Source organism: Ureibacillus sp. 179-F W5.1 NHS, assembly GCF_045369345.1.
Taxonomy (GTDB): Bacteria; Bacillota; Bacilli; order Bacillales_A; family Planococcaceae; genus Ureibacillus; species Ureibacillus halotolerans.
The window spans coordinates 57,672-115,342 of sequence record NZ_JBIQFG010000002.1 but is presented as its reverse complement, the minus strand read 5'-3'; the positions used below and the strand labels follow the sequence as shown (position 1 = coordinate 115,342).

The 57,671-nt window shown below is 35.7% G+C and carries 57 protein-coding genes and 1 other RNA gene (2 of these 58 cut by a window edge); 5 read left to right on the top strand and 53 right to left on the bottom strand.

From position 1 onward, the window contains the following. The 4 genes from ACH0B5_RS01855 to ACH0B5_RS01840 all read right to left on the bottom strand — a co-directional run. Positions 1-223: the start of an NAD(P)-dependent malic enzyme gene (locus tag ACH0B5_RS01855; protein ID WP_122970949.1), read on the bottom strand. 986 nt of this gene lie to the left of the window's left edge; 223 of the gene's 1,209 nt are visible here — the first part of the coding sequence; it begins with the start codon at positions 221-223; its stop codon lies beyond the left edge, outside the window. Between the two features lie 528 nt (positions 224-751). After that, positions 752-1,048, bottom strand: a complete 297-nt coding sequence (locus ACH0B5_RS01850) for a hypothetical protein (protein ID WP_341362012.1) — start codon at positions 1,046-1,048, stop codon at positions 752-754. Positions 1,049-1,121: 73 nt separating this feature from the next. Further along, positions 1,122-1,928: a sulfurtransferase gene (locus ACH0B5_RS01845; RefSeq protein ID WP_122970947.1), complete on the bottom strand. Its 807-nt coding sequence runs from the start codon at positions 1,926-1,928 to the stop codon at positions 1,122-1,124. After that, the gene (locus ACH0B5_RS01840) at positions 1,929-5,552 is read right to left on the bottom strand and encodes a dynamin family protein (protein WP_341362011.1); all 3,624 of its coding nucleotides are present in this window, start codon (positions 5,550-5,552) and stop codon (positions 1,929-1,931) included. A 432-nt stretch (positions 5,553-5,984) separates the two neighbouring features. Here ACH0B5_RS01840 and ACH0B5_RS01835 point away from each other — a divergent pair, with 432 nt between their 5' ends. Both ACH0B5_RS01835 and ACH0B5_RS01830 read left to right on the top strand, forming a co-directional pair. Then, positions 5,985-6,440, top strand: a complete 456-nt coding sequence (locus ACH0B5_RS01835; protein ID WP_122970945.1) for a chemotaxis protein CheX — start codon at positions 5,985-5,987, stop codon at positions 6,438-6,440. Positions 6,441-6,706: 266 nt separating this feature from the next. Beyond that, positions 6,707-7,135, top strand: a complete 429-nt coding sequence (locus ACH0B5_RS01830; protein ID WP_406927322.1) for a PH domain-containing protein — start codon at positions 6,707-6,709, stop codon at positions 7,133-7,135. A 66-nt stretch (positions 7,136-7,201) separates the two neighbouring features. Here ACH0B5_RS01830 and ACH0B5_RS01825 read toward each other — a convergent pair whose 3' ends face one another. The 8 genes from ACH0B5_RS01825 to ACH0B5_RS01790 form a co-directional block, all read right to left on the bottom strand. After that, on the bottom strand, positions 7,202-9,103 hold the full coding sequence (locus tag ACH0B5_RS01825) for an ATP-dependent DNA helicase (protein WP_122970943.1): 1,902 nt from the start codon (positions 9,101-9,103) through the stop codon (positions 7,202-7,204). A 91-nt stretch (positions 9,104-9,194) separates the two neighbouring features. Continuing rightward, the gene (locus ACH0B5_RS01820) at positions 9,195-10,337 is read right to left on the bottom strand and encodes a THUMP domain-containing class I SAM-dependent RNA methyltransferase (RefSeq protein WP_341362009.1); all 1,143 of its coding nucleotides are present in this window, start codon (positions 10,335-10,337) and stop codon (positions 9,195-9,197) included. Positions 10,338-10,755: 418 nt separating this feature from the next. Next, positions 10,756-11,136: RNase P RNA component class B (gene rnpB, locus ACH0B5_RS01815), an RNA gene on the bottom strand. Positions 11,137-11,190: 54 nt separating this feature from the next. Beyond that, entirely contained in the window at positions 11,191-11,496 is a 306-nt protein-coding gene (gpsB, locus tag ACH0B5_RS01810; protein WP_122970941.1) for a cell division regulator GpsB, read from the bottom strand. 270 nt (positions 11,497-11,766) lie between these two features. Continuing rightward, complete coding sequence (locus ACH0B5_RS01805) at positions 11,767-13,020, bottom strand: ribonuclease H-like domain-containing protein (RefSeq protein ID WP_406927321.1); 1,254 nt, start codon at positions 13,018-13,020, stop codon at positions 11,767-11,769. A 5-nt stretch (positions 13,021-13,025) separates the two neighbouring features. Then, positions 13,026-15,302 (bottom strand): DEAD/DEAH box helicase, encoded by a 2,277-nt coding sequence (locus tag ACH0B5_RS01800; RefSeq protein WP_122970939.1) that lies wholly within the window; start codon positions 15,300-15,302, stop codon positions 13,026-13,028. Beyond that, a complete protein-coding gene (locus ACH0B5_RS01795) occupies positions 15,295-15,663 on the bottom strand; it encodes a YppE family protein (protein WP_122970938.1) in 369 nt (122 codons plus the stop codon). Before ACH0B5_RS01795 ends, ACH0B5_RS01800 begins: the two co-directional genes overlap by 8 nt. Before the next feature lie 50 nt (positions 15,664-15,713). Further along, entirely contained in the window at positions 15,714-15,911 is a 198-nt protein-coding gene (locus ACH0B5_RS01790; RefSeq protein ID WP_122970937.1) for an endonuclease, read from the bottom strand. Between the two features lie 279 nt (positions 15,912-16,190). On the opposite strand from ACH0B5_RS01790, the gene recU reads away from it, so the two are divergent. Together recU and ACH0B5_RS01780 are read left to right on the top strand one after the other, a co-directional pair. Then, a complete protein-coding gene (gene recU / locus ACH0B5_RS01785) occupies positions 16,191-16,835 on the top strand; it encodes a Holliday junction resolvase RecU (RefSeq protein ID WP_406927320.1) in 645 nt (214 codons plus the stop codon). A gap of 26 nt (positions 16,836-16,861) precedes the next feature. Continuing rightward, positions 16,862-19,522 carry a PBP1A family penicillin-binding protein gene (locus ACH0B5_RS01780; RefSeq protein ID WP_406927319.1) on the top strand — a complete coding sequence of 887 codons (2,661 nt, stop codon included), beginning with the start codon at positions 16,862-16,864 and terminating at the stop codon, positions 19,520-19,522. A gap of 47 nt (positions 19,523-19,569) precedes the next feature. Here ACH0B5_RS01780 and ACH0B5_RS01775 read toward each other — a convergent pair whose 3' ends face one another. The 16 genes from ACH0B5_RS01775 to ACH0B5_RS01700 form a co-directional block, all read right to left on the bottom strand. Beyond that, entirely contained in the window at positions 19,570-19,920 is a 351-nt protein-coding gene (locus ACH0B5_RS01775) for a YpoC family protein (RefSeq protein ID WP_122970935.1), read from the bottom strand. Continuing rightward, on the bottom strand, positions 19,913-20,578 hold the full coding sequence (gene nth, locus ACH0B5_RS01770) for an endonuclease III (protein WP_122970934.1): 666 nt from the start codon (positions 20,576-20,578) through the stop codon (positions 19,913-19,915). Before nth ends, ACH0B5_RS01775 begins: the two co-directional genes overlap by 8 nt. A 10-nt stretch (positions 20,579-20,588) precedes the next feature. Beyond that, positions 20,589-21,311, bottom strand: a complete 723-nt coding sequence (locus tag ACH0B5_RS01765; protein WP_122970933.1) for a DnaD domain-containing protein — start codon at positions 21,309-21,311, stop codon at positions 20,589-20,591. An 86-nt stretch (positions 21,312-21,397) separates the two neighbouring features. After that, a complete protein-coding gene (gene asnS / locus ACH0B5_RS01760; protein ID WP_122970932.1) occupies positions 21,398-22,693 on the bottom strand; it encodes an asparagine--tRNA ligase in 1,296 nt (431 codons plus the stop codon). A 66-nt stretch (positions 22,694-22,759) separates the two neighbouring features. After that, complete coding sequence (locus tag ACH0B5_RS01755; protein ID WP_122970931.1) at positions 22,760-23,953, bottom strand: pyridoxal phosphate-dependent aminotransferase; 1,194 nt, start codon at positions 23,951-23,953, stop codon at positions 22,760-22,762. A gap of 15 nt (positions 23,954-23,968) precedes the next feature. Then, the gene (locus ACH0B5_RS01750) at positions 23,969-24,451 is read right to left on the bottom strand and encodes a cell wall elongation regulator TseB-like domain-containing protein (RefSeq protein ID WP_122970930.1); all 483 of its coding nucleotides are present in this window, start codon (positions 24,449-24,451) and stop codon (positions 23,969-23,971) included. Positions 24,452-24,481: 30 nt separating this feature from the next. After that, entirely contained in the window at positions 24,482-27,295 is a 2,814-nt protein-coding gene (gene dinG, locus ACH0B5_RS01745; protein ID WP_341362007.1) for an ATP-dependent DNA helicase DinG, read from the bottom strand. A gap of 306 nt (positions 27,296-27,601) precedes the next feature. Further along, entirely contained in the window at positions 27,602-27,985 is a 384-nt protein-coding gene (gene panD / locus ACH0B5_RS01740; RefSeq protein ID WP_341362006.1) for an aspartate 1-decarboxylase, read from the bottom strand. Then, the gene (gene panC / locus ACH0B5_RS01735; RefSeq protein WP_341362005.1) at positions 27,978-28,841 is read right to left on the bottom strand and encodes a pantoate--beta-alanine ligase; all 864 of its coding nucleotides are present in this window, start codon (positions 28,839-28,841) and stop codon (positions 27,978-27,980) included. The genes panD and panC overlap by 8 nt, the downstream gene beginning before the upstream one ends. After that, the gene (panB, locus tag ACH0B5_RS01730; RefSeq protein ID WP_341362004.1) at positions 28,841-29,677 is read right to left on the bottom strand and encodes a 3-methyl-2-oxobutanoate hydroxymethyltransferase; all 837 of its coding nucleotides are present in this window, start codon (positions 29,675-29,677) and stop codon (positions 28,841-28,843) included. Before panB ends, panC begins: the two co-directional genes overlap by 1 nt. Before the next feature lie 495 nt (positions 29,678-30,172). After that, positions 30,173-31,156, bottom strand: coding sequence for a biotin--[acetyl-CoA-carboxylase] ligase (locus tag ACH0B5_RS01725; RefSeq protein ID WP_122970925.1), 984 nt, complete (start codon positions 31,154-31,156; stop codon positions 30,173-30,175). After that, positions 31,134-32,318: a CCA tRNA nucleotidyltransferase gene (locus ACH0B5_RS01720; protein ID WP_341362003.1), complete on the bottom strand. Its 1,185-nt coding sequence runs from the start codon at positions 32,316-32,318 to the stop codon at positions 31,134-31,136. The genes ACH0B5_RS01725 and ACH0B5_RS01720 overlap by 23 nt, the downstream gene beginning before the upstream one ends. Then, entirely contained in the window at positions 32,315-33,451 is a 1,137-nt protein-coding gene (gene bshA, locus ACH0B5_RS01715) for an N-acetyl-alpha-D-glucosaminyl L-malate synthase BshA (protein ID WP_122970923.1), read from the bottom strand. The genes ACH0B5_RS01720 and bshA overlap by 4 nt, the downstream gene beginning before the upstream one ends. Positions 33,452-33,653: 202 nt before the next feature. Then, a complete protein-coding gene (gene mgsA / locus ACH0B5_RS01710) occupies positions 33,654-34,058 on the bottom strand; it encodes a methylglyoxal synthase (RefSeq protein ID WP_122970922.1) in 405 nt (134 codons plus the stop codon). Positions 34,059-34,072: 14 nt separating this feature from the next. Beyond that, the gene (gene dapB, locus ACH0B5_RS01705) at positions 34,073-34,870 is read right to left on the bottom strand and encodes a 4-hydroxy-tetrahydrodipicolinate reductase (protein WP_122970921.1); all 798 of its coding nucleotides are present in this window, start codon (positions 34,868-34,870) and stop codon (positions 34,073-34,075) included. Positions 34,871-34,872: 2 nt separating this feature from the next. Next, positions 34,873-35,205: a nucleotide pyrophosphohydrolase gene (locus ACH0B5_RS01700; protein WP_122970920.1), complete on the bottom strand. Its 333-nt coding sequence runs from the start codon at positions 35,203-35,205 to the stop codon at positions 34,873-34,875. Positions 35,206-35,488: 283 nt separating this feature from the next. Here ACH0B5_RS01700 and ACH0B5_RS01695 point away from each other — a divergent pair, with 283 nt between their 5' ends. After that, a complete protein-coding gene (locus ACH0B5_RS01695) occupies positions 35,489-36,337 on the top strand; it encodes a YitT family protein (protein WP_122970919.1) in 849 nt (282 codons plus the stop codon). 63 nt (positions 36,338-36,400) lie between these two features. On the opposite strand, the gene ACH0B5_RS01690 is transcribed toward ACH0B5_RS01695, so the two are convergent. From ACH0B5_RS01690 to spoIVA, 25 genes are all read right to left on the bottom strand, one after another. Continuing rightward, positions 36,401-38,602 (bottom strand): outer membrane protein assembly factor BamB family protein, encoded by a 2,202-nt coding sequence (locus ACH0B5_RS01690; protein WP_241559267.1) that lies wholly within the window; start codon positions 38,600-38,602, stop codon positions 36,401-36,403. A 179-nt stretch (positions 38,603-38,781) separates the two neighbouring features. Beyond that, positions 38,782-39,456, bottom strand: a complete 675-nt coding sequence (locus ACH0B5_RS01685; protein ID WP_122970991.1) for a zinc metallopeptidase — start codon at positions 39,454-39,456, stop codon at positions 38,782-38,784. 62 nt (positions 39,457-39,518) lie between these two features. Next, a complete protein-coding gene (gene lhaT / locus ACH0B5_RS01680; protein WP_122970918.1) occupies positions 39,519-40,118 on the bottom strand; it encodes a lipoprotein heptaprenylglyceryl N-acetyltransferase LhaT in 600 nt (199 codons plus the stop codon). Between the two features lie 114 nt (positions 40,119-40,232). After that, positions 40,233-41,021, bottom strand: a complete 789-nt coding sequence (locus ACH0B5_RS01675) for a menaquinol-cytochrome c reductase cytochrome b/c subunit (RefSeq protein ID WP_122970917.1) — start codon at positions 41,019-41,021, stop codon at positions 40,233-40,235. A gap of 46 nt (positions 41,022-41,067) precedes the next feature. After that, on the bottom strand, positions 41,068-41,742 hold the full coding sequence (gene qcrB, locus ACH0B5_RS01670; protein ID WP_122970916.1) for a menaquinol-cytochrome c reductase cytochrome b subunit: 675 nt from the start codon (positions 41,740-41,742) through the stop codon (positions 41,068-41,070). A 21-nt stretch (positions 41,743-41,763) separates the two neighbouring features. Continuing rightward, entirely contained in the window at positions 41,764-42,267 is a 504-nt protein-coding gene (locus ACH0B5_RS01665) for a QcrA and Rieske domain-containing protein (protein ID WP_122970915.1), read from the bottom strand. 154 nt (positions 42,268-42,421) lie between these two features. Then, positions 42,422-42,871 carry a YpiF family protein gene (locus tag ACH0B5_RS01660; RefSeq protein WP_122970914.1) on the bottom strand — a complete coding sequence of 150 codons (450 nt, stop codon included), beginning with the start codon at positions 42,869-42,871 and terminating at the stop codon, positions 42,422-42,424. Between the two features lie 189 nt (positions 42,872-43,060). Continuing rightward, positions 43,061-43,618 (bottom strand): ReoY family proteolytic degradation factor, encoded by a 558-nt coding sequence (locus ACH0B5_RS01655; protein ID WP_122970913.1) that lies wholly within the window; start codon positions 43,616-43,618, stop codon positions 43,061-43,063. 16 nt (positions 43,619-43,634) lie between these two features. After that, positions 43,635-44,870: a tetratricopeptide repeat protein gene (locus tag ACH0B5_RS01650; protein WP_122970990.1), complete on the bottom strand. Its 1,236-nt coding sequence runs from the start codon at positions 44,868-44,870 to the stop codon at positions 43,635-43,637. A gap of 161 nt (positions 44,871-45,031) precedes the next feature. Beyond that, a complete protein-coding gene (gene aroA / locus ACH0B5_RS01645) occupies positions 45,032-46,333 on the bottom strand; it encodes a 3-phosphoshikimate 1-carboxyvinyltransferase (protein ID WP_122970912.1) in 1,302 nt (433 codons plus the stop codon). A gap of 32 nt (positions 46,334-46,365) precedes the next feature. After that, a complete protein-coding gene (locus tag ACH0B5_RS01640; RefSeq protein ID WP_122970911.1) occupies positions 46,366-47,463 on the bottom strand; it encodes a prephenate dehydrogenase in 1,098 nt (365 codons plus the stop codon). Then, the gene (hisC, locus tag ACH0B5_RS01635) at positions 47,460-48,560 is read right to left on the bottom strand and encodes a histidinol-phosphate transaminase (RefSeq protein ID WP_122970910.1); all 1,101 of its coding nucleotides are present in this window, start codon (positions 48,558-48,560) and stop codon (positions 47,460-47,462) included. Before hisC ends, ACH0B5_RS01640 begins: the two co-directional genes overlap by 4 nt. Positions 48,561-48,577: 17 nt before the next feature. Beyond that, positions 48,578-48,952, bottom strand: coding sequence for a chorismate mutase (gene aroH, locus ACH0B5_RS01630; protein ID WP_122970909.1), 375 nt, complete (start codon positions 48,950-48,952; stop codon positions 48,578-48,580). Beyond that, on the bottom strand, positions 48,949-50,040 hold the full coding sequence (gene aroB, locus ACH0B5_RS01625) for a 3-dehydroquinate synthase (protein ID WP_341362001.1): 1,092 nt from the start codon (positions 50,038-50,040) through the stop codon (positions 48,949-48,951). Before aroB ends, aroH begins: the two co-directional genes overlap by 4 nt. Positions 50,041-50,043: 3 nt before the next feature. Beyond that, a complete protein-coding gene (gene aroC / locus ACH0B5_RS01620; RefSeq protein WP_122970907.1) occupies positions 50,044-51,225 on the bottom strand; it encodes a chorismate synthase in 1,182 nt (393 codons plus the stop codon). A gap of 258 nt (positions 51,226-51,483) precedes the next feature. Continuing rightward, the gene (locus tag ACH0B5_RS01615) at positions 51,484-52,254 is read right to left on the bottom strand and encodes a CheR family methyltransferase (RefSeq protein WP_122970906.1); all 771 of its coding nucleotides are present in this window, start codon (positions 52,252-52,254) and stop codon (positions 51,484-51,486) included. A gap of 120 nt (positions 52,255-52,374) precedes the next feature. Continuing rightward, positions 52,375-52,626, bottom strand: coding sequence for a hypothetical protein (locus ACH0B5_RS01610; protein WP_122970905.1), 252 nt, complete (start codon positions 52,624-52,626; stop codon positions 52,375-52,377). Between the two features lie 108 nt (positions 52,627-52,734). Continuing rightward, positions 52,735-53,151, bottom strand: a complete 417-nt coding sequence (gene ndk, locus ACH0B5_RS01605) for a nucleoside-diphosphate kinase (protein ID WP_174232643.1) — start codon at positions 53,149-53,151, stop codon at positions 52,735-52,737. Between the two features lie 116 nt (positions 53,152-53,267). After that, positions 53,268-54,242 carry a heptaprenyl diphosphate synthase component II gene (gene hepT, locus ACH0B5_RS01600; protein WP_122970904.1) on the bottom strand — a complete coding sequence of 325 codons (975 nt, stop codon included), beginning with the start codon at positions 54,240-54,242 and terminating at the stop codon, positions 53,268-53,270. 18 nt (positions 54,243-54,260) lie between these two features. Continuing rightward, positions 54,261-54,965 (bottom strand): demethylmenaquinone methyltransferase, encoded by a 705-nt coding sequence (locus ACH0B5_RS01595; RefSeq protein WP_122970903.1) that lies wholly within the window; start codon positions 54,963-54,965, stop codon positions 54,261-54,263. Between the two features lie 26 nt (positions 54,966-54,991). Continuing rightward, a complete protein-coding gene (locus ACH0B5_RS01590) occupies positions 54,992-55,738 on the bottom strand; it encodes a heptaprenyl diphosphate synthase component 1 (protein WP_341361999.1) in 747 nt (248 codons plus the stop codon). A gap of 79 nt (positions 55,739-55,817) precedes the next feature. Further along, complete coding sequence (mtrB, locus tag ACH0B5_RS01585) at positions 55,818-56,039, bottom strand: trp RNA-binding attenuation protein MtrB (protein WP_122970901.1); 222 nt, start codon at positions 56,037-56,039, stop codon at positions 55,818-55,820. A 61-nt stretch (positions 56,040-56,100) separates the two neighbouring features. Further along, positions 56,101-56,670, bottom strand: a complete 570-nt coding sequence (folE, locus tag ACH0B5_RS01580) for a GTP cyclohydrolase I FolE (RefSeq protein WP_122970900.1) — start codon at positions 56,668-56,670, stop codon at positions 56,101-56,103. Between the two features lie 189 nt (positions 56,671-56,859). After that, complete coding sequence (locus tag ACH0B5_RS01575; protein WP_004232618.1) at positions 56,860-57,132, bottom strand: HU family DNA-binding protein; 273 nt, start codon at positions 57,130-57,132, stop codon at positions 56,860-56,862. Positions 57,133-57,338: 206 nt separating this feature from the next. After that, positions 57,339-57,671: the final stretch of a stage IV sporulation protein A gene (gene spoIVA / locus ACH0B5_RS01570; protein ID WP_122973066.1), read on the bottom strand. Its footprint extends 1,146 nt past the window's final position; the window shows 333 of its 1,479 coding nt (coding positions 1,147-1,479); its start codon lies off the right edge, out of view — the gene reads right to left on this strand; its stop codon occupies positions 57,339-57,341.

Here is a 57,671-nt window from a genome sequence, read left to right as displayed (position 1 = left end):
CTAATACTGCTGTACCATCTGTTACAACCGCTACAAGATTTCCTTTCATTGTGTAGTCATATACAGTGGACGGATCTTGTTGGATTGCTAAACATGGTGCTGCAACCCCTGGTGAATAAGCTAAACTTAAATCGTACGTATCCTTCAAAGGTACTTTCGAAACAATCTCCATTTTCCCCTTATGTTGACCGTGCATTTCAATTGATTTTTTCATTAAATCCAAAATACCCACCCTTTCCAAATTCCAATTTGGTTTATATAGTTTTGAATAATATCGCTTTAACAAAACAGAGTCAACAAAAAATAGCGAAAAATTACAAATCAAATTGACAAAACGTTATTATTGCAACATTTATGCCATTTACTCATTTTTTCACAACCACAATTTCAAACGTATTTTTCAATATTTTTATTTTATTAATATAATATTTGCAACCCCTTACTTTTTATAAAACTCTATTTCGTTGAATGCCATTGTGTGAAATAAAACACGTATTACTTTTTCAATCGTAATATGAAATCTTTCACAATGTCTTCTGTTCAAAATTTCACAAAAGCAACCCATCAGTTCACAATTTCGTCACATATTACAGTCAGACTTCATGCCTATTATTTATTTAGAATGATGCATTTTTTCCATTTAATCCAAAATGTTGTGGTCATTTTATTTAAATAACCATAAAAAACAGCACTCTTTAACAAAGAGTGCTGTTGAATAAAAATTGTGCTATTCATTTACACGTTCGATAACCTACTGAATAAAAGGCGCCATGATAAATAGGAAAACAGAAAGGGAGATAAGAGAACAACTTACCTTTTTGGAAAGTTTTATTTTCCCTTCCCCATCATAAAAACCTGAAAATTGAAGTTTATTTCTATACAATACGAAGAGCAATATGAAAATGGCTATTCCGACTAAAAAAACACCATTTGTATTCGTAATATCTACAGAAAATAATCGATAAATAATAGTCATCATGGCACTCATTATACTTCCGAGAATGAATGATATCACTAAAATTCGAATTAATTCTAAAATTACTTTCAAAATGTCATTTCTCCTTTTTAATAAGCGACATAATTGTACAACGCTTCATAAAGATGATTTGTCCAATAAGAACTTAGTTATTGTCACCCGTTTCAATATCGTATTGTGTAATCCAGTCACTGTAACTACCGACATATAACTTTAAGTCATCGTATCCTAAATCAGCTAACACGGCATATAAAGGTGATGCCGTTACCCCCGAACCACAATAAACTACAATTTGTTCATCCTTTTGTACTTGCTGTTGTAATAATTCGTTCCCACGAAGGAATGTTCCTTCTTTCAACTGTTCCCAGTCAAAATTTTTCGCAGTCGGAATATGGCCAGCTACTTTATCAATCGTCTCTGTTTCGCCTAAATAACGCACCCTCGCCCGCGCGTCTAAAAGAATCGCTTTGTCAACACCATCTACGATCCTTTTCACATCTTGTCTTGTTGCATAGATGGAATCGTTCCAAGTAATTGAAAGCTGCGTCGGTGGAAAAACAGAAACTTCCGCTGATGATTGCCAACCTGCTTCAATTAAGGCATCATAGCCCCCATTTACAATAAAAACATTTGGGAAATTTGCATATTTTAACATCCACCATGCCCGGGCAGCAAAGGGAGCACCGCCTTGGTCATAAACATAAATGGTATCTTCATAATTTAACCCAGATGTTTCAAATAAATTTTGTAGTTTTTCTTTTGACGGCATCGGATGACGCCCTTCTGTTTTTATCATATCGGATAAATCCCGTTCTAAATCCCAGAAAAGCGCCCCCTCTATATGAGCCTGTTCAAACACCTTTTGCCCCCAAAGTTTATCTTGCAAATTAAAACGCGTATCGATAAATCGTCCCTTTGTAACCTTTGAAGCATCAATAAACACATTCCCCATCTACTTTACCTCCGTCTTTTGTAATTCCGAATAAATCGTTTTCCAAGACGCTAATCGGCTTTCTTCTTGTAGTAATAGACGTTCTGTTTCAATTTGATTTAACGCTTGTTTCAATAAATGATCGTTTAATTCCTTCGTTTTTAAATCAATTAATTGGGCAGCCCATTGCAAAATTTGTTCTTTTTCATAATCTAAGTAACTTTGCGCATCTGGTTTCGTTAACTCCTCTAAAGCTGCTTTCAATTGTTCCTTCTCATTTTTCTCAAAGAAGGATTTTGCATTTTTAAAGTAAGATTTTACCGATGCATATTTTTTCTCGTCGTCAAACGGTCCTTTAAAATCTAACAAACTTGGTTCTTCGGACTCAAAGGAAATAAAGGAGAAGCTTGGGTTTAACTCTTTTAATGACCTTACTTCATCTTTGAATCGTTCTTGAATACGTTTTTGTATAAATTGGGCTAAACGGAAATTTGTCACCCGTAGTTCTTGGGCAAAATCAAATCTTAGAGCATGGATCGTCTCCTTTAACGCTTGTTCTAGCGCAGCTTGTGCTGGTTTAGATGAAAATGCTGAAGGATTGTACGCTTCTCTAAAGAAATCAGGATATCGATAATAAACGCGTTGCATAACGTAGTAAAGAAGTTCATCCAACTCTTGCTTCATATCGCTTTTTAACATGCTAGTAGAAGCACTACTATACGTTTTTTCTATATGCTGTTCCAGCTCTTCTAATTCTTTTAATCGCTCATCTTTTCGCTTTAAATTTTCTTCCGTCTGAGCAATTAAGTCAAATAGTCGTTGCTGTGTTTTTTCAACTTCCTCGTGCAATGCTTGTACCGCAATAGAGGCCAATTCTTCATTTAAGAAGTGATGGAACGATTCTTCAAACGGTTCCATACCTGAATGGAGATCGGTACCTTCCACTTTTTCCTTTAAGGCAAGTAAACTTGAAACACCAAATAATTTAGGGAATCGAATGCCAAATCGTTGAAGTTCTGTTTTAACATAATTTTTTACGTCCTCTTCTTCTTCTTTCGTAGAAGCAAGATCAATGGCGTTTACAATAAAGAACATTTTATCTAATTCAAAGGCATCCTTCACACGACCTAATTGAATTAAAAACTCCCGGTCAGCTTTTGCAAAGGCATGATTGTAATACGTAATGAACAAAATAGCATCTGCATTACGAATATAGTCAAAGGCTACTCCCGTATGGCGAGCATTTATCGAGTCTGCTCCTGGTGTATCAACAAGGGTAACACCCATACGAGTTAATGGACTATCATAATAAAAATCAATATTATCAACAAAGCATGAACGACTCTCTTCCGCAACAAAACGCTCGAACTCTTCCCGGTCTACACGTAAAGTTTGACCTAATTGGGATTCGTACGTTTTGAAACCGTGGGCAAAAGCACGGATAAAAGATTTGTGTACATTAAGACGTTCATCGGTTAATTGTACTGCAACGCCTTCTTCTGCCCGTTCAAATGCTTCTTGTAAAGAATGAATCGACATACCGATAGCTTCATAAGAACTACGGATATCTTCTAGTAACTGTTCTGCTGTTTTCAATTGAACATCTGCCGTTTCATGAAGATGTTCATTCGTTACAGGGCGAATTTTATTAATCGCCGCTGTCGTTGGATTTGGTGACACAGGTAATACTTTAGCCCCCATTAACGCATTGGAGAAACTCGATTTACCCGCACTAAATGCACCGAATAAGGCGATTGTAAAATCCTTTTTCTCTAAACGTTCAACCTTCTTCATTAAAAATTGAGCAACTTCTTCAAAGCCGTCAACTTTTTTCACTGCATTGGCTGTTCGAATCGCAGCTTGAATGACTTCACCGCTTTTTTCATTATAATGGGCTGTTTGTTGTACTGAATCCGTTTCTTCTTCCGTTTTGGACTCCTTAACAACGAGCATTGAAGGATCGAATGGTCGAATGTCTTTCAATGACTGCTCATAACTCTCCTGCCATGCTTTGTATTGGTTTGATGCTCCATTACGCGTATCTTTCGTTGCAGTTTTAATTTCTTTTTCAGCAAACTGTTTTTGTTCATCAACTTTTATTATCGATTGAATCGCTTCTACTTTTTCTTCTAACACTTTTAACTTTGCCTTTACTGGGGCAGAAAGTTGTTTAGAGGCATCTGCCAATACATCCTTTTGTTGATCTCTCCAAATTTCCGTTGCTTCAATGAAATATCTTTTCGTTGCTTCCGCTACTCGGTTAGCAAAGTTTAGAACGGCATCACCAGTTACTAACGAATCCTTTTTAACCTGTTGTTCAATTAAAGAAAATGGAACATCAAAGGACATCGAATCGATGTTGCTAGCCCGTTCATCTGTCAATACGCCAACATCTTTTAATGATTGTTTCATTAAATTTTTTAAATGGCCAATAATTTGGGATTGTAAAATGACTTTATATTGCTCGTATACGTCTTGAATTCGGCGATTTCGTTCTTCTTCCGTTTTCTTCTTGGCAGAAAATAGACCACCCACTTTAAATCCTTGTTGAGTACTTTCAAGATACAACCGTAATTTCTCGCGGAAGTCAGCTGGGATAATAGCCGCATTCGAAAGTAATTCTTTACTTTTCTCTTTAAAGGATTCGTTCCAATTTTCAATGGAAAATAATTCTGTTTGAAGCTTTAATTTTTCGTATTGTTCCAAAATATCCTGATGATTTTCCCATTCTTCATCACTTAAAACATTTTCAGATTCGGTCAATAACTGTTGTTTTTCTTCCTCTAAATAATAGATATGTTCATTTTGTAATTTTAATAAAGTATTTTCCGCGGTAACAATCAACTGTTCTTTCCAATCTTTCATCGAATCTATCACGATTTTTTTCACCGTTTCAAAATCGTTATGAGGATGTTCAAAATCCCGCAATGAAGTGAAAAAGATCCCTTTAGGTTCAACGCCCCACGCTGCAAAGGATTGATGAACGGACTGTTTAAAGTCTTCAAAGGAAAGTTCATAATCTTTATGTTTATCTATTTGGTTAACAATTAAATATACATTTGGATTGTATTTCATTAATTGCTTTGTAAATTGGAAATTCAACTCGGATTGAACATGGTTATAATCCATCGTATAGAAAACGACATCGGCAATATGGAGTGCTGACTCTGTCGACATGGCATGGGCATCATCGGTAGAGTCGACTCCTGGGGTGTCCATTACAGTGACCCCTAAAGGTAATGTGGAATCACGATGGCCAATTTCAATTTGGGATACGAGCTCACCGTTTTTACTTAACTCTTTAACCGTTTTAAAGTCATAACCTGCTTCAAATTTCACCGGTTTTTCATGATGCATATATACAATGGCATAATCTTCTTCCGATTTATGCACTTTGACGATATTTGCACTAGTAGGAATAGGACTTGCTGCTAATATGTCTTCACCTGATAACGCATTGATCATACTGGATTTCCCTGCTGAAAAATGACCAGCAAATCCAATAACATATTCCTTTTGTAACAGTTTACGGGCGAATAAATGAAGTTTTTCCATCCGTTCTGTATCTTCATTTTTTTTATAAATTATGTATTGTACAGCGGATTGCTGTAATAAATTTTCAATTTTTTCATCAAAAGAACTCATGCAAATAAATGCCCCTTTGTCTCATTTTTGTCACAATTATATACTATCATAATAAAAAAGACAAAATTCGCTAAAGAAATGAACAGAAAGGGAATTTTTTTGACATAAAAGGGAAGGAATTAAAAAATAATGATGATTGTTGGGGAATTAATAGGTAAAAAAGAATGTTTTATGATTTAATCGTTCTTTTTAGTACATAAGTACCAACTCCAACATAAATGACAATTGTTGCTGCAACAAATAAATAAACCACTCTTTCCTACCTCCTATAATGAGAATCATTTTCACTAATTATAATAAAAATTTTGTAAAAACGTCAAGTTCATACTACTTCCGACTTAAAAAGAATGTAAATTATAATAATTTTCATATACTATTATACTAGAACAATGGTAAGATAGGGAAAAATAGAAAAAAGGATGGATGATTTTATTGAATAATTCAAAACATATACAAACCGTTTTAAATGGATCCATTCATTCATTAAAAACGATTCTACCAATGGAAATGAATATTCAACCCCCTTCTGTATTAAATCAACCATACATACAAGAAGAAATGGGCGTTTTAATCGGTCTGATTGGAGATATTAAAGGAAGACTTGTTATTAATAGCAGTTCATCCACCATCAGCGCTATTGGTACTAAAATGTTTGGAATTCCAATCGAAGGAGAAATGTTAGAGTCTTTTACAGGAGAGTTTGGAAATATGTTTGCCGGAAACCTTTGTACCCATGTTGGTCAACAATCATTAAATGTTGATATTACACCACCAACGGTTATGGTCGGTACAACTAAACTATGTGGATTTGAAAAAGCATTTAAATTACCTGCCATGTTAGAAAATATCGGTCCCCTTACCATTCTATTTACGATCGACGAAGAGTAATAGATTGTTCCATTCTTTATTAAAACAACAAAAAGGATGACTTTTTAAGAGATTGATTTAAGGAGTCATTCTTGTTGTTGTTTTAATTGAAAATAAAAATCCTTCGCCTTTTTATCTTATTAAACGACAAATAAATGTATTCATAGGTCATAAAAATTTTAACAATTTTCCTTTCAACAGTAGTTCAATTATGTGAAATTTCGTCATAAACTCCTTTTTAGAGTGAAACTTTCCCTTTTTCCTTCCGTATAAATGTTAAGGATAGGATGGAGTTTCGTTCGAAAGTAGATAACTTTTTTGTTGTTGTTATATCCATTACGTTATTTATCATAATGGCTGTCTTGTTAATTCCTCTCATTTTAGATAATGACAAAACGTTAGTAGATGTAATCATTGTCCTCTCTTTATGTTTCTTATCTATTGCCTTTATTTTATGGACGTCCTTTTCTATTAAATACATTTTTAATCCAGATACGTTACTCGTAAAAGGCGGACTTTTTAAAACTCGTATCCCTTATGAAGACATAACAAAACTAACAGAGACAACAGAAATCTTTACAGGTTATCGGGTGTTGGCATCAAAAGATAGCCTTGAGATCTTTTATAAAAAAGGTATTTTAGGGAGCGTTAAAATTTCACCTACAGATAAAAAACGTTTCGTTTCTGAATTAAAAAAACGATGTCCTAATTTATAGCATAAAGAAGAACCTTTTCTATGAAAAAAGCAAAAGTCCCATAATGGAACTTTTGCTTTTAAACTTTCACATCGGATTTACTGGTAAAATGTTTATAAACTCTGAACGATATATACTCTCCTCTTCGTTCAATAATAGGTGAATATCACCATAGTCATTAGATGTACGAATCAATCTTCCAATTCCTTGTTGGAGTCGTAATTGCATAAATGGTAATTCCACTTCTTCGAAAGGATTTTCGGCAAAGGCACGTTTCGCATCAAATAATGGATCTTGAGGTGGGAATGGTAAATCAAATATAATCACACGGGTTAATGCTTCCTCTGGTAAATCTAACCCTTCCCATAAATGGTATGAACATAATGTTTTTACTGTTCCCTCTTGGAAATCACGAATAATAGCCGATAATTCCCGATCACCTTCAAAGGCAACTGTTAACTTTGTCATCATAGATAATTTCGACTTAAAGGACAACATTGACTGTTTTGATTTAAATAATATTAATGTCTTTTGTCCATCCTGTAATAACTTTTCAACTTTCGATACTTTCTCCTCTTGCTTCAAGTCATGTAAATATACTTTCATCACTTCTTCATAATCAAATGGAGAAGGCACGCTAAAGGATTGATATTTTTTAATGCCTAAGCTATACGCAATATAAGAGAAATCTTTATTTACCGATAAAGTAGCCGATGAGAAAACAATCGGTATTTTTTTAGAGAATAATTTCTCTTCCAGAACATCTGTTATTAAACGAGGCATGATGACTAATGTTTCTTCCCCATCGGTTTCCTCTAACCAATCGACCGCATCTCCTTGAGCAATAAAAATACGGATTGCTGCTTCATATTGTTCTAGAAATTCTTCAGCCATATTTAATTCGTATTCTGGAATCATATATAATTCAGATTCAAATACAAACTCTTCTAATAATTTTTCAACATCAACGATTAATTGTTTCCCTAGTTGAAGTAAACGTTCTGACTTTCGAATTGATTTTCTGTCCTCTTCTGATGGTACTACATCGTCTCGTAATTGATCGAAAAATAATTCGTGATCATCTTGTAATTTCTCCATTGCATATAAAGTTTTTTCACGAACACCATCTACCATCAAACGTTCCAATAAGTTGACAATCGTATAACTTTGTACTTTAACCGTCATTGCATTTTGAGCTGCATATTCTAATAAATGTCCCTCATCTAAAACGATCATCGATACTTCAGGTAGCAATGGTAATTGACCTTCCCGTTCCCGTGATTCTTTCGTTGCTAAATGTTCCATTAGAAAATCTTGAGAACAAATAATTAAATCACTAGATTCACGATAATGGGCTCGGTGTAAAGTTTGACCGCATCGGTTTCTCATGTCGCAAACTGAACATTGCATAATTGAGTTATAATTAACCTTTTGCCAATCTTCATCACTAACCGATGGATAGTCACTTCTCGCCCCAAAGGGACTCACCGTTAACATAGAACCTTGGGCATACACACCATCAGGAATAGACATGGCAATATCATCGATCCATTCTTCTGTTACTACTTTTTCAGTCTCTTCAAATCTTTTTAAACATAAATATTGATTGCGAGACTTTGCTAACCGAACATCAATCGTTAAACCGAGGTGTTCGGTTAATTTATAAATATCTCCACCCTCTTTAACAAGCTGGTCAATTAAAGTTTCATCTGCACACGCAATTAATGCTGGACGACCAGTATAACGGGCGTAGGAAATTGCCGGTAATAGATAGGCAATCGTTTTACCAGTACCAACACCGGCTTCTGCGAATAAAACATTTTTTTCTTTTAATGCCTGTTCAATTTGATATGCCATAAAAATTTGTTCATCACGACATTCAAATCCTTTTTCAGGCAATTCATCATATAAAACATCTCCCATCCAATCTCCAAGGGAGTCGAAAAAGGAACGATCTTTTGATAATTCAAACGGTAAAGACTGTCTCATTCTTTTATCTCCTTCATACTCACGTCTATTATAAAGACATGGAAACGGAAGGAGTATTTCTCCTTCCGTTCAATTTCCAATTTAATTTACTTTAAATATTATCACGTTTTGACTTTTGACCCCAGTATTGATATAAATCCGTACGAATAAATCCATTAAATAATTTACGTTTTTTTGTAGCCTTCTTGCCATAAAGCTCTTCAAAATTTTCCATTGAGGAAAGCATATATACGGACCAAGTTGGATAGTTTTTCATTATTTGTCCTAATGTACGAATAACGTTTTCAATTTCTTCCTTTTCTCCAATACGTTCCCCATACGGTGGATTGGAAATAATAACGCCATCTAACAGTTTTGTTGTAAAATCCGTTGCCTGCATTTGTTTAAACGTAATTAAATCACCAAAGCCTGCCTCAAGCGCATTACTTTGCGCAATCGTTACCATGCGATGATCAATATCCGAACCAATAATTTCGAGAGGTTGATCGTAGTTTGCTAAATCGTCCGCCTCATTTCGAGCATCTTCCCATATTTTTTCTTTCATCCAATTCCATTCTTCTGAAATGAATTCACGATTATAACCAGGTGCAATATTTTGCCCAATCATCGCAGCTTCCAACGGAATTGTACCGGAACCACAAAATAGATCAACAAAAGGTCTACTTGGACTCCATCTGGAAATTTTCACAAGGGCAGCAGCTAACGTTTCTTTTAACGGCGCTTCCCCTTGGGATTGTCTATAGCCACGTTTATGTAGGCCAGCTCCCGATGTATCAATCGTTAAAGTAGCTACATCTTTCAAAATAGAAACTTCAATTTTATATGTCGCTCCCGACTCATCTAAAAAGCCCAATCGTTTATAATGAAATTTCATTCGTTCGACAATTGCTTTTTTCACGATCGATTGGCAATCCGGAACGCTAAATAATTTCGATTTGACCGACTTACCTGATACTGGGAATGCCGCATCAACAGGTAAAAATTTCTCCCATTCAATTGCTTTTGTATTCTCAAATAATTGATCAAATGTGTGGGCTGGGAATTCTGCTACTACAATTTTCACACGGTCTGCTACACGTAACCAAAGATTACATCGAGCAATGGCGGTTTCATCGCCTTCAAAATATACTTTTCCATTTTCCACACGTGTTTCATAGCCTAAATCTTGAACTTCTTGGGCAACAATCGATTCTAACCCCATTGCCGCAGTCGCTACTAATTGAAATTTTGTCATTCTACAATTTCTCCTTGGTGTTGTTATTACGGTTGTGAAAAAAGTTCACGTAAATTGTAATTCTTTTAGTTAAAACATCTTATTATATGCCAACCTCACCTTCAGAATAAAAGGATATTCTTAAATGAGAAAATTACGTTATTTATTAACTTTTGGGACCGATAATGTAATACGTATTGGAAAAATCAAATTCCATTTTATGTATTTAAACGATACCATTAGCATATTACCCTAAATTTTACTCTCCCATACACTAAAAGAAAAGCTCTCCAATAGGATGGAGAGCCTCTTATGTGAGTAAAAACTCTTAAATACATAATGAATACTTGTTCAAATAATCAATTTCAAGGTGATTTTTGAACAAGTATTTCTTAAATTTCTATCATTTCGCATTTAAATTGAATAGTTATCATAGAAATTCATAAGCCATGTTTTGTTCCCGGGTACTCAAACAGCCGAAGCCTCGTACGAATCGGGTAGTAATCATCTATCTACGAAAGAATACTCTTTCGTCCCTCCATCTGTTCATTTCCTTCAGGAGAGTGCCCCTACCATAATTTGGGTTTCTCACTCGTGGGGTTTACCTCGTTCCACCTTTATTGTTTCCAATAAAGCTACGTCACTGTGGCACTTTCAGGAAGTGTCAACCATATCATAAGACTTAGGTTTTCCTTCCGCCGTCAAGCTATAGCTTGCCTTACCTTATTTTTTCAGTAAGCACGAACACTACGGTCATCTCAGAGCCGTGTGAGCATGGACTTTCCTCTACAATTTAACATTGCAGCGATTACTCGAATTTGACTATGATAAAAGAATTATACTAAAAAATTATCACAAAAACAAGATAGTAAATTTATTCGTACAACTTACTGCCAAACACATGCTTTTCTAAATTTGAAAGACGTTTTAAAATATCAAAATTTGTATTTCCTGCTGGTGGTTGAACTTGTGATCGGCGAGATGCACTGTTTTCAAGTTCTTCTTTTAAACGTCTATTTTCAGCACGAAGCTCTTCTAGTTCTTCTACAACCTTTTCAAATACGTCATAATCTTCCATAATTTGATCTAAAAATTGATCGACTTGGTCAACACTATAACCTTTCATCGCCTTTTTAAATTCTTTTTCTAATATTATTTTTGAATTTAATTTAATTTCCATTCACATCGCCCTTCCATCCGATACGGTACATGATTCAATTATATCATATGAATATAATAAAAGGGATTCAAAGAAACTGTTTTAACAAAATTAACGGTAACTTTTTGAAAAAATTTGATAGAAGTATACCATAGAAGAAAAATGTCAGATTATGCGCTTACCCGGGAAATTATTTTTAAAATATTCAGGAAATAACTCCCCATTATTCCCATAATTGCTTGTACATTGTTTATAACCAACAATGTTAAAGGACATTCAAATAATGTTCTATTATAATTTATTTTTTAGTTTCTTTTCAACCCTTTGCAATCTTCTTGTCCAATTGATGACATACTTCATTTGTTGATCCTTTTTTATAAAAGATTGGCTCTCTAAAAGTTGCAATCCTTCATTTGTGTAATGTAATGCCCGTTCGTATTCTTTTAATTGATGTTCATATAAAATGGCAAGTTGCTCCAATACTTTTAGCTTTTCTCTATTGTTAACAAATGAAAGTGCATTTTGAAAAGACTTGATAGCCTCTTCAACCATTCCATTGCGCTTTTGTTGAAAGGCTAAATAATAATGGGCAAGACCAGCCTCTTCTGTTTGATAATTTTCCGTTACAGTCGTTAACACTTGTTCACTTTGTATAGGTTGTTTTAAATCACCATACCATTTTCCTATGTTTGTATACGTAGTAGCAGACTCTTCCCATTCTCCTTCAAGCAATAGGTTTGTGGAATGGATATAGAGTGTCACTAAAGATAAAAGGTCCCATTCATTGTGATATAGTACCTTCATTAAAGCAGATGCATTTCCGCTTTTGATAGCGTCTGTATAAATAATCGGTGCTAAAAATCCCGGAATGTCACCATTTCTTCTAAATCCGAGTTTTTCTTCCTCGACTTTTGTTAATTTCATTCTTTCCAAATTATTTTTCCATATTCGTTTCGAACTGTGTAATAAATCGATTTGTCGAGGATTTCGTAATTTCGGTAAAACATTTTGGTTTAATGTCCATCTTGTTTCTAATTGGGGCCAGTCAAAACTTTTCCCATTATAAGATACAATCGTTTTTGACTGTTGCCAAAATTTAGATTCGAATAAAAACGCTGCTTCATTTGCAGGATCTGCTAATACATACTGGGTAAGGACAAATTGATCCTCTTCTACACTTAATAAGCCTAATAAGAATATGTTTGTCCCTACCCCTTTTAAACCCGTCGTTTCTGTATCAAAAAATAGGACTGGTTCATCTATATGAATAGCATAAGGATGTTCAACAGTCGCCTTCTGCCATTTTTCAACAGCATCAAAAAATAAGCCTAACTTATAAAAACCGTGTTGAAACGTAAGGGGATACGTCACTTCCCTTTTAAATAAAACGCCAAAATCATTTTCAACTAATGCAAGTCCAGCTTTTTGCCATTCATTTATATAGAAAGGTTTTTCTGGTTTTTGAAAAGTAGGTTTATTTTTAGGCTGTTCTTTCTTTTTCCCAAGCATTTGTTTTAATTGCATCATTTTATTTTCGTATGACATGGAGCTCATCCTATTTCATTTAATAAAATTGATAGTATTTTGATGACTTTTTGTTTACTTTCACTAAAGCTATCTTGTGCGCCAATACAAGAAGGACATCCGTTTTGACAAGGACAATTTTGCACATGACCAATCGTTTGCTCAATTATCGGTACTAAAATGTCGTACACCCTTTCGCTTAACCCGATGCCTCCAGGATAACTATCATAGATAAATAGTGTAGGTTTATCATTATGAACGGATTTCACTTGAGGTACAACCGTTAAATCGTTCCGATCGCACTGAATATACAGAGGAATAAAAGACCCAATTGCATAACTAGCGCCAGTTAAAGCATCCGTTAACATTTCCTCTGACCAATTTTCTGGTAAGTTAAAGGACAGCCACGTAGCATTTGTATGCATCTCAAGGGGTGGAATATGAATTTTCCCTGAGCCAATATTTTCGTGGGTTTGGAAACGGATTTTTTTAAAGATTGTTGGAATCGCTAGTAAACTAATATCTCCATAACTAACTGACGCGGTTTTATGCTGACTTGTTTTATCTTCATTTAAAACTTTTAACTCAACAGCTAAATTCGCATCAGTAAAGTAATCCACATCTACTTCACGAACATAGGCTTTTTTCTCTTCCCAGTCGAGCATTTCTACCTGGAATTGTGTTCCTTGGTGAAGATAGATTGCTTCTTCATGTAGAAGGGTCATAGCGCTATACGTATCCATTTCACCGATAACCTTCGTTCCTGCTGGCACCGTTTGATCAATAATGACTACATTTTCTTGGGAAGCAGAGCGCAAACTAATTTCATGGGCTGGGAAACGTTCACTCATCCAATACCAGTTTGAACTAGTTTTCACTAATACACCTTCATCTTGTAAAAACTCAAGTAATTCTTGTACTTCAAATTCCCCGTAGCTATCTGTAATAGAAAATGGTAATTCAAAAGCGGCACATTTTAAATGATCCATTAAAATAAGAATATTATCTGGATTTATTAACGCCTCTTCTGGTGAACTACCTAATAGATAGGTAGGGTTGTTTACGACATATTGGTCTAATGCAGTGGAATTTGCCACATAAATAATTAAAGCCGAATCTTGTCTACGCCCTGCCCGTCCAGCTTGTTGCCACGCACTAGCGATGTTACCCGGATAGCCTGTCATAATACATGCTTGTAATTGTCCGATATCTACCCCCAATTCCAATGCATTTGTACTTACTACAATTTGGATTGTACCGTCCCTTAATCCTTTTTCAATCGCCCTGCGTTCCGTTGGTAAATAGCCTCCACGATAGCCGCGAATAGATTCATCTTGAATTTTATTTTTCGTTAAACTTTTTAAATAAGTTACGAGCATTTCGACTCGAACTCTGGATTTGGCAAAAACAATTGTTTGAATACCTGCTTCAAATAATCTGGTCGCCAAATCACGGACTTCTAATACACTGCTTCGTCTAACACCAAAGGTCGGATGCACAATTGGAGGATTATAAAATAAAAATGTTTTTTTACCGACTGGTGCACCAGATTTGGCGATTAGTTCATGATTTGTATTTGTTAATTTTTCAGCCAATTCTTTCGGATTTTTAATCGTAGCGGATGTACAAATAAAAATTGGGTCACTTCCATAAAAAGCACAAATACGTTTTAAACGTCGGATAACATGGGCTACATGACTTCCAAATACCCCTTTATATGTATGTAACTCATCAATGACAATATACTTTAAGTTTTCAAATAAGGAGACCCATTTCGTATGATGGGGTAAAATTCCCGAATGTAACATATCAGGGTTTGTCATAACAATATGGCCTGCTTTTCTAATTTTTTGTCGAATTGCAGGTGCTGTATCACCATCGTACGTATAACTTAAAATTTCCTCTTCCATATCCTCGATTAAATCATTTAAATCGGCCTTCTGATCTTGAGCTAATGCCTTTGTAGGAAATAAATAAATGGCCCTACTCGATTGATCTTCTAAAATTTTTTGTAAAACTGGTAAATGATAGCAAAGTGATTTTCCAGAGGCAGTTGGTGTAACAGCAGTAAAGGATTTACCATTGACTGCATAATCAAAGGCTTCCCGCTGGTGAGTATATAATTGCTCTATTCCTCTTTTATTTAATGCTTTTTTTATAGAGGGATGAAGTTCGTTCGGAAATTTGGAATAACGTGCCGGAGTTGCTTCAATTGTTTGCCAATGGACGATATTTTGTTTTAATTGTTCGTCATATTGCCATTCGATTAATAAATCATCGATCGTCCGTTTTTTACTAAACATCCTTTTCACTCTCCCCTTCTAAATAACGTAAAAAGAAAGATAACGTGTAATGGACGGATTGGACAGACTGGATAAATCGTTTTTTACTTGTCTCCTTATAAAAAGATTGTACGACAAATTGATTCATTGCATCGACAACGTTTTGTATTTGCGACTCATGCATATATTTCGGTCTGTTTTCTTTAATCCAATTTAACGCATTTTGTTGCCACTCTATTAATAAAGATTGTATGTTATCTGCAAAAGGTTTTACTTCTTCAAAAAATTGAGGTGTTGCGTCAAGTTCCCGCTGTTTATAAAAACGGTTTATTGACGCATCACACTCGTATATTAACTGTTTCGTTTGTTCGATTAATTCCATTTTTAGTACCCTCTTAAGATTTCTATTTTGTTTCTTAAGTGTACCAAAAACTAAGCTAATTCTCTAGCAATAGGGGAACAAGTATTCTTTACATGATAATGCTTTTCTGCTAAGCTTACTTTTTGATAAGTGCTTCCTAGTTGAGAGAAAAATTGGTTATGAATGTATGCCCGTTCGTTTTCAATTTTAGCTGTCATCATTTGGTCGATGTAGTCAATTTGCGAAATGAGTAGTTGAATTCTATTCATTGTCATTCCTCCTTTGACAAATAGAATTCATTGAAAGCATTCAAAACCCTTTCCACTTGTCAAAACTAGACATAGGTTGCTAAAACAACATATTTTTCGATATAAAGTTTCTCTTAAACTTTATCGTAAATTTATTTAGCATCTATTTCTCCATAAACTATTTCATATAATAGTAAAAGTCTAGTCATATATTGATTATAGTTACCTCCGATAGTCTATCCTAATAGAAGAGGTACTTAGCTTAACTTTGATAAAATTATGTTAAACTTGTTGGTAGAAATGAACTTTCAAAAAGGAGTGCTTTTCGTGATACATTATCCAAATGGCAAACTATATCAGCCGAGTGAACCCCTTTCGAAACCGGCAAAACCAGTTAAAAAAAAGGAGCTTTCATTTAGTAATCGCGGAAAAACTCTTGAAGATGAAATTAATGAAACGAATACCTACTATTTAAATCAACAAATTGCAATCATTCATAAGAAACCTGTTCCGGTTCAAATCGTCAAAGTAGAGTACCCGTCACGGAGTGCAGCAGTTATTCGTGAAGCCTACTTTCGAACGCCATCTACAACTGATTACAACGGTGTTTGGAACGGATATTATATAGATTTTGAAGCGAAGGAAACCGAGAGTAAAACGTCCTTTCCTTTAAAAAACGTCCATCAACATCAAGTTCTGCATATGAAAGATGTGACAAATCAAAAAGGAATTGCCTTTACTATCGTAAAATTTTCAACTTTAGATCGTTATTTCGTGGTTCCTTTTTCTGTACTTCATGATGCTTGGAGGCAAATGGAAAAAGGTGGGAGGAAATCTATACCATTATCAATATTCGAAACACAAACTATTGAAATTAGGCCTGGATATAATCCACGAATAGATTACTTATCCGCAATAAAAAAACTGATTACAAACGAAGAATAATAGATTGTTAAAGCGAGGAGATTATTTTGACTGAGAAAAGACGCACTCGTGAAGAGTTAAAACGAGAACGCGAACTACAAAAGAAAAAACAAAAAAAACCAGCAAGTTCTTGGATAAAACGAATTATCATTACAATTCTTATCATTGGTGTTGTCGGATTATTAGGTGGTGCTGGGTTATTTGCCTATTATGCTAGTTCAGCTCCCGAGTTGGATGAAGAACTTTTAAAAGATCCGATTTCTTCCGAGTTTTATGATAAGAATGGTGAGCTATTTGCAAAAATTGGTGCAGAAGACCGTAAATATGTAGAATACGATGATATTCCTCAAGAAATGATTGACGCTATTTTAGCAACCGAAGACTCACGATTCTTTGACCATTTCGGTCTTGATATATGGCGTTTAGGTAGTGCCGTCATTGCAAACGTTACGCAAGGTTTCGGTGCACAAGGGGCAAGTACGATTACCCAACAAGTTGTAAAAAATTCATTTTTAAGTAATGACAAAAAGTTAAAACGTAAAGCACAGGAAGCATGGCTTGCGATTCAACTAGAAAAACATTATTCAAAAGAAGAAATTTTTGAAATGTACTTTAACAAAGTACTTATGTCTGGAAGGGTTTATGGATTTGGAACTGCTGCTGAATATTTCTTTGGTAAAGAATTAGATGAATTAGAATTGGATGAAATGGCTTTACTTGCAGGTATCCCTCAAAGTCCAAACAATTATAATCCATTCAAAAATCCTGACCGAGCGAAAGCACGACGGGATTTAGTACTTGATTTAATGGTTCAACACGAAAAAATTTCAGAAGAACAAGCTGCTGAAGCGAAAAAAGTTGAAATTGCTTCCCGCGTTTTACCGGAAGAAGAACGTCAAACTGTAACAGGCACAAAATATGATGCCTTCTTAGATGTTGTATTAGAAGAACTTGAAGAAAACGGAGATGGAGAAGCATTAGCTGAAGGAATAAAAGTTTATACTACTCTTGACCCTAATGCTCAATCGGTTGTAGAAAATATTATGAACGATTCTGAAAACTTCCCTACTGAGGATATTCAATCTGGTGTATCTGTTATTGATACAAAAACGGGTGAGATTCGTGCAATTGGTGGCGGAAGAAATTACGGAGCAGAGAGAGGCTGGAACTATGCAGATGATTTAAAAGATCGTCAACCAGGTTCAACAATGAAACCTTTACTTGATTACGGTCCTGCCATTGAAAACTTAAAATGGTCAACTGGTCAAACGATTGTGGATGAAAAAATGACTTATTCTAATTCAGATAAAGTCATTACGAACTGGGATAATAAATATTTGGGCACAATGACCGTACGTGAAGCATTATACCAATCACGTAACGTACCAGCCGTTAAAACATTACAAGAGGTTGGAACAGATGCAGCAAAAGAATTTATTAGTAAATTAGGTATCGAAACTGAAGATGTATATGAGTCTGATGCAATTGGTGGCGGAGCGATTTATATGTCCCCTATCCAAATGGCTGCTGCCTATGCTGCATTTGGTAATAATGGTATTTATAACGAACCAACTACGATTAAAGAAGTTGAGTACCGTGACGGTTCAAAAAAATCTTATAAATCACAACCAGAAGTGGCGATGAGCGACTATACAGCCTATATGGTAACAGATATTTTACGCGATGTTTTAAGTGATAAACCGGGAGCTTCAGGTTCCGCTGCTGCAGTACCTGGATTAGATATTGCAGGTAAAACGGGTACAACCAATTACTCCCCTGAAGACTTTGATAAATTCAATTTACCAAGTAGCAGTGTACCTGATTCATGGTTTGCAGGCTATACAACAAATTATTCAATAGCCATTTGGAGTGGTTACTCTCAACGTTCCGAACCGATTACTACTTGGGATGAACGTCGTTTACCACAAAGATTGTTTAAATCAATCATGAGCCAAATATCTGATGATGTTGAAACATCAGACTTTAAAAAGCCAAATTCTGTTGTAGAAGCAACAATTGAAGTCGGAACAAATCCATTACAATTAGCAAGTGAATATACACCAAATGAATTACGAAGAACAGAATTGTTTGTTAAAGGGACTGAACCATCTCAAGTATCAGAGAAATACGAAGAGATTGAATTAGATGCCCCTACTAAATTACAAGCGAAGTACAATGAAGAAGGAAGTACTGTTGACTTAACTTGGGACTTTAAAGCGCCTAAAGGGAATGAAGATTTGGATGTTTCCTTTGAAGTATCGATGACTGTTGATCAAGAACAACCTGTAGTCGTGAATACAACGTCCGATAAACAATTACAAATTCCGAATATCGAACCTGGACGTAATTACACATTCTCTGTAGTCGCCGTTTCTGATGATATCCGAAGTGAACCAGCAACCGTTTCAATTTTCATTGAAAATAAAATAGAAGAACCGGAAGTTGAAAAACCAGAAAACCCGAATAATGGAAATAACGGGGATGGAAATGAAAACAACGATAATGGGAATGGAAATGGGAATGGAAATGGGAATGATAATAGTAACGGGAATGGTAACGGAGACGATGGTGATTTAGATGACTGGTTTGGACCAGGAAAAGATGGTGAAAATAACGGGGATAATGGCGGAGAAGACGTCAGTGAGGATGGTAATGGCGAAATAGAAGCTCCTACTGTACCGACTGACCCGACTGAAACACCAGAATAATAAAAAGGAACATCAATCAGATGAAAATGATTGATGTTCCTTTTTTCTTATGATTTAATTCTTAGACGAGCTAATCGCTTCTTTAATTCTTTAAATAATTCATCCAATTGACGGTAGCAAGCATATTGACCTGGTCTTGCTTTAATAAACAAAAGCCGTTCCATTCCGTTGATTGGAAGAACTTCATACTCTTCCTTTTCATCCAATGTTGGTTCACTACTTTGTGAGCTGTTCAATACACAAGCTTCAAATAGCACAATTCCTTTATCCATTAATGATTTCGCTTCGCCACTACGTTGATCGTGGGCTTGATGAATAAGCTGACTTAGTTCCTCCCATTGTGCAAAATAAGGTTCAACCTTCTCCTTTTGAATTGCTTCAGGTCTTACTTTAATCAACGTTTTTCACCAAACCTTTTTTCAAACGTTTCTGCCCTTCTCTACAAATGTCTAATAACGGGCACGTATGACATTGGGGATTTTGAGCTTTACAATGATAACGACCAAAGAAAATTAACTGATGATGGGTTTTAGACCAATTTTCCTTTGGTGTTTTTTTCATTATCGTTTCTTCAACTTCCAACACCGTATCTTTTAAACGACATAACCCTAAACGTTTCGAAACACGTTCTACATGTGTATCTACTGCAAGGGCTGGTATATTAAACGCAACTGACAAAACAACATTTGCAGTTTTACGTCCAACACCGGGTAATGTAACGAGTTGTTCACGACTTTGTGGAATTTCTCCATTAAAATCGGTAATTACTTTTTCACATAAAGCTTGAATATTTTTAGCTTTATTACGATAGAGACCAATCGAACGGATATCATTTTGTAATTCTTCCAATGGTACAGCTAAATAATCTTCAGCCGTTTTATACTTTTGAAATAAAGTCTTCGTTACTTTATTGACAAGTACATCTGTACATTGGGCAGACAATAATGTAGCAATTGTTAACTCAAACGGGTTATCGTGTACGAGCTCACAATGTGCATCTGGAAACATTTCGTCCATCACGTTTAAACAATGCTCCCACTGTTTTTTCGTAAGCATAATGTACCCCCTATTCTCTTTCTTCTAACCAGTTATAAAAGGAAACTTTATTTTGATTTTCTTGCGTCGTCGACTTTTGCTTTTGTTGCACGACGGTTGTTTTTTGATGAAATTGTTCTGTATGATTTTCAACTTGTTTGAGTGAAGTAATATTTTTCTTTTTCCATTCAAATAAAATCCGATCAATATATCGTAAGGAAAGTTTTCCAGCTAGAACTGCTTCTTTTAATGCTGCTTTAATAATTGCTGGGGAGTGACGATCTGCGTCTAACCACATCGAAATCGTTTCAATTTCCATTGGTGATAGAAGGCGCCCAAATTCTTGTTCAAATACTGAAAAAATTTCCCCTTCTTCATTTTTCACTTTTTGAGATTCTTTCTGCATCGCTTGTGATTCGATATAATCCAAAATTCTTTCCCATAATGGGAAAACCGAATATTTTTCAAATAATCTTCCACTGCCATCGATTCCTTGGCTAATTTCTAAAAAGCCCTTTTGTAAAAGACGCTGCAGTTTTAATGAAATATCATTTTCGTTAACATGAAAACGTTTCGCAATATCCGTTGGGGTTGGAAAATCATTGCCCTCAGAGTGAAAAGCTAATAAATGCAATAAAAGTAATGCTTCATCATCAGTTATCTTTAAATCTTTATAGTGTTGAAAAAAAAATTGAGGAACTGTTACATTCCCCTGCTCTGTCCACGTACGGAGTCGCTGTCCTTTATCGTTCATAAGAAGACTCCTTTCTATTCTTATAGTAAGGAAAGCGCCCGTATATACGGACGCTTTTTATGTTAGGAAAAAATCTTCCTTATTTATTATGGATATAAACGATTTAAAAGTCTTGGGAATGGAATACATTCACGTACGTGTTCTGCACCACTAATCCACGCTACAGTTCGTTCTAATCCTAAACCAAAACCGGAGTGTGGTACAGACCCTTGTTTACGTAAATCTAAATACCAAGCATAGGCAGATTCATCTAAGTTATGTTCTGCAATGCGTTGTTTTAACAATTCATAATCATGAATACGTTCAGATCCACCAATAATTTCACCGTAACCTTCTGGTGCAATTAAGTCTGCACATAATACAACATCATCTCTTTCAGGATGGGGCTGCATATAGAATGGTTTAATTCCTACTGGGTAGCAAGTGATAAATACTGGTTTATCGAAATGCTCGGCTATTGCCGTTTCATGAGGTGCTCCAAAGTCATCTCCCCATTGGATATCTGTAAATCCTTGTTCATGTAGGAACTTAATCGCATCATCATAAGTAATGCGTGGGAATGGTGCTTGAATGTTTTCCAATTTAGAAGTATCGCGTCCTAATCGTTCTAATTCCAATTTGCAATTTTCAAGTACGGATTGAACAATATAAGATACATATTGTTCTTGTACTTCTAGATTTTCTTCAAATTCAACAAATGCCATTTCCGGCTCAATCATCCAGAACTCAATTAAATGACGGCGAGTTTTGGACTTTTCTGCACGGAATGTAGGACCGAAGGAGAATACTTTTCCTAAAGCCATAGCCGCTGCTTCCATATACAATTGACCAGATTGAGAAAGATACGCATCTTCATCAAAGTACTTTGTATGGAATAGTTCTGACGTTCCTTCAGGAGCAGAACCTGTTAAAATAGGCGGATCGATTTTAACGAAACCGTTGTTATTGAAAAATTCATATGTAGCTCGGATAACTTCATTACGAATTTTCATGATGGCATGTTGTTTTCGTGAACGTAGCCATAAATGACGATTGTCCATTAAAAATTCGACACCATGTTCTTTTGGTGTAATAGGATAATCCACTGCAGCATGAATCACTTCAATATCCGTTACGGCAAGTTCACATCCAAAACTAGAACGAGTATCTTCCTTAACTTGTCCAGTAATATACATAGATGTTTCTTGAGTTAAACCTTTTGCTGTCGCAAATAGTTCTTCCCCTACTTCCTCTTTTACGATAACTCCTTGAACAAAGCCTGAGCCGTCACGTAATTGTAGAAAGGCAATTTTTCCACTTGAACGTTTGTTCGATAACCAAACGCCTAATTTTACAGTTTCGCCAATATGATTTGGCATGTCTTGAATCATAATTTTCTTCATATTGTTCCTCCACAAAGGACTAATTTTATCAAATTGTCGTTTCGTACTTCCAACTTGTTTACAAAATTAGTCTTGCCATTTTGATTTTACGAAATGATCGATACGTCGAACTGCTTCTTCAAGTAACTCTAAAGAAGTTGCATAACTTAAACGTACAGTTGTTGGTACGCCGAAACCTGAACCAGGTACTACGGCAACATTCGCTTCAGTTAGAAGTGCAGTCGCGAATTCATCTACGGACCCGTATCCAGTTTTTTCAGCTGCTTTTGCTACATCTGGTAAGAAGTAAAATGCACCTTGGGGCTTCACTACACGGAAACCAGGAATCGCATTTAATTTCGGATAGATTGTTTCTAATCGTGTTTCAAATGCTTTTCTCATTTCTTCAACGGAATCTTGTGAGCCATTATAAGCCTCAATTGTTGCATATTGAGAAGTAGTAGTTGGATTCGATGTTGAATGGGATGCCAAATCAGCCATCGAATTAATAATTTGAGCATTTCCAGCAGCATATCCAATTCTCCACCCAGTCATAGAATGGGATTTCGCTACCCCATTGATGACAATCGTGCGTGACTTCACTTCCTCAGAAAGTTGGGCAATTGAAAAATGTTCAAGTCCATTGTATAGAAGTTTTTCATAAATTTCATCCGATACGATTATAATATCTTTTTCCACTGCAACTGCAGCTAATTGTGCTAATTCTTCACGAGTATAAACCATACCAGAAGGATTGCTTGGTGAATTAATGATGACGGCTTTTGTTTTGTCAGTTATTGCTTCACGTAATTGAGATGCTGTAATTTTATAATTTTGTTCACTAGTACTTTCAACGTAAACCGGTACTCCACCCGCTAATTTCACTTGTTCAGGATAAGATACCCAATATGGAATTGGAATAATGACTTCATCGCCTTCATTCAAGATGACTTGGAATAAAGTATAAAGAACATGTTTTGCCCCAACACCAACAAGAATCTCATTCGGTTTGTATTCTAAATTGTTGTCTCGTGCTAATTTTTCAATGATTGCTTGTTTTAACGCAGGAAGTCCACCAGCTGGAGTATATTTCGTATGTCCGTCATACATCGATTTTGCAGCGGCATCCAGAATATTCTTTGGTGTATTAAAGTCAGGTTCTCCTGCTCCTAACCCAATTACATCAATTCCTTGTGCTTTTAATTCTTTTGCCTTTGCCGTAATCGCTAAAGTTGCTGATGGTGTTAAAGTTTTTACACGATTGGCTAATAATTCTTTCATCAAAAATCTTCTCCTCTACAAGTTCAAAATACGTTTCCACCATTGTCCGTCTTCAAATAAAATGTAGACATAGTTCAGTTTGTCTGAGTTGTTTTTATAAGTAATTTCCCAAACTGGACCAACTTCTTCATAGCCCAATTTTGTATGAAGGATTTCTTTTACTTCCTCTTCTTTACTTAAAACAGACAACGCTTGCTTTTCAGTAATACCATCTTTTAAATTTACTTCCTGAATTGCTTTCTCTTCTAAATTGATTGGAACAAATAGTGCCTTTTTGTTACCGTCCTTATCTTCACCGAATACGGTAACGTATGGTTTATTACCATTATAAACATATGAGTCCGATACAGCAGCTAGTGAGTCAGAAGATAATGCCAATTCTTCTGCTTTCGTTTCAATTTCATCAAATGGTGCATCAGATTTCCAAATTACGAGAACCGAAATGACAAGTGCCAAAGATAGAATAAAAACGGAAATGAAAATTATCCAGTTCTTCATCGGATCACCTTCGAAATTTGTACAGTTTTATTATTCATTTTTGTCAACCTGCTTTCTTTTCCCATCTTTGTTATTATACCAATGTTCTATCTCTAAAACCATATCTTGTAGAGGTAGTTTATTAACAGAAATTTGCGGTAATGCACGTAAAAATTCTACTCCATACGATTTTGTGTCAATTCTTCTATCTAACACAACAAATACGCCCTTATCTTGCGACGCTCTTATTAATCTACCGAAACCTTGTTTAAATCGTAATATCGCTTCCGGCAATGATAATTCAGTAAAAGCATTTCGACCTTGTTGTTGTAGACTAATCGATTTCGCTTTAAAAGTTGGTTCCTCTGGTGCTGAAAAAGGTAAGCGGACAATAACAACGGACGATAGACCATCCCCTGGAACATCTACACCTTCCCAAAAGCTATTTGTTCCAAATAACACCGAATGGCTGAACTTTTGGAACGACTTTAATAAGCGCATACGGCTACCACTTGTTACGCCTTGGGCAAACAGCATATAGTCATAGAGCAATTCACTTTCTTGAATTAGCTCTACCGTCTTTTTTAACATATCTTGTGATGTGAAAAGAACAAAACATCTTCCTTCTGTAGCTCGGACAATTCTCGTAATAGCTAGAGCTACCGATTCAATATAATCCGTTTGGGACACCGATTGAATATCTGGCATATCGTTTACAACATATGCTTTTGCCCCTTTATAATAAGAGGCTGGTGCCTGCAAAACGATCATTGGTACCCTTTCATCAATTCCTAATTGATTCGCAATAAAACGTTCGTTTTTTGGAACAGTTAAAGTTCCAGAAGTCCAAATAACAGCAGAAGTCTTTCGTATAGACTCAAATAATTGTTGAATGGTTGCAGTTATACTAATAGGTTTTTTGAGCACACGAATACTACCAGGTAAATTTCTTCGATCAATTTCAATCCAAGCCGTATAATCGTTATCAGTTTGTAGGAAAATTTCATCCCATTCCGTTGCCTTCATTTTATATTCGCGAACGAAAAAGTCCCACTGCTCTAATATTAATTGATGTTCTGGAGCAATTTGTTCGATATCCTTTTTGAACATGACAGATATTTGCTCAGCTAAATCAACCCAACCTTGCAAGGCAATCGAAAAGTTATTCATCGTTTCACGATTTGTTAAGACATTGTGTACAAAGGCAATTTGTTTTGATTCAAACTTGGAAGGTAATGACGTTTTTTGCATATGATATAGAATTTCTTGTATTGTTTTATCAAATAATTCAACCATCTGCATAAATTTCTTCTCTAATTGTTGGAAATAAGTTAACGGAACCCTTTGTTTTTTCAATGCAATTTTTTGAAAGATAGAAAATAACTGATGATCAGAAGCATAACCGATTTGACCAAATAAATATTTCCAATTCGTATAGGAAAAGATTGCTTGATCCCGTTGTATAGCAGCTTGCACAAATTGATGGGCTTCATCGATTATCCAAGCATCAATTTGATTAAAAACTGGTTCATGACGTACAAGATCTGCTAATAACATCGAATGGTTTGTAATAATTAAATCTGCATGTTCGCTTTCTTGAATCGCTCGATCATAATAATCAAAAAGCTGTTTTTTCTTTCCATATTCTGCATTTTTACGAATTTTATCGATGAACAGTTGACCTCCACCGGAACAATTTAATTCGGATAAATCTCCTGTTTCGGTCTTTGATAACCATACAAGTACTTGAAGGGTTGTTAATGTTTCGTCGTAAGATAAATCATTACTTTTCATTAATTGTTCAAACACAACAACATCTACATAATTTCTCCGCCCCTTTAATAACGTTACGTTAATTGGACAGCCTAGAATTTTTTCTACCTTTGGAATTTCACTACTTAATAATTGTTCAAGTAAGTAGGTCGTGTACGTACTAATACATACTTTTCGATTGTTTTGTTTAGCATAGATGATTGAAGGAATTAAATAACCAATCGTTTTCCCAATACCTGTTGATGCTTCAATCATCACTTCAGATTTGTTATTTAAATGTTCCCAAATGATATCCATCATTTGATATTGTTTCGGTCGTTCTTCAAAATGCGACAGCGCTTTTTTAAATAATGTACTTTTTTCCGCGCTCGTGGCAGGAAAATCAATTTGATGGCGTATCTTCTTATTAGTGGCGTACGGTTTCTTTAAAGCCAATTTTTTATAATAAATAAAGTCATCTTCGTTCGAGACAGTACTTCGACGGATTTGCAATGCTTCAAAAAACAATTGGGATAAATTCGATTTTAATCGAAAGGACTTTTTATGCATTTGTTCTAAAGTCGAAAGAGGCAAAACTAAAAGTTCTTCCCAACATGTTTTTAACAGAAAGGCACATGCCTTAGCATCATCATCTGCCCGATGTGCATTAGTTAAAGGAATATTTAATTCTGCTGCTAAATCTCCTAGTTTGTAGCTTAAAGCCGAGGGAAATAAAATTTTTGCCAGCTCAACCGTATCAATTTTCTTTCCATTCCATTTCGGCAATCCGACTCGTTTAAACTCCCCTTGTAAAAAGGAAAGATCAAAATCGGTATTATGGGCAACAAAAATAGCATCTTGTATCAATTCATATATCGTATCTGCATGAGCCTCAAAAGGTAATGCATCTTTTACGTCATCATCTGTTATGTTTGTTAAATCTTGAATAAATAGTGGGATTGACTTCCCAGGATGAATGAATGATGTAAAAGTCTTCTCAATACACCAATCTTTCATAATGACAATTGCTATTTGAATCATTCGGTCCCCATTTGCTTGGGAATGTCCAGTTGTCTCGATATCAACAATTGCATATTTCTGACTTTCCATCATTTTCTCAACTCACAATTTAAATAATTATAAGCGAATTTTATCATATGTACTGTCAACCGGTCATGTTATTGTAATACAGAAACGAAAAAAATCTCAAAAGTCACATGGACCTTTGAGACAAATTGTTCATTTTTATCTTTTATTGGAAATGAAAAAGAGCAGGGGCTCATCTCCCTGCTCATAAAAACAAAGTACTCCGACAAATCCGTGTCGTAATGAGTACTTTGGTTGTAAAGTATATACTTTACTAGGTTTGGCACCTTCTATATATATTATATGGTATTAAAGAGAATAACAAGTAAAATTTTATTTTATTGTCGCTTCTGGTTCATAGGAAATCATTTCTTTTATCGTATTATTATCGCCCATAATCGCCACTGTTGGCTGGTGATCCTTTGCTTCTTCATCTGTCACAAAAACATAAGAAATGATAATGACAATATCACCCTTTTGAACGAGTCTTGCGGCTGCTCCGTTCACGCAAATAACCCCGCTTCCACGCTCTCCTGCAATAATATAAGTTTCAAAACGGGCTCCGTTATTATTATTCACTACATGAACCTTTTCATTTGGAAGCATGCCAACCGCATCAAGAATGTCCTCGTCAATTGTAATAGAGCCGACATAATTCAAATCTGCTTGTGTTACTTGTGCCCGATGGATTTTACTATTCATCATCATTCTAAACATTTGCTGTTTCCCCTTCTATAGAAAAAATAATATTGTCAATGAGTCTTGTTTTACCAATATAGACAGCTGTAGCTAGTAAAAACTGCTTTGTGTCTTCAGTAACTGGCTGTAAATCTGGATAAGATAATAGCTCTAAGTAATCGATTTCCCCGGTTGTTTTACTTAAAATGTATGCTTTAGCTTCATCTAAGGCCATTTTCACATGATAAGAAGAAAGAAATGTTTCTTTTGCTATTTGCAATGCTTCATAAATAGCTGGTGCTTCTTCTCTCTCTAATTTTGATAAATAAACATTACGAGAAGATTTTGCCAATCCGTCTTCTTCCCTTACAATTGGAACAGTCCGAATTTCTAAAGGAAAATTATAATCCCTTACTAACGTTTGAACGATCGCGACTTGTTGGGCATCCTTTTGTCCAAAGTATGCTCGATTTGGTTCTGCTAAATGGAACAACTTCGTTACAACTTGCAGTACACCATCAAAATGCCCTGGTCGGGATGCTCCACATAAAATTTCCGATTGTCTACCAGCATGGATAGAAATCCCTCCATTTGTCGGATACATTTCTTCTACCGACGGAGCAAAAATGACATCCACACTAGCTGACTCTGCTAATCTTTTATCGCGTTCTAAATCTCTAGGATAAGATAGAAAATCTTCGTTTGGACCAAATTGGGTTGGATTAACAAAAATGCTCATAACGACAAAATCATTTTCTTTTCTAGCTTCTTTTGCCAAAGTTAGATGGCCTTCATGCAAGTAACCCATTGTTGGTACAAGACCAATCGTTTTTCCTTCCCCTTTTACCCGACTCACAATGGATTTTAACTGGACAATTTTCGTTACAACTTCCATTACTTGACGCCCCCATAAATTTGCGATAATTCTTCTTCCTTCATCGTAAAACTATGGGCAACGGTCGGAAACGAACCTTCTTTTACAGCTTTTTTATAGCCTTTTATTCCTTTTTCGACTTCATCTCCTACGAAGGCAAAACTTTCAACAAATTTAGGAATATGATGTTTTCCATAACATAATAAATCATGATGAACGAGCACTTGACCGTCAGCAGTTGGACCTGCTCCAATACCAATCGTAGGAATGCTTAATTCCTTTGAAACTTCCTCTGTTAATTGATAAGGGATACATTCAAGAACAACCGCACATGCACCAGCAGCCTCGCATTCTTTCGCTTCTTTCATTAATTTTAACGCCTGTTCCGCTGATTTCCCTTGTACTTTATAGCCGCCAAGTACGCCTACAAGTTGAGGTTGCAATCCTAAATGGGCAACTACTGGTATCCCTACACTTGTTAATTTCCCAATAGCTTTGGCTACGTCACCAGCGCCCTCTAGCTTTAATGCATCTGCTCCCGTTTCTTGCATCATTCTCACGGCTGTTTTTAACGTTTCATTTACATCACCATGGTAAGAACCAAAGGGCATATCGACTACAACAAAGGTATTTGGAGCACCTCGTCGCACCGCCTTTGCATGATGAATCATATCTTCCACTGTCACAGGAATGGTAGAATCATAACCGAGAACAACCATCCCTAAAGAGTCACCAACTAAAATCATATCGACTTCAGCTTCTTCTGAAAATTTGGCAGATGGGTAGTCATACGCCGTAATCATCACAATTTTTTCACCTTGTGACTTCATCTTCAAAAAATCATTTGTACTTTTCATTACTTTTTCTCCTCCTTTTTTAAAAGAAGAAAACAAGTCGAAAAACACTTTTGAACGCCATTAATGACGATACGATGTTTTTCTTATGCTGATAATTGAGTCAACGAATCTTTTATCAACATAAAAATATCCTTCTGTCTAAAAATGGACAGAAGGATAGCGTTATCGATCAAATACATCTACTTCAGATGCATTTTTTATACTGATTTGTGTGAATTTATACCTAAATCAGTATAATTCAATAATTCAACGCATTGTTTTCTTCCGTCCCTGTCTTTCCAGATCAAGGCAGATCTTTTTTAGTATTTAAACATGTTTTAAGGTACAGTTCTATATCGATACTGTCCTTACCGCTACTATAACAAGTTTTGACGAAAAGGTATAGCAAAAATTCCATTTGTAAGAAAAATAAAACCCTCATTCATAGTTGAAGTAATCCACTACAAATAAGGGTAAAATTTTTTATGGAGAAGGAAAACATTCTCTTTAAAAAGGTTATTTTAATTCAATGTCTGCTGAATAAACGTTTTTAATTTCCCCGTTATCCAATTGAATTTCTAATACACCCGATTCCGTAATACCAATCGCTTTACCTTCAATAACTTCTGTTAACGTTGTTGCTCTAATTCTTTTACCGATTGTTCCAGAAGCTTCTTCCCATAATAGTTTAATTGGGGCAAATCCATCTTTCACATAAAGGTCACAATACTTCTCTAAATAATTTAATATAGTTCCAACAAGTTCAGCCCGGTTCAAAGGTTTCTTTTCTTCAATTCTCAAAGATGTGGCGATTGGATGAAGCTCCTCCGGAAAATCAGAAAGTTCTTGATTTACATTAATGCCCATCCCTATTAAAAGGCATTGAACTCGATCCATTTCAGCAATCATTTCCGTTAATATTCCTGTACATTTACGTCCATTGATTAAAATATCATTTGGCCATTTAATATAAGGACTAAATTGATGACAAAGGGATTTCATCGCATTGACAATGGAAACTGCAGCCACCAATGTAAACTGGGGAGCTTGATGAGGTAAAATATCTGGACGAATAATAATCGTCATCCAAATCCCTTTTCCTTTCGTCGACTCCCAAGGACGGCTCATTCGCCCTTTCCCCATTGTTTGCGTCTCTGCGATTACTAATGTTCCATCCTTTGCCCCATTCCGCGCTAATTCATAGGCAATTGTTTGGGTTGACGTACATTCTTCTAAATAATGAATGGTTTGACCGAAGCGTTCAGTCTTTAAAAACGCTGTTACTCTTGGTGCTTCCACTTTGTCTGGCTTTGTCATTAAAACGTATCCCTTTTTCTTTATCGTTTCAAATGTATAGCCTTCCTCTTGTAACGTCTGTAAATGTTTCCATATTGCCGTTCGAGAAATACCTAAATCATCTGCTAATCGTTGCCCACTAATGGGCTCACCATTAGCAGATAAAAAACGTTTTAATATTTCATCTTTCATCGATAAAGTCATTTAAGAACCATTCCTTCAGTTTCTCTTCTTCATTTTCCACATATCTATTTAAAACCGCTATTAGTGCTGCATCAAGTGCCACTTTAATCCATGGTCCTCTTTTTTTATCGGTCCAATTGATAAGATGGTTTCCGTTGATTGCCAGTTCATCCACTTTTTGAATTGGCAAGTTTTCTTTTACTTTTGCAATATCCTCTTTTGAAAAGGGAACGGAATGATGTTGCCATATAGCGAAATCGTAGGCAGTTTCTAAAACTAATAGTTCATTTGAAAAATAATCCATTAATGTCCACTTTTGTAACAATGCGTCATATAAATTTAAAACATCTCGAATAAATGTTTTTTCTTTTTTCGACAATCGGTAAAAATCAAAAATATGTTGAATGTCCTTTCGATTTAACAAACACAAATAAGCCCAACCAACTTCCGGCTTATTCGATCGAAATTCCTTCCAACTTTTCAGTTGATTTTTAAAATTTCCAACTAAATAGTGGGCTAATTTACTTACAACGAGCCATTTTAATCCTTCATATACATAGTCACTTTTCCATATTTTTGCCATTTCCATTGTAATTCGTTCTTTGGCAATAAAATCAATTAAATCACTATCAATTTGAATTGCTTTTAATGTTTTTTCCTCAATCGTAAATCCGAGTTGAGCGCTAAATCGAATCGCTCTTAACATTCTCAAAGCATCTTCTCGAAATCGTACATTCGGATCTCCTACTGCTCGAATAACTTTCTTTTCAATATCCTCTTGACCGCCGAATAAATCAATAATCGTACCATTTTTTAATATGGCCATTGCATTAATGGTAAAGTCGCGTCGTTCGAGATCCTCTTGTAAAGTACGTACAAATGTTACTTCTTCTGGTCTTCTGTAGTCTGTGTATGTACCTTCAGTACGAAATGTAGTTACTTCAACAGGTTGCCCTTCATCTAGAACTAAAACCGTACCATGATCAATTCCAACATCAACGGTAGATGAAAAAATTTCCTTTACTTCAGAAGGTAATGCACTTGTTGCCACATCTACATCATTAACACTTTTATTTAGTAAGTAGTCTCGTACGGCTCCACCTACAATGACCGCATCAAATCCAGCCTTCTCAATTTTGTCAATGACCTTTAAAGCAACAAGCCATTCCTCACTTTTTTTCATACTCTTAGTGCCACCAATCGTTCATATAATTGTTCATAATGATCAATAATCGGTTTAGCTAAAAATTTTGTTTGTACCGTATTAATTGCTGCTTGACGGAACTTAATCAGCTCTTCTTCGTCTTGTAATAACTCGATTGCATACTGGGCAGCTTGGTGAACGTCCCCTAGTTCTACAAGGTAACCATTTTCTCCATGGTCGATTACTTCTGGAATTCCACCAATATTCGTGCCAATACCAGGTACACCACAAGCCATTGCTTCTAAAAGAACTAAACCAAAGGATTCTTTTTCAGACATTAATAATTTTAAATCACTAATACCAAATAACTCTGCAACATTTTCTTGTTTTCCTAAAAATAAAACATCTTGTTTATAAGGTGATAACTTCACTAAATCCATCACCCGTTGTTTTTCCGGTCCATCACCAACAAGAAGTAACTTTGCAGGCATTTGTTCACGTACTTTATAAAATACATTGACGATATCTGGTAAGTTTTTAATTTTCCGGAAGTTAGATACATGTATCATAACCCGTTCATCTGGCCGAATGCCAAATTGTTCTTTTAAATGACTTGAATCAATAGGTTTAAATACCGATTCATCGACAAAATTATAAACAGTTTCAATTTCTTTTGTCGAATCAATTAATTCATAAGTTTGTTCTTTTAACGAATTTGAAACAGCCGTTACAATGTCGGATTTATTAATACCGTATCGAATCGCTTGTGCCATGGTCGAATCTTGACCTAAAACAGAAATGTCAGTTCCATGTAATGTTGTTACAATTCCTATATTTTCACCGCTCATTTCACGGGCTAGAACTGCACATACGGCATGGGGTATCGCATAATGAACGTGCAATACATCTAACTTTTCCTCTTTTATAACATCGGCCATTTTACTCGCTAAAGCTATGTCATATGGAGAATATTGAAATACTGAATAATTACTCACTTCTACCTCATGGAAAAATACGTTCGGATAAATTTTCTTCAGTCGAAATGGCACACTGGAAGTAATGAAATGAATTTCATGACCTCTTTCTGCAAGCATTTTACCTAGTTCTGTTGCAAGTACACCCGAACCTCCAACTGTTGGATAACATGTAATACCAATTTTTAATTTTCTCATCCGACGTTCATCCTCTCTAACCAAAATATTTAATTACTTTAATCTAAAACAAATTAATTAATCAAATATGAGTAGATTCATTAATGCGCATCATTGTTCGTTTCATAAACATAGAGTCGCATCCGCCAGAAGTTCACTATATATTCAGCTAATTAACAACCATTTTAAAGATAAATTTTAGAATCAGTAACTTAATATGAATTTATTTACGTCTCTCTTGAATTAATCGCCAATCTACAAAGCCTTCTTGTAATCCTTTTAGTAAAATTTCAGCTGTTCCCATATTCGTTGCTAACGGAATGTGGTAAACATCACATAAACGTACAAGAGCCGTCACATCTGGTTCATGGGGCTGTGCAGTTAAAGGATCTCGGAAAAAAAATACCATATCCATATCATTATTAGCAATCATCGCACCAATTTGTTGATCGCCTCCTAATGGACCTGAACGAAATCTTGTCACTTTTAAACCAACTTCATCATGAATTCGCTGTCCCGTTGTCCCAGTTGCAAAAAGGTCATGATGTTGTAATATCTCTTTATATGCAATAGCAAACTCAACTAGACTATCTTTTTTTCGATCGTGCGCAATAAGGGCAATTTTCATTTCAAATCTCCATTCTATAGGATGTTTTCTAATCCATAAACTAATTCTTCTAACGTCATCACAGTTTCAACACAATAAACGACTCCACCCATGAATGATTCCCGGTTATACGAATCATGACGGATCGTCAGCATTTGCCCTTCTCCACCAAATAGTACTTCTTGATGGGCAACTAATCCAGGTAAACGAACAGAGTGAATTCTCATCCCTTCAAAATCTGCACCTCTTGCACCAGGCATCGTTTCAGTTTCGAATTCGTGCCCCTGTCTTCTAGCCTCTCGTACTTCCGAAATCATTTGAGCTGTTTTCTTACCTGTCCCTGAAGGCGCGTCGAGTTTTCGGTCATGGTGTAATTCAATAATTTCAACATGGGGTAAGTATTTTGCTGCTTCCTTTGCAAATTTCATCATTAAAACAGCACCGATAGCAAAATTAGGAGCAATAATACAGCCAACTTTGTTCGTTTTCGCTAAGCTTGTTAATTCCTCCAATTGTTCATCAGTAAAGCCTGTCGTACCAACAACCGTTCGTACATTATGTAACATTGCTTCTTTTGTATGTTCATACACAGAGTCCGGATTTGTTAAATCAATTAATACATCTGGCATTGTTTCACTGATTAATTGAGTTAAGTTTGTATATATCGGAACATCCAAATTTGGAGGGAAGATTTCTAGTTCAGATAAACTCTCTCCAACATGTTTATAATCTAAGGCAGCCACTAGTTCTAGCCCATCCCGTTTATATACGGTCTTCACTGCTTCTGAGCCCATTTTTCCTCTTGCTCCAGCAATTGCTACTCGAATCGTCATTGTTACTCTTCCTTTCGTGTCCAACGATCTTTATCTCTCGTTTCAAATTTATGTAATACTTTTAATAACGCATCATCTAATTGGATACCTTGTGCGTTTGCAAAACATACTAATACAAAGAAAAAGTCTCCTAATTCTTCTTCAATACTATTTTTTGATTCAGTACTCTTTTTCTTTTTATGACCATAAACATCTTGAACTTCTCGAGATAATTCGCCTAACTCTTCTGTTAATCTTGCTATCATTTCAAAGGGAGGAAAATATCCTTCCTTAAATTGACTTATGTAATCATCTACTTTTTTCTGTAATTGTTGCAAAGAAAGCTCACTCGTCATCATAACACGCTCCTACTAACATCGTAAATAATTTAAGGCTCGGTTGTCAAAAGATGAAAAATACAACATAATAAGGTGAAACTATCAATCAGTGGAAAATTCATTTATCACACTTATTGGTCGTTATCCAATCATGCTTTTCTTGTAGAAACTATATTACACCTTTTTAATTTTTCATTCACAATATTGAAGGGTGTACCACTTTTGCAAGTTCATGCAAATACATCGTACAGCATGTTACTAGAAATGAAAATTTATTTGGCTTACAGTAGGAGGTTTACATTTGAAAGGGTTAAATATTCGAAACATTATCGGAATTATAATTGGTGCAGCCATTTATAGTTTTGGTTTTGTCCATTTTAATATGCAAAATGAGCTTGGTGAAGGCGGATTTAGTGGAATTACGTTAATATTATACTTCACTTTAAATTTGGATCCAGCAATTATGAACTTAATTCTAAATATACCAATGTTTATAATAGGATGGAAATTGTTCCGCAGAATCGAATTTATTTATACAATTATTGGTACCGTAGCTGTTTCCATCTTTTTAAGACTGTTTCAAGTATATCAGTTTAAACTAAATTTACAGGATGATTTATTATTAGCTTCTTTATTTGCCGGTGTTTTTGTCGGTATAGGTTTAGGAATTATCTTCCGATGTGGTGGTACTACAGGAGGAGTAGACATCATTGCACGAATTGCCAACAAGTATCTAGGATGGAGCATGGGCCGTACGATGTTCCTATTTGACGCCTTTGTAATTCTTGCATCTTGGGCTACTTTCTTAGATGCTCGCTCTATGATGTACACATTAGTCGCTGTGTATGTCGGAGCAAGGGTGATTGATATGGTACAAGAAGGAGCTTATTCAGCAAAGGCCGCATTAATCATATCAAACCATCCAGAGGAAATTGCCAACTTCATTTCTGAAAAAATGGAAAGAGGGATTACAGTGTTTCACGGATACGGTCATTATACAAAACAATCGAAAGATGTGCTGTATTGTATCGTTGCGACAAGAGAAATTGTGCGCCTAAAATCCATTGTACGAAGTATTGATCCGAATGCCTTTGTTTCAATTATTGATGTTAGAGATGTAACGGGTGAAGGTTTTAAAATAGATGATTAAACGTATCACTACAAGCTCAACGAAAAGTGGGATGGCTGTCATACTAGCCACCCCATTTATTTTTTATTCGTCTGCTTTTGTTAATACTTCATTTACATATTTAGCTACTGCTTCAATTTCTTCTTCAGTTAAATTTTCTCCAAAAGCAGGCATTACCTCTCCTCCATTTTTAACCTTTTCCACTACATTTTCATAGTTTTCGGCAAACTCACTTAGTTGTAAGTTCGGACCATTATGGCCATTTTCCCCCATATTCCCATGGCAAGATAAACAATTTCCTTCATATACTGAAAGGCCTAATTCATAAGGATCTGTTGTATCACCTGTTGTATCGGATTGTTCTGTTTCTTTAGGTTGTTCCGTCGTTACAACTTTCTCACCAGAACTTTTTTCAGAAGCATCAATCGGCGTTCCGTTCCATTTTCCATCTATTTTAAACGTATATACTTTATCACCGTGAACAGAACCGGCTAATGAGTTTCCTGCCGCAAAAATGGATAAATATTGTTCCCCATCAATTTCATATGTGACTGAAGGTGCATTTGCCCCTGCATCCATTTTATAGCTCCATACTTCTTCTCCAGTTTTAGCATTGTAGGCAATGAGTCGACCGTCATTATGTCCAACAAAAATGAGATCACCTGCTGTTGCAAGCACTCCAGAATAGGCATTGTCATCCCAAACAACTTGCCAAGCAATTTTATTTGTTTTTACATCCATTGCCGTAACGGTACCTCTTTGCGGAGCATCTGAAACAGGTACCATAATACTGCCAATGTACATACCACCCTCTTCGTATATATCTTCATCCATTCTTGATAAAGCAATATATCCATCCGTTCCTAAAACATAAAAATATTCCGTTTCAGGTGAATAAGCTGAAGGTGGCCAATTGGCACCACCAAATGCTGAAGGTTTTAACGTTACTGGTTCATCCCAGAACGGTGTGAAAATGGATCCAATTTTCCCTTCGAAATCATCAGCTAAATCCCTTTCTACATCTTCCTCCGTTACTTCCTGTGGAACGAAAGAGTCTCCAATCGGGAATGGCTGTGTCGGTGATGTTTTTTGTTCCGCCAACTGGGGTACTTCCTTTTCTTCAATTCCAATTAATGGTGTTCCATCTGTTCGATCTAAGAAGTAAATCCATCCTGTTTTCCCAGCTTCACCTAATGCTTTTCTCTTTTCACCATTGATTTCTACATCAAATAAAATAACCGGGTTCGTGGGATCTAAATCCCATATATCATGATGGACTTGTTGAAAATGCCAAATGTATTCTCCTGTTTCTGCATTTAATGCAATAATCGAATTGGCGTATAAATTATCTCCTTCCCTTTTACTTCCATCTAAGTCTGGTGATGTATTTCCGGTTACAAAGTAAATATAGCCAAGTTCAGGATCCACTGCTGGTGTATTCCATATTGGTGCTCCACCATGTAGCCAGTTTTTATCTTCATCGTCTGGCCATGTATCACCATTTTCTTCATATGGTGAAGGAATGGAATACCATCTCCAAACTTCGTGGCCATATTCTGCATCATAGGCCATTATCCGTCCACGAATTCCATATTCCCCACCAGCAACACCTGTATAAATTTTGCCGTTGTAATATAGAGGTGCACTTGTAATCGTATATCCTTCTTCCCAGTCAGCTACTTCTGTCTCCCAAAGAAGTTCTCCAGTTTTTTGGTCTAAAGCTATTAATCTAGCATCTAATAGGCCAGCATAAACTTTTCCATCTGCTACAGCTACTCCCCGAGTCGTCCAACCACAACAAACCGTGTCTAATTTCTGTTCAATTTCAGGGCGATATTCCCAAATTTTCCCACCCGTTTTAGCATCAAGGGCTAAAATATCATTTTCTGCCGTCGCAATGTACATTACACCATCGATTACGATAGGTGTTGCTTCACCTGAATATTTCATATCAAGACTTGCTCCAAGACTTGTTACCCATTCAGGCTTTAAATTTCCAATTGTTTCAAGATTAATTTGATCTAATTGTGAAAAACGGCGATTGTAATAATCACCCCCATGAGTCAGCCATTCATCCTCTGCGTAACTAACTTTAATATTCGGCTGACCCGGATCCCTTCCACTGCTTTCTTTATCATCTGAAGAGTCAATAATAAATCCACTTTCCTCTTCTTTACCATCCTCTACAATTTGTTTTGATAACACCCCTGCCCAATAAGCTAACCCGATAATAACAATAAATGTTATAAACCCAAACAAAATCATTTTCGTCCCACTAATTTTCATTGTTCTCCCCCCTTTATTTTCCTTTATGCAAAGCACTTGGTTGCGCTTTCATAACATCCAACGATTTCTATATTCTATTAATCTAGGTCTATAGATATTATTTGTTATAAAATATTTTGTAAAATAAATAAAAAAACCGACCTATAATAGGTCGGTTACATTTTGGATTAAAGTTATATTTAATCTTCTGATTTCATGTTTGTATATATTAACACTAAACGAAGTAACTCAAGTACTGCAACTGCTGCTGCAGCAACATATGTCATGGCAGCTGCACTTAATACTTTTTTCGCACTACGTTCTTCATTGTTTGAAATGATTCCTAGTGAAACCACTTCATTCATTGCTCGTCTAGAAGCATCAAATTCAACAGGTAAAGTAACAATTTGGAATAATACACCTGCTGCTAATAACACAATACCTAACAACAACATATTTGTACTTGCAGCAAAAATACCGATCATAACAAAAATCCATGATGCATTAGAAGAAATATTTGCTACTGGTACAAGTTTTGAGCGTAAAGTCAGGAAAGAATAGGCTTCCTTATGTTGAATTGCGTGTCCAACTTCATGGGCTGCAACTGCTGTTCCTGCGATTGATGAATTGTAGTAATTATCTTCAGAAAGGGCAACCGTTTTTGTCGCCGGGTTATAATGGTCTGCCAAAACACCTTGCGTTGGTACTACCCGTACATCAAATAATCCATGATGGTCTAAAATCATACGAGCAACCTGTGCACCAGTCATACCTTTCGTTGCAGGTACTTGAGAAAACTTTCTATAGGCGTTTTTTACTTTAATTTGTGCATAAATTGGTAAAATTAATATAATCAGAAAGTAAATTATATACATCCCTGTTGTCAATTACCCTCGTCCTTTCTTTAACTTACTATATTTATAATTTTAATGATTTACTATAACTTATGCAAATATTCACGCTTATTATATACAGAATAAGCAATGATAATGCAGACAATAGATAACCAAAAAGTAAAATAGCCAATATGATTTGAATATTGTTCTAATATTCGATAAATCGGCATTTGTCCATATACATAGTCAATTACGTCATTATGCAATGTCCAAATAGCAGCTATTGCAATATGAATCATCGTAAAACGATATTTCGCCATATACAGTAATCCTTCAACAGCCATTAAACCATGGGAAACAACAAGCATCCAACCAGCTAAACCGATGGATCCCGTTTCTCCTAAAGTTAGTAAATTCATGACCACTGCCCAAACTCCATATTTCACTAACGTAATGAGTGCTAATGCTTCAATTAATTTAAAATGTTTTCCAAAAATCCATCCAATGATTGCTATACAAAAAAATAAACTCGCTGTTGGACTATCTGGTACAAATATTAAAAATTGAGGCTCCGTTACAGATAATTGCCACCCATACCATATATAACCGTAAATTGTTCCAAAAAGGTTTATAAAGAATAATAATGTTAAAAATGAGCGATGAGTTAATAGAAACCAAGCTTGCGTTAACAATGACTTCATACCTTATCCCCTTTTGTCTGACAAATTTTATGTATTTTTTTCATGGAAGCTTATATGTAAAAAAGATAAAAGAGAAGAGAGTCAGTTTCCCGACTCTCTTTATAAATACAAATATTATTCTTCAGCTTTTAAGCTTGCGATAAATTCAGCTAAAACTTGAAGTTCTTCATCCGTACCTGCAAATTGACCAGCTGGCATTGCACCACGACCATTTTTAATTACTTCTGCAACTTCTTCAGCAGTTAATTCGTTACCTACTAAAGGAGGCGCAGCTCCTCCACCTTGCATGTCAGCTCCGTGACAAGCGATACAAGATTTACCTTGTTCACCAGTGAAGATTAAGTAACCTTCTGCAGTTTCATCGATTTCGATATCTACTTCTTCTTTAATTTCACCTTGTTTTGCTGCAGCTTCCCAGTCATGGTTAACTACAGATTCCCAAGTTAAGTAAACCATTGAAGCAAGCGCTAATAACATAAATGCTGTTGGCAATGGACGTTTAGATGGTCGACGTTCAGGACCTTTGTCTAAGAACGGCATTAATAATAACGCGCCAATAGTTAAACCAGGAATAATAATTGCTCCAACAATATTGTAAGGACCAGAAGCATAAGTATATTTTAATAATTGGTATAAGAATAAGAAATACCAGTCTGGTAATGGAATATATGAAGCGTTAGTTGGATCTGCCGGACCTTCAAGTGGTGAAGGGTGTGCGACAGTTAATAATAAATATCCAATTAAGAAAACGGCACCAACCATCCATTCTTTTAATAAGAAATCAGGCCAGAACGCTTCAGTTTTACCTGGATATTCGGAATAATCTTTAGGCATATTGACCATACGGTTATTAGCTTTAACGCGCGAGTCACCTACGAATTTCATCCCTTTTCCGCGATGCATAGTGTCCCCTCCTTTAAAAAATCATAGACCTTTCAAATGAACTAAATCATAGAGGTCCTGAAATACCTTGACGACGAATCATGATAAAGTGTGCTGCAAGCAATGCAAATAATGCTGCTGGTAAGAAGAATACATGAATAGCGAAGAAACGTGTTAACGTTTGTGCACCAATTATTGTTGCATCCCCTGCAAGTAAAACTTTAATCAGCTCACCAATAAACGGAACAGAAGCTGCAATCTCGATACCAACTTTTGTAGCGAATAGCGCTTTCATATCCCAAGGTAATAAGTATCCTGTGAAACCTAAACCTAACATTACACAGAAGATTAATACGCCTACAATCCAGTTTAACTCACGAGGTTTTTTATAAGAACCTGTGAAGAATACACGAAGTGTATGTAAGAACATCATTACGATAACTAATGAAGCTCCCCAGTGGTGCATACCACGTACAATTTCACCAAAGGCTACTTCGTTTTGTAAATAATAAACTGATTTCCATGCATTTTCTACGTCTGGCACATAGTACATTGTTAAGAACATACCGGATAAGATCTGGATAACAGTAACAAAGAATGTTAAACCGCCGAAACAGTATACAAATGCTGAAAAGTGATGTGCAGGGTTAACGTGCTCTGGCACTTCGTGGTCGGCAATATCACGCCAAATTGGAGTAATATCTAGTCGCTCATCGACCCAATCATAAATTTTATTTAGCACTCTTGTCTACCCCCTAACTAATTAAACTAAAGTATTTGCCATTTTTTTCCCAAGCAATAAGAAGCCATCTTTTTCTGATACTTCATACTCGTCCAACGGACCTAATGGTGGTGTACCCGGAACATTTTTACCAGTTTTCTCATAACGTCCACCGTGACATGCACAGAAGAATTGATTTGGGTGTGCTGAATCACTGTTCCAGTTTACAGTACATCCTAAATGTTTACACACCGGTGAAAGAGCGATAATTTTATCTCCTTCTTTATACACCCAAGCAGTATCAGTAACCTCTGATTTGTACCAAGCATCAACTTGTTCATATGAAAAGTCAACTTTTACTGGCTCTTCTGTAAGATCTGCAACTTTTGTACTTGTTTGTACAAAATCACCATCTGCATGTGTTTGTAGCGCTGGATCAATTGCAAAACGTACCATTGGCATTAAAATGCCCGCCGCCATAAATCCACCAACACCAGTTAAAGTGTAGTTAAGAAATTGACGTCTTGAAACTCGATTGTTACTCATCCTTTTCCCCCCTCTAACTAAAAGGTCAGTCCAACGGACATACTTTTACAAATAGTAATACTAGGACATATCTATGATATATCAAGAAAATAGGTTGGTCAATAATGCATTCAGTAGATTCGACAAGATTGTGAACATTTAATGAAACAATTTACTAACTTTGAGACCATTTGGTAGAAAGTATTGGGATGACTTGTTTAAGTTGCTCTTCAAGCACCGATTTTTTTACCCCACTATCCATAAATTCCAATGGAATTGAAGGTAACCATAGAATATCCATTTGCTCATTTAAGCTTGTCCATGAATGGTCTGTTGTAATAAAGAGGACATGTTTAAAACCTGCTTGATTCAGTTCCTCTTTTAATAACGAAACATTCAACCCACTTTTCGTTTGCTCTGTATAAGAAAATGGCGGGATTAGCATTAAACGCCCTTTAAATTGTTGTTCAATAAAAGAAGTAAGGGACATTAAAAATTCTGCTGCCGAACTACTTTGCTTCATCTTTCCTTCTTCAAAATCTAGAGATAATAATGGTACGAGAGCCGTATCGATAAAATCCTTTTGGCTTTGAAACTGTTGCACATCATTTACATTAAAAAACATTGCTTCTCCTCCATCTATATCAATATTTACTATTGCCAAAAATAATAAAAAATTATCATCTAAAAATAAAAACTATCTCTCTTTTATGTATGTATTCGTTTTACTAAAATAATATTAATCGAATTATCCAAACTTATCCAAACAATTTAATTCCCATTCAGCCGATTTTCCACGGCTGAATGGGAGAAATTAAAAGTTTTTTGATGTTTGTTTTAATGCTTGGAGTAAATTGGATAGCGAATAAAATCTTTCTTTATCCCCTTTATCTAATGCATCGTCAATTTCTTTTAACAGCTTTTCTTCTTGGAAAGCCAACAAGCTATTATTTAACATTTCTTCTGCAATGAGTCGATCCTTTTCACTAATGTGTAAAAATTTTGGCATATAAGGATTTTCCTCTAATACAGCTAAATACTGGCCACTTGGTGGTATGTTAGGAAAATTCAATTGGATATACATGCTTTCATTTGGATGTAATCGTAAATCATGAAAAGACTTCTCTGCATCACTTGTCATAATATTCCCTTTGTAGAAACGAAACGGTACCCCATTTGAATCAACAGATGACATAACGATTGCACGAGGACAATAATGGGCTTCTTCAACAAAGTGGATATTTTCCAACAAGTTATCATTACTTAATAAGTAATTTAAAATCCAAACACATTCTCTTCTTTTCAATTGGAAATTTTTCAGAAACCAACGAACAAAAGTTTTTTTATCTATAATCGGAACGGAAGAAGTCATTTTGCTATCCCTCCTTTTATTCAAGAGTGTAAAGCAGATCAATCCATTGTTGCTCAGTAGGTTCTAAAGCAATTAATTGATTAACAATATCACGTGCCTCGTCTCTTTTTCCTTCTTCTATCAAGAAATAACAATATTTTTCTAAAAACGACGGTTCGTCTTTAAAATCATTATATGCTACCTTGTAAATTTCGTATGCGCGTTCATACTGCTCATCTTTTGCATAAGCATCTGCAACTATTGGATATAAAGCGCTCCAGTCAAAATCATCGTTTTTTAATTCTTCATATAAATCGATAATTTCCCCGAAGCGTTCTTGATTTGCATAAATCGACATTAGCACTAAAATGGCTTCCATATATTCTGTATCTAAAGCAATCGCTTGCTGTAAATATTGAATTGCTTTATCTGGAAGATTATTTTTCAGCGCCATCTTGCCGGCAAATAAATAAAAGGATTTTTCATACTCATCCCGTTTTAAACCTTCTTCAATTATTTTCAGTGCTTTTTTGTTATCTTCTATCATCGCATAACTTTCTGCTAATAATAAGTAGGCACTAAAGTAATCGATATCCAATTCCTTCAAATCTTCTAATTGTTTAATGGCAAGTTCATATTTTTCTGATTGAAAAGCGGCATAGGCAGATCCGAATAATAAATCGGGAGTTACAGACTTTTCTAATGCTTCCATGTAATAGTCAAGGGCTGTTTCATATCCCCCACCAGAACGATAAACCTCCGCCAGTCGTTCAGCAAGTACTACCCCAGCTATTTCGCTCTGTTTTCCATGTAATTCTTCATAAATACGAGCCGCTTCGGTAAAACGTCCCGTTTCAAATAATAATTCCGCTTTAGCAAATTGTAATAATGGTTCGTTTGGCAATAACTCTAATGCCTCATTAATCCGTGTTTCAGCTACTTCATATAATCCTTGCATTTGATAATAGTCTGCTAGTAGTAATAAACTTTGAGGATATTCGGGAGACTCTGAGTCAATACCCATCAATAATTGCAGCGCTTCATCTTCTTCCCCTAATTCAATTAAGACGGAAGCTCGATCAATGGCCACTTGTGCTTCATCCGGAAATAAAAACTGTAAATGTTCATATACTCGATTTGCTTCCGGTAAATAGCCAAATTGCATAAGTAAATCTGCTATTTCATACTGAACCTCTGGATTTTCATTTAACAAAAACGTCTCTAAATACGTATTAACTTGTTGTAAATCACCATTTTGTATTGCTTGAATCATTTCATTCGTTGTATTTGTCAAATTTACTCACCTTTTTATTCATAGTCAATATACTATGCTACCGCACTCAATTAATAGAAACAAGAAAAAGGACCTGTCCCTTTTCGGGAAGATCCTACCTACTATAAATAGTAATCATCCAGTGATCAAGTGGACTAATTTTAGTATATTTCATTTTTTAGCTCACGAACATGGTCAAAGAACGAAGGATATGACACTGCGATACAATCTGTGTCATCTATTTGAATTGGTGACGAAGAAATGAAAGATGCGACCACCGACATCATACCAATACGGTGGTCTCCATAGGACTGTAATTGGCCTCCGCCAAGAGCCGTTGGTCCATGGATAACCATGCCATCATCTGTCGCTTCAATATTAGCTCCAAGTTTTTTTAGCTCTGTTACAACTGCTGTAATCCGATCTGTTTCCTTTACTTTTAGCTCTTCAGCATTACGAATAACTGTTGTTCCTTGTGCTTGCGTAGCTAATAAGGCAATGATTGGGATTTCATCGATTAGTCGTGGAATAATCTCTCCTTCAATCGTTGTAGCTTGAAGAGACGATGATCGTATCGTAATCGTTGCAGTCGGTTCAGCAGCATGCTCATCTTCTATCGTTACCGTTATATCTGCGCCCATTTTTTCTAAAACTTCTAAAATACCTGCTCTAGTAGGATTTACTCCCACATTTTCCATTGTAATTTCACTATTCGGTGTAATTGCTCCTGCAACTAAAAAGAAAGCAGCAGATGAAATGTCCCCTGGCACATTCACATGGGTTGCTTGTAATTGTTGCCCTCCTTGGAAGGATATAATCCCTTCCTGAACTTCAATGTTAGCGCCAAATTGCTTTAACATTCGTTCAGTATGATCCCGGGAAATCTCTTTTTCTCGGACAATCGTTGTCCCTTCTGCACGAAGTCCAGCTAAAAGAATGGCTGATTTCACTTGTGCACTAGCTACTGGCATCGTATAATCAATCGCTTTAAGTTTTGTTCCTTGAATAGCTAAAGGAGTATATTGTCCATTTTCACGACCGGCAATTTTCGCCCCCATTAAACGGAGTGGGTCCGTTACCCGTCGCATCGGACGTTTACCAATGGAAGCATCTCCAGTCATGACGGTATGCAAATGCGTACCAGACAAAATGCCCAGCATTAATCTTGTCGTTGTACCTGAGTTCCCAGTATAAAGCACTTCTTTTGGCTCTTTCCAATTGTCCATACCATCACTTTGAATGGTTACATCCGTGCCGTTCACTTCAATGTTCACACCTAGTTTACGGAAACAATCAATCGTACTTAAACAATCTTCACCAAGAAGAAAGCCGCTAACCGTTGTCTTCCCCTTCGCAATGGCTCCAAACATAATTGAACGGTGGGAAATTGATTTATCACCTGGTACAACAATCGATCCTTGAAGACGAATGTTTTGATTATCTAAAACTTTTGTAGAAGACATGTAAGTACTCCTTTCAGAAACAAATGTGCCGATTACGAAACATACATTTCATAATTTGTTTTTTTACTAATACATTTTTCAGCTTTATCACGATCATCTGCATTTTGGAAACTAATGACTAAAATACCGAAAAGGTCTTCCCGCGCTTCCACAACTCGAATGTTCGTTATACTAATTTTTTCTTCAGCTAAATATCCAGTTAACTCTGATATAACACCTGGATAGTCAGGGATATCGACATATAAATCGTAAGTTGAATAGAATACACCTGTTGAAATGGGTAACTGATCCCTTACTTCTTTTGCAGTTGCAAAATATTCTTCAATTGCCGATTGATCCAGACCAATCAATAAAGATTTTACCCGGTTCATTTCAGCTAACCATAAATTTAATTGGGATAGTAATTCCTCACGATTTTGAAGTACAATATCTTTCCACATTAGTGGGTTAGAAGAAGCGATGCGCGTAATATCACGAAAACCACCAGCAGCGAGTAAACTTGTCATCGGGTAACGTTTTTGTTCTGCATCTAATTGATGAACAAGGGAAGCTGCCACGAGATGTGGAAAGTGACTAACAACTGCTGTCATATGATCATGTTCATGGGCATCTACTCTAACTAATTTCGCTAAAGTAAATTTTAATAATTGTTCTAATGCATTGATGTTATCTTCTTTTTCATTGTGTAAAGGTGTTAACATGTAATATGCATTTTCAAATAAATGGGCTTTTGCAGCTTGAACACCACTTTTATGGGAACCAGCCATAGGATGTCCCCCTATAAAGGTAATCCCACATTCACGAAGCTCTGCCCCTTTTTCCATTATTAACCCTTTTGTACTTCCTGTGTCCGTTACAATGACATTTTTCTTTAACGGCCATTTTTTTAATTGTTCTAACCATTCAATAGTCGCATTGACAGGTGTTCCGAAAATAATAATATCTGCCATGCTCGCAGCTTTTAACACATCATCCACTACTTCATGGACAATTTTTAACTTTGCAGCTTGGGCTCTTGTCTTTTCATTGTAATCGTAACCAAATACTTTTGTATCGGGGGCTTTTTGACAAGACAAAGCAATAGAGCCCCCAATTAACCCTAATCCAATTACTAAGACATTACGTGTCATGCAAAAACCCCTTGTTCTGTCAGCACTTCTTCAAGTAAAGATAAAAACTTTTCATTTTGTTCTTCTGTACCAATTGTTACACGAATATATCCAGGGGCTTCTAACGCATTACCGCTTCGAATAATAAAACCGCGTTTCATCATTTCATTGAATACAACATCACTATCAGCTTTTACTTCAAATAATATAAAGTTTGTTTGGGATGGGTAGTAATGGAAATGATGTTTTTCACAGAAACGAACAAATTGCTTTTTCCCATTTTCATTTTTTTCTTTACAAGAACGGATAAATTCTTGATCTTCTAAAGCTACAATCGCTACTTTATGGCTTAATATTGTATTATTAAATGGCGCACGAACTGGATCAAGTTTTGCAATAACTTCTTCGTTGGCGATGGCATAGCCTACGCGGAAAGAGGCTAAACCGTAAGCTTTTGAGAATGTACGTAAAATAATAATATTAGGATATTCATGTATAAAAGGAATGGAATTTTGATAATCCGGTGAATCAACATATTCAAAATAAGCCTCATCGAGAACGACTAATACATCTTGAGGAACATTTTGTAAAAATGTTTGTAATTCATGATGATGAACAATCGTACCTGTTGGATTGTTAGGATTACATACCCAAACGACGGAAGTATTTTCATCAATTGCTTCAAGCATCGCCTTTAAATCATGTTTGCCATCTTTTAAAGGTACTTTTCTTACTTCTGCGCCTTCAATTTCAGCATTATGACTATATTGGGAGAAGGAAGGGGTTGCCATTACCGTGTTTACTCCCGGATATAGAAGGGCACGGGTAATAATTGCTATTATATCGTCTGAACCATTTCCAAATAGTAATTCCGTTTCTTTAACTCCTAAATGATTTGCAACAGCCGTACGTAAATTTTGTGCATATCCATCCGGATATATCGCATGATTTGTATTTTCATTATTTAAAAATGCCTTTACTTTCGGTGAAAAACCATAAGGATTTTCATTTGAGGCAAGCTTTACTACTTCATCTAAGCCAAACTCTTTTTTCACTTCTTCCATCGGTTTACCGGGTTGGTAAGCTTTCATTCCGAAAATTTGTTGTTTCCACTTCATATAAACGTCTCCTCTACCTATTTGTTTGTCTCTTGTACTAAATCAGGTCTCAGCACGACTGCATTATTTAAATAAACATGACGAATTTCCTTTTGGCTTAGATCCGTATTGACATGCACTAATACACGAATACACATTGGAAGAGCATTTGGGACATTCATCTCATGAGTACACATTGTCGGAACGTATTGCCACCCTTCAATGGAGCGAACCGCCTTAGCTGGAAATCCTGAAACTAAATCCGTCGTAGTAGAGATGAAGACCGAAATAATATCTTCCGGTTGTAATTGATTAAGTCTTACAATCTCCTTCATCAAAATTTCAGTTTCGTTATAAATTAATTCTGGTTGATCCGCTGTTACCGTCGTTGCCCCTCTAACTCCTCTAATCATTTACATACCTCCATAACTAACGCTCGGAACTCGCTATCTACGTTTCTACATTCAGCTAGTTCAATTGGTTGCATAAAAGGCGTTCCAATTTTACTAAGTAAAACGAACTTTAACTCACCATATTCCGCCTTTTTATCTTTAACGATAAATGGTTGTAATGTTTCAAACGGATATTTTACTACTTGTTCAAACGGATACCCATTGTGATAAGCGTATTGTAAAAATGATTTCGTAAATGAACGATTAATTTGACCATAACGCTCACTTAATAGTAACGCATAAACCATCCCTATCATGACCGCTTCACCATGGGCAAGTCCCCCATATCCTGCTGCCGCTTCTAAGGCATGACCATATGTATGACCAAAGTTCAAATACTTTCGAACAGATTGTTCTGTTTCATCTTCAGTTACAATTTTCGCTTTTACTTCAATTCCTGATTTCAAATGAAAAGCTAATTCATCCTGTGCCATTTTATTTAGGGAAGGACAAGCCATTAATTTTTCTAGCCATTTTGCATCGGAAATCATCGCATGTTTTACGACTTCAGCCATTCCAGAACGAACTTCCCGCTCATTTAACGACTGTAAAAAATGAATATCATAAACAACCCCTTCAGGCTGATAAAAAGCACCAACTAAATTTTTCCCTTGAGGATGATTGATAGCCGTTTTTCCACCTACTGCAGAATCATGAGCTAATATAGTCGTTGGAATTTGAATAAAAGGGATTCCACGCATAAATGTTGCTGCAACAAATCCGGTTAAATCGCCAACTGCTCCGCCACCAAATGCAAATAAAATTGATTTCCGAGTACCATTTTTTTCAATTAAAAACGTATGGGCCCTTTTAAAATTATCAAAGCTTTTACACTCTTCCCCTGCAGGCATTACAAAAACTTCAAAAGGGTATGGAAAATGATCTTTAAAATAAGTGCCTTGATTATTCCATACATTTTCATCTGTCAATACGAATAGTTTATCTGCCTTATTTATTATATCTTTATAGGATTCCATTGCAGTCGTTAGTATTTCATTACCAATTGTAACGTCGTACTGATGGGAAGCTGTATTAACGGGGATTTTCATCAACTAAAACTCCTTCGCAACTTTTCTCATCTCGTCAATTTGAGCTTTTAATTGGGGCAATTGATCACTATGGAATTGATCCACAATAACACTTGCAATTTCCCAAGCAATGACATTCTCGGCAACAATAGAAGCAGCTGGTACTGCACAACTATCAGAACGTTCCACACTTGCTTTAAATGGTTCCTTCGTTTCGATATCTACACTTTGAAGCGGTTTATAAAGAGTAGGGATTGGTTTCATTACGCCTCGAACGACAATCGGCATACCCGTGGACATACCACCTTCTAACCCACCTAAACGATTTGTTCTCCGTGTATATCCCATTTCTTCATCCCATAAAATTTCATCATGAACTTCTGACCCTTTTCGGCGGGCCATTTCAAAACCAATGCCAAATTCTACTCCTTTAAATGCATTAATCGAAAGCATCGCTTGTGCTAGTCTACCGTCTAATTTCCGGTCGTAATGTACATAAGAACCAATCCCAGCAGGAAGACCTTCCACAATAACTTCAACTACTCCACCGATGGAATCTCCTGCTTTTTTCGTTTCGTCAATCATTTGTACCATTTTTGCAGAAGCTTCCCCGTCAACACAATAGCATGGATCTTGTTCTACGATCTCACGTATTTCGTCTACAGATTTCCCTTCAATTTTCGACGTATCAGCTTTAATACCTGCAATTTCCGTAACATGACTTACAATTGAAATTCCTAATTCATTTAGCAATGCCTTTGCAACGGATCCGACAGCTACACGAACCGTCGTTTCCCGTGCACTAGAACGTTCTAATACATTTCGCAAATCACGATGTCCATATTTAATACCACCAACTAAATCAGCATGTCCAGGACGAGGACGGGAAATTTGGCGTTTAATCTCGTTAGGATTTATATCTTCTGGTAAAGGATCTGCTCCCATAATTTTTGTCCAATGCTTCCAGTCATCATTTTTCACTACTAATGCAACAGGCGAACCTAATGTTTGTCCATGGCGAACACCACCAACGATTTCAACTGTGTCCGTTTCAATTTGCATCCGTCTACCACGTCCATGACCACCTTGGCGACGTTTTAAATCATAATTTATTTTTTCTGACGTAATTGGTAAAAGGGATGGTAACCCCTCGATAATAGTTGTTAATTGGGGTCCATGAGACTCTCCTGCAGTAAGATAACGCATAAAACACTTTCTCCCTTCAACTCGCTAAAGTATGTATTTTTTACTATAACATATTATACATTAAAAATCAGTGGCAAATTTGAATCGAAACATAAATAGTACCGAATATTCAGAAATACGTATATAACGGTGCATTTTTTCATGTTAAGTCGACAATAGTAAAAATACGCTTTCCGTTTATACGAAAAGCGTCATTCCATTTCAAAAAAGTTTTAAAGTCATATTCACTTAACACTTTCTTTTCACAAACGATTTTATTTATATTTTTCGATAGAAAAATGTATCCACTACTTCAAATCCATAACGGCTAGGATTAAAAATTTGTTCCGTTGAACCTACAAATAATACCCCACCAGGACGTAACGATTGACTGAACTTTTGATAGATTTGATCTTTTGCTTCCTCTGTAAAATAAATCATTACATTTCGGCATACAATTAAATCTAAATTTGAATCGTATGTATCCTTCAGTAAATTATGTTTTTTAAAAGTGACTGTACGTTTAATTTCATCCTTCACCTTGAAGAATGGCCCTTCTTGAATAAAGTATTTATGTTTCACATCATTCGGCACTTCATCAAGGGAACGTTCAGGATATAGTCCAAGTTTTGCCTTTTGAATGACATTTTCATCGATATCAGTTGCTAAAACTTGAATTTGTGATAATGGTATATGATGGGATAATACCATACTAATTGTATAAGGCTCCTCACCAGTTGAACAAGCGGCACTCCAAATTTTCAATCGCTTATTATGATTTAATAATAACGGAAAAATTTTGTTTTGCAGCACATCCCAACGTTTGCCATTACGATAAAATTCCGAAACATTAATCGTCATGCGATCTAAAAATTCATTCATTAAATCCCGATCTTTTTCGAGGGCATGTAAAAATTCAACAAAGTTTTGATAACCCTTTTTTTCGTAAAGAGATGTTAAACGTCGCTTCATCTGAGCTTCTTTATATAGGGCAAGGTCAATCCCTGTCTTATTTTTTATACCGGCAATAAATTGTTCATAATCTGACATCGATCCATCTATCCCCTCATTATTCGTAAATTTATTATAGCGAAATTTTGTAAAATCTGAAATATATATCATTCCAACTATATTGATATCGTCATGGGGATGGAAAATATAACAGTTCTATTATTGTTTTTCTTGTAACAAAGGTTGTTTAGTAGTATCCAATGCCAATTGCTGTCTCGTTTTTTCTATTTCTAAACGAAGCTTTTCTGTTTCAACAAGGAAGCTTTCTTGTCTTAATTTTTCTAATTTAACCTCTTGTTTCATCGCTTCTATTCTATACTTGGATTGTTTATTTAAGTAATCCGTAACAATCCCAGCAGTTGATACGGTCGTTATAAATAAAAAAGTGCAAATTACGATAATCGTTCCCATTAGAAACCTCCACTTTATTTTTCCATATTTCGCTAATTATTCTGTTAATTTACACTAAAAAAACAACTATCGCAAGTAAACGACAGTTGTTTTTTGTTTTGTATAAAATTAAGCTAAGCCTTCACTGAACCATAAGCTAATTTCACGTTCAGCAGATTCTACTGAATCTGAACCGTGGATAATGTTTTCAGCAACTGATACAGCGAAGTCACCACGGATAGTACCTGGTTGAGAATCAGCTGGGTTTGTTTTACCCATCATTGTACGAGCTAATGAAATAACATTTTCACCTTCCCATACCATTGCGAATACTGGACCAGAAGTGATGAAATCAACTAATTCACCGAAGAAAGGTTTGTCCGCATGTTCTGCATAGTGAGCTTCTGCGATTTCACGGCTAGCTACCATTAGTTTAGCACCTTTTAATTCAAATCCGCGACGTTCAAAACGATTCACGATATCTCCAATTACTTGACGTTTAACACCGTCTGGTTTAATCATTAAAAATGTTTTTTCAATTGCCATGTTTATTTACACTCCTTAAATTCTAATAAGGCATTTACACCTACCGATAAATATTACCAAAATAACTTAGATACATCAACTAAAACCAATATATACCGAATTTTTAATGAGCTATTTTAAAATTTTCGTTTACCAATAAATAAGGCGATATCCCGCAATTTCTTTTTCATAGGATGATTTGGTAAAGCCTCTACTTCCTTCAAGGCTTTTCTTAAATATTGATTACTGATTGTAATAGACTGTTTGATGGAATCGGAATTTCGAACAACCTTTAACATTTCCAGGCGACCGCTCTCTGTAACCTCTCCTACAGAAGCTTGGTCTATAAATTGATCAATTGTTGGATTTCCTTTTAATAAAAGAATCGGCAATGTAATATTTCCTTGCAATAAATCACTACCTGCAGGTTTACCAAGCTCTTTGTCAGTAGCCGTAAAATCTAAAATATCATCTACGATTTGATAGCTCATCCCTACAAAATAACCAAATCGTCTCAAGTGACCGATGCTTTTATCATCTAATCCACCAACGACCGCACCTAACTCACAACTAGACTCGATGAGTAATGCAGTTTTACGTTTAATACGACGAAAATAATCTTTTAAGTTTTGATCTTTACGAAACTTATCTTCTATTTGTATAACTTCACCATTACAAATTTCAACCATTGTTTTAGCTAAAATCTGATGAACTCTTTTATTTTCGATAGATGTCACATACTCCAATGCCCGCGCAAAAATAAAGTCACCTGTATACATGGCAACCCGATTATTCCATTGGGCTTTAACAGTATGTGTACCCCTTCTCAAATCCGAATTATCAATAACATCATCATGGACAAGAGATGCCATATGAATTAACTCTAACGGCACTGCTATGTTTTTCACCTTATCAATGTTATATTGCCCAAACTTAGCACTAACTAAAACAAATACAGGGCGAATTCGCTTACCACCAGATTGTAGTAGATGGAGAGAGGCATCATTTATCAAGTGCGAAGACGAGTTTAACGCTTTTTCCAATTCTTTTTCGATGATGTCTATATCCGATTTCAAATCGGAATAGAGTATTTTTAACTTCATCTTTTCCACGCGTGAAACCTTCTCCCCCTAATGTTCTTTTTTAAATCCCATATGCATAGCAGCTGCCCCACCGCTATAACCTTTATAAGTTACCTTTTCAAAACCAGCATCTTGAAACATTTTGGCAAGTTTTTTCATGCCTGGGAAATCACTTGCAGATTCTTGTAACCAAGAATATTCTTTATAGCTTTTAGCAAATAGCTTACCGAATAAAGGCATAATATGATTAAAGTAAAAACGAAATAGTTGTCTATATACAGGAATTTCAGATTGTGACGTTTCAAGACAAACAGCCATTCCACCCGGCTTAAGAACTCGATTCATTTCCCGTAACACTTGCATATAGTCCGGAACGTTACGAAGACCAAAACCGATTGTCACATAGTCAAAAGTGTTATCTTCAAAGGGAAGTTCCATTGCATTTCCATGAATTAATTCAACCTGTGGATAAGGAACAACCTTTTGTTCTCCTACTTTCAACATATTTTGACTAAAGTCCAATCCTTTTACAACACCGTTTTCTCCTACCGCTTTCGCTAAAGCGACGGTCCAGTCCGCTGTTCCACAACAAACGTCTAAACATTTAGAGCCCGGTTTTACATTCATACGCTTCATCGTATCTTCACGCCATTTGACATGTAATTTAAAACTAATGACGGAATTCATTTTATCGTAGCTTTCGGAAATGCTTTCGAAAACTTCGTGTACATGTTGTTCTTTCGATTTTGCCATTTTTTCAAAACCTTTCTAGCGCTAAATTAATTCAGCGCAATTTGTTGCTTTATGTATAACTTTAAATCGTCTTTTAATACAGTAGACGATTGAAGATATTCGTTTAATAAATTTTTAAGAGATGAAATTTGTTTCTCGATCATACTCTCAAATATTTTTTCATCCTCAGCACTTTCAATCATTTTTTTAAATAAAATAGATGGTTTGCCTTGTTGGAGATGACGATATTCCTCAAGTAGTTGAAGCAACAATAATCCTGTATGCATAAATGTACTATATTGTTCAAATTGATAAACTTGATAAAATCTTTTAATTAGCTCAGTTTGTATGACTGAAATCGTTTCATACCATTGGTCCATTGTATATTGATTGGATTCATATACTTTCATTTGATGTTCACAACGACTTACAATACCTTCAGAAAGCTGTCGAATTAATGGAATGTTTCCAGAACGAGCTAAAATTTCATAATAACGTCCACTATAAAAATCCCCCGACAGAACTGTCAGCTGCTGCTCTTTATCTAATGCATGTTTTTCGTTTATTTTCTCATGTTCATAAAGAGAGGCATGGACGATCCCTACTGTAATAGCGCTTTCGTCTATTTGTTTACTCCATTTTTCCCCATTCAAAAATGGTAATAATAAATAAAACAATTGATTTTCATTCACCACTGGTGTTCCAGTATACTGCAGTAAAGTTCTATGACGAACATGCATGAAAATATTTGTTTTTAATTGTTCTATTGATTGTTGAATGTATGTTGCATCCATAGATATTACTCCATTCTACTTAAAGTGCAACTGTTTAAACAATTGCATTGGTTCGATTGGTTCACCAATCAAATGAATTTTACTTTTTTGAGCCGCTTTCTACTATACCATGGGCAGAAATAATTTTTGCTTTCCCGCGAATTTTCATCGCAGATGTATGTTCTGTAAATTGCGCAATCATTACTTCTCCAGCATCTAATTTTTCAGAATGATGGAATTTTGTATCTGTACCACGTGTTAAACCGATTACATGTACGCCATCTTCTTGTGCTTCAATGATTATATAATCTGGTTGTGTCATAGTATCGTTTCTCCTCAAATAAACATATTCTTGTACATCATATCACAATAAAACACTATATTTAAGACATTTGAATAAATGAAATTACTTCTCTGCGTAAAACTTCGTCTTCCTCATATACTCCCCGGGCTACGGAAGTAACTGTTTTAGACCCTGGTTTTTTTAACCCGCGCATCGTCATGCACATATGTTCGGCTTCTACAACGACATATACTCCTTGTGGTTGTAACATTTCCATGATGGAATCTGCAACTGTAGACGTAATACGTTCTTGTAATTGGGGTCTGCGGGCAACAGATTCGACACAACGACCTAATTTACTTAAACCCGCGACACGTCCATCCTTTGGTAAATAGGCAATATGAGCTTTTCCGTAGAATGGAACTAAATGATGCTCGCACATAGAGTAAAATGGAATATCTTTTACTAACACTAAATCCTCATGATCTTCATGAAAAACGGTGCTAAAAAATTCTCTAGGATCTTCATTGATACCGCTAAACATTTCTTCGTACATTTTGGAAACGCGTTTCGGTGTATCTAGTAAACCTTCCCGATCTACATTTTCACCCACTGCTTCTAATATCATTTTTACGGCTTCTTCTATTTTTTGTAAGTTCACTTTCGACATCTTTCTTCCTCCTAAACCGATGCAACGTTGCACTGTCAAAATGAATCGTAGCACATACTGACTTTATTCGCAAAAAGGGTTTCTCTTCTTTTTTAAAAAAATATTAGTAAATGTTATGTATGGAAATATTAAAAAGAGCAGCCATCATGCTTGTCCATGACGACTGCTCTATGTAACTGCTGGATGCTATTATTTCACAGCATCTTTAAGCGCTTTCCCTGGTTTGAAAGCAGGTACTTTGCTAGCAGCGATTTCGATTTCTTTACCTGTTTGTGGGTTACGCCCTTTACGAGCGGCACGTTCACGTACTTCGAAGTTACCAAAACCAATTAATTGTACTTTGTCACCCTTTGCAAGAGCATCTTGAATTGTATCAAATACAGCTTCAACTGCTTTAGAAGCATCTTTTTTTGAAAGACCTGCAGCTTCAGCAACAGAGTTTACTAATTCTGTTTTATTCACACCATTCACCTCCTCTCAAAGGGTCATGAACCTAAATCATGTAAAAAGAGTAACATATAGAAAATCGCGACGCAACAATATTTATCCATGTTTTTCTATAATAAATTGTCTTTTTTTAAAAAAAACACAAATAACAGGACTTTTCTCCTAAAAAAGGGAAAGGTCCTGTTACTAATTTGTGCCAAATTTTATGAAATTATACAATGTTAAATAATAAAGGTTACTAAACCGCGTTCACCCTCATTGACCATTCTTTCGATCGTTTGACGCATTCTTTTCTTCGCACTCAATGGTACTGCATTCATTTTGTAACGAATTCCTTCTTTTAACACTTCATGTAATGTCGTACCAAATAGTTGGGTTTTCCATAATTGCTCTCGATCATGCTTATAGGCATACTGTAAATCTTTTAACAGCTGTTGGCTATAAAATTCTGTACCGATTAATGGAGCAAATTCTGTTTCCATATCTACACGAATAATGTGATAAGATGGCGCAGAAGCCTTCATACGAACTCCGTAGAAATTATTTTGTTTAAT

Excerpts from the sequence above, each read along its gene's own strand:
- ACH0B5_RS01845 (WP_122970947.1), bottom strand. The coding sequence starts at position 1,928 with ATGGGGAATGTGTTTATTGATGCTTCAAAGGTTACAAAGGGACGATTT.
- ACH0B5_RS01840 (WP_341362011.1), bottom strand. The coding sequence starts at position 5,552 with ATGAGTTCTTTTGATGAAAAAATTGAAAATTTATTACAGCAATCCGCT.
- ACH0B5_RS01830 (WP_406927322.1), top strand. The coding sequence starts at position 6,707 with ATGGAGTTTCGTTCGAAAGTAGATAACTTTTTTGTTGTTGTTATATCC.
- ACH0B5_RS01825 (WP_122970943.1), bottom strand. The coding sequence starts at position 9,103 with ATGAGACAGTCTTTACCGTTTGAATTATCAAAAGATCGTTCCTTTTTC.
- ACH0B5_RS01820 (WP_341362009.1), bottom strand. The coding sequence starts at position 10,337 with ATGACAAAATTTCAATTAGTAGCGACTGCGGCAATGGGGTTAGAATCG.
- gpsB (WP_122970941.1), bottom strand. The coding sequence starts at position 11,496 with ATGGAAATTAAATTAAATTCAAAAATAATATTAGAAAAAGAATTTAAA.
- ACH0B5_RS01805 (WP_406927321.1), bottom strand. The coding sequence starts at position 13,020 with ATGTCATACGAAAATAAAATGATGCAATTAAAACAAATGCTTGGGAAA.
- ACH0B5_RS01800 (WP_122970939.1), bottom strand. The coding sequence starts at position 15,302 with ATGTTTAGTAAAAAACGGACGATCGATGATTTATTAATCGAATGGCAA.
- ACH0B5_RS01795 (WP_122970938.1), bottom strand. The coding sequence starts at position 15,663 with ATGGAATTAATCGAACAAACGAAACAGTTAATATACGAGTGTGATGCG.
- ACH0B5_RS01790 (WP_122970937.1), bottom strand. The coding sequence starts at position 15,911 with ATGAATAGAATTCAACTACTCATTTCGCAAATTGACTACATCGACCAA.
- recU (WP_406927320.1), top strand. The coding sequence starts at position 16,191 with ATGAACTTTCAAAAAGGAGTGCTTTTCGTGATACATTATCCAAATGGC.
- nth (WP_122970934.1), bottom strand. The coding sequence starts at position 20,578 with ATGCTTACGAAAAAACAGTGGGAGCATTGTTTAAACGTGATGGACGAA.
- ACH0B5_RS01765 (WP_122970933.1), bottom strand. The coding sequence starts at position 21,311 with ATGAACGATAAAGGACAGCGACTCCGTACGTGGACAGAGCAGGGGAAT.
- asnS (WP_122970932.1), bottom strand. The coding sequence starts at position 22,693 with ATGAAGAAAATTATGATTCAAGACATGCCAAATCATATTGGCGAAACT.
- ACH0B5_RS01755 (WP_122970931.1), bottom strand. The coding sequence starts at position 23,953 with ATGAAAGAATTATTAGCCAATCGTGTAAAAACTTTAACACCATCAGCA.
- ACH0B5_RS01750 (WP_122970930.1), bottom strand. The coding sequence starts at position 24,451 with ATGAAGAACTGGATAATTTTCATTTCCGTTTTTATTCTATCTTTGGCA.
- dinG (WP_341362007.1), bottom strand. The coding sequence starts at position 27,295 with ATGATGGAAAGTCAGAAATATGCAATTGTTGATATCGAGACAACTGGA.
- panD (WP_341362006.1), bottom strand. The coding sequence starts at position 27,985 with ATGTTTAGAATGATGATGAATAGTAAAATCCATCGGGCACAAGTAACA.
- panC (WP_341362005.1), bottom strand. The coding sequence starts at position 28,841 with ATGGAAGTTGTAACGAAAATTGTCCAGTTAAAATCCATTGTGAGTCGG.
- panB (WP_341362004.1), bottom strand. The coding sequence starts at position 29,677 with ATGAAAAGTACAAATGATTTTTTGAAGATGAAGTCACAAGGTGAAAAA.
- ACH0B5_RS01725 (WP_122970925.1), bottom strand. The coding sequence starts at position 31,156 with ATGACTTTATCGATGAAAGATGAAATATTAAAACGTTTTTTATCTGCT.
- ACH0B5_RS01720 (WP_341362003.1), bottom strand. The coding sequence starts at position 32,318 with ATGAAAAAAAGTGAGGAATGGCTTGTTGCTTTAAAGGTCATTGACAAA.
- bshA (WP_122970923.1), bottom strand. The coding sequence starts at position 33,451 with ATGAGAAAATTAAAAATTGGTATTACATGTTATCCAACAGTTGGAGGT.
- mgsA (WP_122970922.1), bottom strand. The coding sequence starts at position 34,058 with ATGAAAATTGCCCTTATTGCGCACGATCGAAAAAAAGATAGTCTAGTT.
- dapB (WP_122970921.1), bottom strand. The coding sequence starts at position 34,870 with ATGACGATTCGAGTAGCAATTGCTGGAGCAAGAGGAAAAATGGGCTCA.
- ACH0B5_RS01700 (WP_122970920.1), bottom strand. The coding sequence starts at position 35,205 with ATGACGAGTGAGCTTTCTTTGCAACAATTACAGAAAAAAGTAGATGAT.
- ACH0B5_RS01690 (WP_241559267.1), bottom strand. The coding sequence starts at position 38,602 with ATGAAAATTAGTGGGACGAAAATGATTTTGTTTGGGTTTATAACATTT.
- ACH0B5_RS01685 (WP_122970991.1), bottom strand. The coding sequence starts at position 39,456 with ATGTATATAATTTACTTTCTGATTATATTAATTTTACCAATTTATGCA.
- lhaT (WP_122970918.1), bottom strand. The coding sequence starts at position 40,118 with ATGAAGTCATTGTTAACGCAAGCTTGGTTTCTATTAACTCATCGCTCA.
- ACH0B5_RS01675 (WP_122970917.1), bottom strand. The coding sequence starts at position 41,021 with ATGCATCGCGGAAAAGGGATGAAATTCGTAGGTGACTCGCGCGTTAAA.
- ACH0B5_RS01665 (WP_122970915.1), bottom strand. The coding sequence starts at position 42,267 with ATGAGTAACAATCGAGTTTCAAGACGTCAATTTCTTAACTACACTTTA.
- ACH0B5_RS01660 (WP_122970914.1), bottom strand. The coding sequence starts at position 42,871 with ATGTTTTTTAATGTAAATGATGTGCAACAGTTTCAAAGCCAAAAGGAT.
- ACH0B5_RS01655 (WP_122970913.1), bottom strand. The coding sequence starts at position 43,618 with ATGACTTCTTCCGTTCCGATTATAGATAAAAAAACTTTTGTTCGTTGG.
- ACH0B5_RS01650 (WP_122970990.1), bottom strand. The coding sequence starts at position 44,870 with ATGATTCAAGCAATACAAAATGGTGATTTACAACAAGTTAATACGTAT.
- aroA (WP_122970912.1), bottom strand. The coding sequence starts at position 46,333 with ATGTCTTCTACAAAAGTTTTAGATAATCAAAACATTCGTCTTCAAGGA.
- ACH0B5_RS01640 (WP_122970911.1), bottom strand. The coding sequence starts at position 47,463 with ATGACACGTAATGTCTTAGTAATTGGATTAGGGTTAATTGGGGGCTCT.
- hisC (WP_122970910.1), bottom strand. The coding sequence starts at position 48,560 with ATGAAGTGGAAACAACAAATTTTCGGAATGAAAGCTTACCAACCCGGT.
- aroH (WP_122970909.1), bottom strand. The coding sequence starts at position 48,952 with ATGATTAGAGGAGTTAGAGGGGCAACGACGGTAACAGCGGATCAACCA.
- aroB (WP_341362001.1), bottom strand. The coding sequence starts at position 50,040 with ATGAAAATCCCCGTTAATACAGCTTCCCATCAGTACGACGTTACAATT.
- aroC (WP_122970907.1), bottom strand. The coding sequence starts at position 51,225 with ATGCGTTATCTTACTGCAGGAGAGTCTCATGGACCCCAATTAACAACT.
- ACH0B5_RS01615 (WP_122970906.1), bottom strand. The coding sequence starts at position 52,254 with ATGTCAGATTATGAACAATTTATTGCCGGTATAAAAAATAAGACAGGG.
- ACH0B5_RS01610 (WP_122970905.1), bottom strand. The coding sequence starts at position 52,626 with ATGGGAACGATTATCGTAATTTGCACTTTTTTATTTATAACGACCGTA.
- ndk (WP_174232643.1), bottom strand. The coding sequence starts at position 53,151 with ATGGCAATTGAAAAAACATTTTTAATGATTAAACCAGACGGTGTTAAA.
- ACH0B5_RS01595 (WP_122970903.1), bottom strand. The coding sequence starts at position 54,965 with ATGGCAAAATCGAAAGAACAACATGTACACGAAGTTTTCGAAAGCATT.
- ACH0B5_RS01590 (WP_341361999.1), bottom strand. The coding sequence starts at position 55,738 with ATGGATGCAACATACATTCAACAATCAATAGAACAATTAAAAACAAAT.
- mtrB (WP_122970901.1), bottom strand. The coding sequence starts at position 56,039 with ATGACACAACCAGATTATATAATCATTGAAGCACAAGAAGATGGCGTA.
- folE (WP_122970900.1), bottom strand. The coding sequence starts at position 56,670 with ATGTCGAAAGTGAACTTACAAAAAATAGAAGAAGCCGTAAAAATGATA.